Origin of the sequence: Almyronema sp. (assembly GCF_052168255.1) — a bacterium.
GTDB classification, from domain to species: Bacteria; Cyanobacteriota; Cyanobacteriia; order Phormidesmidales; family Phormidesmidaceae; genus Sphaerothrix; species Sphaerothrix epifaneia.
Genome location: NZ_JBQLZL010000037.1, coordinates 13,683 through 65,144 on the forward strand (window position 1 = coordinate 13,683; position 51,462 = coordinate 65,144).

A 51,462-nucleotide genomic window follows, 5' to 3' on the forward strand; every position below is an offset into this window, starting at 1 on the left:
GAGTTTTTGATTGAGGAGATGCAGCCATCTTGGTTAGAGTCAGCTTCAGATAGGCGTAGCTATCGGCTGATTGTTGGGCTGAGTTTCGGGCTGAGTTTCGAGCTAGTTTTTAGGCTGGTTTCCGGGTTAGAGGGGGGGCTGATTTTGGGGCTGATTTTCGGGCCAATTTTCGGTAATCTTCATTACATTGAACCATTAGAGCAACTGAGCTGGTCAACTCAGAAGGGGCTAAATCATGGGGTAATCGTTGGGATAATTATAGGGCTCATTGCTGGGCTGATGGATGGCCTAACACACGGGCTACTTCGCGGTTTGTCTTTCGGGCTGGCAGGCGGGCTAATGGGCGGGCTGATTATTTCAAGAATTGAGATCAAAAGTGTTCCCAATCAGGGAATTCATAAGTCTGGGCAAAATACGCTGTTTCTCTGGTTACTTTTCGGGCTACTTTTAGAGCTAATTGTTGGGAGGCTTCATGGGAGGATTTACGTGCTCCTTGGCGGGCTGTTTTTGGCAATAATCATTGGGCTAAGGCCAGTAATTCAACATTATGTCCTAAGATTTGTGATAGCCCAAAAAGGTTATTTGCCCTGGGATATTGTTCTCTTTTTAGAGCATGCCACGCAGTTACGCTTCATTCAGCGCACGGGTGGTCGCTATCGCTTCATTCACGACCTGCTGCGCAAGCACTTCGCCTATGGTGAATTGCCACCCCATCTTTTGCCCGTAGCTCCCCGCAAATAATCACCCCTGTAGGAGTTGGGCACTGCTGCCCCTTCTACTTAACTTGAATACCCCTGGCTGCCCAAAACTCAATCCGTTCTTGTTGGGCTTTTTTGATTTCTGCTTGTCTAACAGCTTCGCTCTGCTCAAGTGAGTTACGAATCACCGAAATATAAACCACAGCCAGCGCTAGTCGATTCCAGTTGGGCTGGTTAAGCGTGTAGAGAATACCACCTGCTAGCACCGTCCAACCCACTGGCCCTAGAACCAGCGCGATCGCCTGACTCATACCCATATAGACCGCAAACGGTAGCGTAACGCCGATGGCATTAGTTAGCGCACCTAAGAGCGTACTAGCCATCAGATAAACTCCAAAACCGCTCATCCGTGCGACGGCCATCGTTCCCCCACTGGCTAGCCAAGCTTCCACACTAGGATCATCGCTGTTTCGCTTCATTTCCAGAATGATTTTTTCGCGCTGCTCTGGGGTGAGCTTGTCTAGCATGTCTTGGAATAGCTTAGTCACCACAGCGTTTTCAATATCTTGAGTCGGTAGCTGTTTCCATCGCCGCCCATTCAAGGTTGCTTGCCAGTTAATTCCAATCTGGTCAGCCACATCTGTAACCACCTGCTTCCACGACTTATCCCAAAACAGTTGACCAACAGAGCCTGCTCTCAGGTACTTAATATGGTTGCAGAGCGTGCCAGCCGAATCACCAAAGCCTGAACCCGTCAGCTTAGATAAATTAGCTCGTTGCTCAGGCGTCGCCGCTTTGACCAATTCATAAAATTCACGCATGGAAGAAGCTCAAATATCCGCTAAAGTCTACTCCCATCATCGGTTTCTTTCTTGATAGACCCGACAATAAGCCGCAAAATCGCTGAATCTTCAACCCTGCTTCACTAGTAGATAAACTGCATCTCGCTCCTATCTCCCCTCACCGATCAACCCTTCCGGGGGGGGCGTGGGGCAACGGAATGCCCCACTAGGGGGCTTGGGGGGGACTAATCCCCCCAAGCATCAATCCACAACCCCACGTCAACATCTCCGTTACCGCCCCACCCGACTACTTCCCCAGCCAGAGCCGCTGCCAAGGGGGGTCTTTTTAGCCGTTACTGACCAATAATTCTTTAGGAGCGCGGGCACTAGCAAAGTGAAATTCGTAACCCCCTCCCCCTCCGGCTTTTTTCGCAGCGGTTTCATGACCACAGCCCGGTCAAATCGCGCCCGCTGACTTAAATAGCAATAGTCCAGAAGGTTGGCACCCCAATGCTAAAACAAGACGTGAAACGAGAGCGTTCTGAAAGTCTACAGCCGCTTCGTTACTCACCTATTCAGACATTTAGCAGCAGCTCACAAAGATTTAGTAGCCGCTTACAAAAACGGTTCTGTATTGTTTCCTGATACAGAACTATCGTAAAGCTGGGTTGCTAGCAGTTCGCCGCGCATGACAGTGACCGCTTGACCGCTAATTTCAACCCGATCGCCTCTGCTTTTAACCTGCAAAACTCCCCCTCGTTTAGAAACCTGATGCGCCAAAAACTCATCCTTACCCAATATTTGCTGCCAGTAAGGTGCCAGTGAGCAATGAGCCGAACCCGTTACCGGATCTTCATTGATACCCGCTGCTGGCGCAAAATAGCGAGAAACAAAATCTACCGTTGCCGCTTCTCCTTGGCTGGTGACAATAACCCCCTGACGAGGCAAAAGCTGCATCAAGGCAAAGTCAGGTTGCAATAGGCGAACGTGCTGTTCTGAGGCCAGTTCAACCAGGTAATTGGTGCTGCTTTTGCCAATAAACTTTAGATCAGCCCCGCGCAAAGCTTTGAGCAAGTCTGGATCGCTGGCGATCGCTTCGACGGGTTGAGTCGGGAAGTTAAGCGTAATCCAGCCGTTTTCATAGGTGGCTGTGAGTAAACCGCTGCGGGTATGAAAACGAGCGGTCTGATCGGGGGCAAGATGGCCTTCATCCCACAGCACATGGGCGCTGGCCAGGGTAGCGTGGCCGCAGAGGTCAACTTCAACGGCAGGGGTAAACCAGCGGAGATCGTAACCATCTGCTTGGGGAACCAAAAAAGCGGTTTCAGAAAGGTTCATCTCAGCCGCGATCGCTTGCATCCAGCGATCGCTAGCAGCTTCAGCGAGAACACAAACAGCAGCCGGGTTTCCGGCGAAGGGTTGAGCGGTGAACGCATCAACCTGGCTAACAGTGAGTGGGGTTTGAGGCATAAATATTGATCAAATCGAGCTAATCTATTTTGATTCGTAGTAGCGCTGTTCGAGCCAAACCCGTAAAGCTTGCTCAGAATCAAAGGTTTGACGGCTCTGCGTGATGGGGTCATAAACTTCCCAGTAGCGCCCCTGTTTTGAACAGTAGCGCTCGTTGATCTGGGGCTGGTCGTTGGCAGCCAGCCAGTTAAGCAACTGGGTCGCTAAAGTTCTAGCAAGCGGAGCCATCTGAGCTAGCCTATTGGTTGGGCTGGCAGCCTTGTTAGCTTTGAGCCAGGAATTGGATACGCGCATGAGCAATCCCTTTCGTCAGTGACTTTTCCACTGTGGCTGAGTTTGCAGGCCGGGAGAAGGTACAAAGCGCTCTAATCTAGCTAGTACAGTTTTATTTTTTGCAACTGGTCTACCTGTTTTGGCGGGAACTGTACCAGTCGCTTGTAGCTGCTTTTATGGCTCTTTTATCAATCTAGGAAAAATCGACGAATTTACGTCATCTTGGCCTTTGCGCACTTAAGGGTTGCCCCCAGAAAGCTTTTCGTTCTGCCTCCTGCCTTTAGCCCCCTGCCTAACGTTACTGACGCCCCTATGAGGCCGACTGCTTTAACTGGGTTTGTAGGTCGGGCGTGGGGCCAAAAATACGATCGGTAAGACGGACATACCAGGCCGCTGCTTGCACCTGGATGATGTAGGCCATGGCAATAATTAAAGCAATTTCAGAACCTTGTTCTTTGCCAAAGGCGGTCATCGCGATCGCCAATGCAATCGACAGGTTGCGCATGACAGTGCCATAAACAAGCGCGATCGCATCCCCCCGGTTAAAAAAGACCTTACCGACGACGGTGCTGAGTAGAAAATTGCCCAGGTATAAAATGCTCAAAGGAATTAAAAACGAAAGCAGTTCTAAGGGATTGGCCACAATGTCTTTGGCTTTAAGCGCCATAGCGACAAAGACGATACCTAAAACGCCGATGGTGGAAAAAGCTGGAAACTTTTGCTTAAGGGTTTTGTTGTACTTATCGGCTCCAACGATACGAATGAGCACAGTGCGGGTGACAAACCCCAAAATCATCGGCAAAAAAACAATTATCACAATCTGTTTAAAGATGCTGGAGAGGGGAATTTCTACCACCGTCCCCATTAGCCATTTGGCATAAAACGGTGTGGCCACAGAGCCAAGAATCAGGCCAATCACGGTCATTTTAATCGCCGCACTCAGGTTTCCTTTGGCAAAACCTGTCCAAGAAATAGTCATGCCACTGGTGGGTAAGAGGGAGGCCAACAGCAGCCCCAAGGCCACCAATGGGCGATCGCCAAAAAAAATCTTGCCCATAGCAAACGCAAAAAACGGCACCCCGGCAAAGTTAATCACCTGAGTAATCACCTGCACTTTGGTATCACCCCCCGACAGCACCTTCTGAATCTGGAGGTTAATCATCATGGGATACACCATGAGGAAGGTTAGAGGAACAATCAGCGATTTTAGCGGGGCCGGATTAGCCAGCGCCCCAACAACAATACCCGCCACCATAAAGGCCGGGATAGACCAGACTAGATTTTTTTGGATAAAGGCTAAGGCTTTCCACATGGCAGTCGTCTCCTTTTGGGCAGTGAGTAATGCGGTTTTGGACGGTATATCTAGCGGTTTTGGCTGGGCAATCCGGATTGCTGCCACGCCATCATGCCGCCTGTGATGTTAACTATCTGGCGAAAGCCCAGAGCAGCCAGAGTTTTCGCCGCAATGGGGCTGCGATGAGCCGTCAAGCAAATGACGGCAATGGGCTGATCTGGAGGCAGTGCCCTAAACCACTGCGGCAGCACCCAGGGGCGCAGAAAAGGCACTTGCCCCATCAACAGGCGAGGTAAGCTCAGGTTGATAGCCGTGGGGGCATGCCCCAGGGCATATTCAAAGCGGCTTCTAACGTCGATCAGGTGCCAAGATTCCGTCAGTTGAGCAAATTCTTGGGGGGACAAGTCTCGAATATGGAGCGGTGAGGTAGACGGCATGGTGCAGTTTGCTCACAAAGTAAAGGAACAGCAGTCTAAAAAAACGGTGGCTGCGCTGGCCACAACCAGTTTGAGCGGCGGCGGGTAGCGCTTTGGCAAAGTTGATTAGCCGTTTGCGCCTGGAAATAGCGACTGCCACCGGAGACGGGGCTAAATCTTAAAACTGAAAAACCGTACGAAAACTGGCTAGCCAGATTGCTTCGTTAGCGCTGTCATGCTCCGGGTTCAGCACCACAAAAAATCCTGGAATCAGCGCTATATGTTCGTTTAGCTGATAGCGGTAAAACGTCTCTAGGTGCCAGGCGGAAGCGCCATCTATAGCCCCGCCAGAATTGGCAGTAACCTTAGGCGGCTGACCCACAATCAGACCCCCTAGATTGCCCCTGCCGCCTAGATTCGGCAGTCCCAAGGTTAAGGCCCAGTTGAACAACGTGGCTGCATCGCCCGCCGCGATCGCGCCGCTACTGGCCTCTGCCGTAGCAAAACTCAGCCCCGCCCAGCCTGATAGATTAACCCCTGACCCCAAGCGCAGGCTAGATTCTAAACCCAGATGATCGGCGGAAGTTGCCAAGTTGCCAAAGGGGGCATTGGCTAACCGACTGCCAGTTCCGCCGGCTACTGCCACGGCTCCTGGCGGATAGTAGGAATGGGCATAGGTTAGCCCCAAAGCCGTAGTTTTGCTGGGGTATATGGCTAGCTGAGCCAAGGCTGTATACCCACCCCCGAATATACCGACGGTGGGGTCACTCGCCGTATTTTCGCGAGACAGGTACCCCACGGCTAAAGAAACCCTCTCGCCAAAGTCGTATTGCCCCGTGATTCCCACCCCCGGAAAGCCCTGGTAGTAGATGGGGCTAAACCGCCCAAAACGAGACACCGCCCCCGAAATGCCGCTGGCAATACCTGGATTGAAGGTGGGTAGAACATTCATGCTGTAGGTGCCTTGGGCCGCATCTACCTGCACGCTCAGCGCTTCTCCCAGGGGAAAACGATAGAAAAACGAGCCAATATCGACCTCGTTTTGGTTAGAACGGTCAAAGGCTAACCGGGTCATCTGGGTGCCAGTGGCTTTAGCATTTAAAACCGCCGGATTGAGGACATCTAGGCGGAGGCGAAGTAAATCTTGCCCGGTAAAGCTGGTATCGAGGTTAAATCTGGCTCGACTGCCAAAGGTAAGGGCTTGAGGCAGGCGATCGCCGCTACCGTTGGGCTGATCACCCCCGCCTAGCTGCTCTACAGACAGCACAATTTCTCCCCGGAGTTGGGTCGTCGTTGAAAACGACTGGGTCGATAGTGCTGCTGTTTGGCCTTCTAGCGCGGTAAGGCGACTATCAAACAACCCCAATTCATCGGCAAATGCCTGTTGCAACCCCTGTAATACCTGCAGGTCGTTCTCCGTCATCGGCTCGCCTGCTGTTTGGGCTATGACAGCCGTTACGCAGGCATTGAGCGCTGCCGCAAACTCAAACCGGGTAAGGCGGCGATCGCCTCGAAAGGTGCCATCGCCATAGTCGACCAAACAGTCATAGCGCTCTACCAGGTTTTGTAAGGCTTGAAAAGCCCAGTCTGTAGGTGCTACATCCGTTAGCTGTGTCACTGTAGGTTGAGCCGAAGCCGTGGAGGCCAAAGAAAAGTGTTCTGCCTCAAACGCTTCTGTTTGCTCCCCCTGCGGGTTGAATGTTTGAGCCAATGGCGGAGGCTGGGCACATCCGGGTGGTGTCGGGCTGAGCAGCCACAAGCCCAACCCCACAGCAGGCAGCGATCGCAAAATGCTAAACTGTCCAGTCGTCAATCCGGCCATGTTCCATGATTTTGGGTAATCGGTAAAACTGACGGGGGCAAAGGTGGCGAAACGCCGTTCAACTAAGACATGCTCAATAGGCGGGTTGAATAGGGTGAAACCCAACAGCAGCGAGGTTTTGAGAGGTAACGCTAGCGTTATCCCCTACAGCAAACCTGAGCTTGACGCTACTCTAGACGGGAGCCGTAATGGGCACAGCAGCGAGGCGATCCATCACCGCCTGCATTTTCTCACTGGCCTCTAGCGCGATCGCTTTGGCTTCGGGGTTGTGAACCATCAAAAACATCGCTAACGGGTCAATCGCCGATACCTCGACTCGACCGTCATCATGGGCTTGCACCACCACGTTGCAGGGATACAGCACCCCGGCTTTGTCGTCGATTTGCAGCATGCGATAGGCAATCAGCGGATGGCACGCCCCCAAAATGGTGTAACGCCGGAAATCGACATCGAGCTTTTTCTTAAACGCCGCCTGGGCGTCAATCTCCGTGAGTACGCCAAAGCCTTCTGCTTTTAGGGCGGTGGTGACTTGAGCGATCGCTTGCTCAAAAGTGGCCTCAATAACCTTGCTGAAGTGATACATAACTAAAAAAACTGAAACAGTGTCAAGGAATGTTTTAAGCAATTGCAGAGGACTGCTTTTTTCTTATAGCATTAAATAACCATATAGTAAAATAACCAATAATTTTCAATTGCCTGTTGAAAAGCTAATTTGGCCTTTTTGCGGTTTGACAAGCGCTTCAGCTAGGGCTAATACCGATTCTCTAAAAGAAAGGTACAGATGAGACTGACGAAACGTATGCGGAGCAAAGACTGTTCAATTCAAAATCGAAAATCCAAAATCGAGAACTGATATAAGCAGTCTTTTTATCGGGGCAGTCTATTGACCTGGAGGACACAAACTCGGTACTGGGTTGACAAAATCAACTATCTAGCAAAATATAGCTATATAACTAAATAGTTAAATATTTTGTTTGAGTGAGTTAAGGCCGTTGGGTTTGAGTCGTCAGGCTGGACGGCAAACTTTTTAAGCCTGATTGGGCAAGGAGGGGCGCGCGATGGCAAACATTGTTGTAATTGGAGCTGGGTTAGGCGGCTTACCCGCCGCCTACGAGTTGCGACATTTATTACCGCAGCAGCACACAGTCACGCTCATTTCAGACAAATCTGAATTTACCTTTATTCCAGGGCTGATTCAGGTGGCGCTCAATCTAAAGCCGTTAGCGCATCTGCAGCTAGGGCTGGCTCAACTGGCTCAGCGCCACCGACTCAACTGGGTACCGGGAAAAGTGACCGCCCTTGACCCTAACGCTCAGGTGCTGAGCGTTGAAGGGCAAGGAACTATAGCTTACGACTACCTGCTAATTGCCACAGGGGCTTCCCTGGCGCTTGACTTAATTCCGGGGTTGGGGCCTCACGGTGGCTATACTCACTCCGTCTGTACCCCCGACCATGCCTTGGCCGCTCGTCAAGCATGGCTAGCCTTTCTGGAAAATCCTGGCCCGCTCGTTGTTGGGGCGGCTCCTGGGGCGGGTTGCTTTGGCCCCGCCTATGAATTTGCCTTGATTGCTGAGCAGGTGTTGCGTCGTCGGGGATTGCGGCAAAAAGTTCCGATCACCTATGTAACGCCAGAACCCTACGCTGGGCACTTGGGGGTTTCTGGGGTCAAACATGCCCGCGAACTGACGGCAGCGCTAATGCACCAACGGGGCATTAAGGTCATTGAGAATGCCGCCATTACCGCTGTGGCAGCCGATGCCGTCATTTTGGCCGACGGTTGCCGACTGCCCTTTAGCTACGCCATGATTTTGCCTGCTTTTCGTGGCGCTGAGTTTGTTCGTCACACCCCCGGACTCGGTGACGAAAAAGGCTTCATTCCGGTATTACCCACCCAGCGCCATCCCCAGTTTGCCAAGATTTACGCGGCTGGAGTCAGCATTCAACTGACTCAACCCGATCAAACCCCGGTGCCGATCGGCTTGCCCAAAAGCGGGCAGATGACCGAAGCGATGGCCACAGCCGCCGCCCACAACATTGCCGTTGATCTAGGCGCGATCAACGCTAGCCCCAACGTGCCCACCCTGGAGGCTCTTTGCTTTGCTGAGTTTGGTGACGTCGGCATTGCCTACATTGCCGCCCCCGTGCTGCCCGACCCGCAGACTGGCCAGCGAAAGCGATCCTATGCGGTGCGCGGCTCTTGGGTGGTTTGGGTAAAAGCGGCTTTTGAAGCGTATTTCATGATGAAGATTCGCTTGGGTGCGGGTATGCCCTGGTATGAGCGACTGGGGCTACGGACGCTGTTTGGGCTGCAAATGCTGCGGCAAATTCCGATCGCAGCGCCAGCGGTGGCTAACAGTGCTGAGTCGGCTGTGAATTAGTTCGCCATCGTTTGCCAATCCATCACCCTGTCCCTATCCCCATTTAGGCAACCGTTCATGATGAGAAGTGTCTCTCGCTTAATGCTAGGAATTGCTTTGGGAGCCTTGCTGCTGATCGCTCACCCCGCGATCGCCCAAGCTCAGCCGGAACCTGCTGAACTGGCCAAAGCCGTCGAAGAGATTGAAAATTTAGACGCCCTGCGCCGCACCCTGGCCGCCTCTCTGGCAGAGACTGCCACAGCTCCAACGGCAGAAACCCTAAAGCAGGTCTGCAAACCCGTTGGGATGAAAGCCATGCAGCTGAGTCAAGCCAACGGCTGGCAGATAAAACAAATCGCCAACAAGTATCGCAATCCCGCCCATGCCCCCGATAATCTTCAGGCTCAAATCGCCCTGGCTAAGTTTGAGCAAAATCCAGACTTAAAAGGCTTTTGGCAAACGGAAACCCAGGCAGGGGAGTCGGGGGTGCGCTATTACCGTCGCATTGATGTGGCAGCTAGCTGTCTGGCTTGCCACGGTGGCAAAAGCGATCGCCCTCAGTTTGTCAAAGACAACTATCCGCAGGATCGCGCCTATAACTTCAACGTCGGCGATCTGCGCGGGCTGTATGCCGTTTTTATGCCTGATGTGAAACAGGCGATCGCCGAAGCACTTACGGGTTCTTAAGCAGTAAGCCACAACTTGCCGTCGCTGGTGGCTCAACGCCCTGCCAGACCCATACCGTTCGTGATTGCAGAGCTTTTACCCCGATAGACGGCACTCAAGCATCCATCCGATTAAAAATCTGATTAAAAAGGAGATCTAACGATGACTGTTAAATCCGTAACCCGGTCTTTGCAGACTTCTGATATCACTGTGATGAGCAACGTCACCAGTATTCAGGTGAGGGGGAGCAAAATTACTAAAATTGGAGCAATGGCGGGGCAGGCAGGGGAAACCGCCGCATCCACCGCTGCATCCATTTATATTGATTTGGAGGTTAGCCAAAAGCAATCGTTGCCTGCCGTTCTCGGCTCAACCGAGGAGTTGGGCTTAATTCTCAGCAGTAAAGATGCGGTGGAACTAGGACTGCTGCTAGTGGCGATGGGACAGGAAGGTCAGTCTAGCGAACAGGTTGCAGCGACGTTGACGCGCCTGTCGCAGCTTATGGCTGAAGTTGGGTAAAAAGCGAGGGGTTGCCCTCAAGGAGAAAGGCGCTGAATGTGCCAATCGCCCGCCTCAGCCAGGGTATATAAAAAGCGATCGTGTAGCCGATTGGGTCGGCCTTGCCAAAACTCAAAACTGGTGGGCACGACCCGATACCCCCCCCAAAAATCTGGCAGCGGGATCTCGCGGTTGGTAAACTTACGCTTCATTTCTTCAAACTGCATTTCTAAAAGCTGTCGCGAAGAAATGACTGTGCTTTGTTGCGAAGTCCACGCCCCTAGCTGGCTGCCTCTAGGCCGACTTAAAAAATACTTTAACGACTCAGCCGTTGAAACTCGAAAGGCTTTCCCGGTAATGTGTAGCTGCCGCTCTAGCGGCAACCAGAGAAACAACAGCGAAACCTGAGCATTTTCGCTAATTTGCTGGGCTTTGCGACTCCCGTAATTGGTGAAAAATACAAACCCGCTGCTATCAAAGTATTTCAGCAGCACTGTGCGCTGAAAAGGGGCAGCAGCAGCGGTCGCTGTCGCCAAAATCATGGCGTTAGGTTCTAGCAGTTCTGCCGTACACGCTTGTTGAAACCACAGCTCAAACTGTTTGTAAGGATCGACGCTTAACGTCTGCCGTTGTAAACCCGCCTGCGTATACTCCCGGCGTAAGTCAGCAATATTCATACCTGCGTATCCGAATGTTTAGCCAACTTACCTATTGTGAAAGAAAATTAGGCCGCTATCCATGTTTGGCCTCAGCCAGCAAAGCCTGGAATGTAAAATCCCAGGCTACTATAGCGGTCGTCACCAGGTTGAGGCCACTTAAATGGCTGAACGCTTGCGACAGAGAACTTTTCCGTTTTGCCCTCTGCCTCTAGCCAGAGCGATCGCCCCTGTTAGACCTTAGCTGGCTCTACCGTCTCATCGGCGTGAAACCAGTCTGTGTGGAAGCTACCTTCTTTGTCTACCCGCTCGTAAGTATGGGCACCAAAATAGTCACGCTGAGCCTGAGTTAGGTTTTGGGGTAGGCGATCGCGGCGATAGCTATCAAAATAGTCGAGCGAAGCACTAAAAGCGGGCACTGGCACCCCGACTTGAGCCGCTAAAGCCACCACTTCACGCCAAGCTGTCTGCCGATCTAAGATGGTTTGCTTGAACTCAGGGGCTAGCAACAAGTTAGGCAAGTTGGGGTCTTCTTGAAAGGCGTGTTTGATTTTGTTGAGAAACCGCGCCCGAATAATGCAGCCCCCTTTCCAAATCCGCGCGGTTTCGCTGAGGTTGAGGTTGTAGTTAAACTCTTTTGAAGCAACGCCTAAAAGCTCCATGCCCTGGGCGTAGGAGCAAATTTTAGAGCAATAAAGCGCGTCGCGAATCTTGTTGATAAAGGCTTGGGTGTCTCCTTCAAACTTAGCGGTAGGGCCGCTGAGCTGCTTCGAAGCCGCTACCCGCGCCTGCTTCTGAGCCGACATAATCCGCGCATTGACAGCAGCAGTAATCGTAGGAATGGTGACGCCAATTTGCAAGGCATTAACCACTGTCCAGCGCCCTGTTCCCTTTTGCCCCGCCGCGTCTAGAATCACTTCTACTAAAGGCTTGCCCGTTTCCTCATCCATTTTGGTAAAAATATCGGCGGTAATTTCTACCAAAAAAGAGTCCAACTCATCAGTGGTATTCCACTCTGAGAAGACTTCGTGTAGCTGGTTGTGGTCAAGCCCCAGCGTATTTTTGAGTAAATCGTAGGCTTCTGCAATGAGCTGCATATCACCATACTCAATGCCATTGTGAACCATTTTGACGTAGTGACCAGATCCCCCCGGCCCAATGTAGGTAACGCAAGGCCCATCATCCACCTGAGCCGCAATCTTGGTCACAATTGGCTCAATCGAGTCGTAGGCGGCTTTGGTTCCTCCCGGCATCAGACTAGGGCCGTTGAGGGCACCTTCTTCGCCGCCGCTAACGCCCATGCCAATAAAGCTCAAGCCTGTAGACTCTAGCTCTTTAACCCGTCGTTCGGTATCTTCGTAGAGCGAATTGCCGCCATCAATAATCATGTCGTCTTCTTGCAGCAGCGGCTTGAGCTGACTAATGACAGCATCTACCGGGCTACCTGCTTTAACCATCACCAAAATGCGGCGAGGGCGTTCTAGAGCATTTACAAACTCTTCTAGCGAGTAAGTAGCTTTAACATTTTTGCCCCCTGCCCGCTGGGCCATAAAAGCATCGGTTTTTTCAGCGGTTCGGTTATACACTGCCACCGGAAAACCATTGCGCTCGACGTTAAGCGCCAGGTTCTCCCCCATTACCGCTAAGCCAATCACACCAAAACTCTGTGCCATAGGTTTCTCTGTTTACTTCGAGATTTTGCATATCGCTACTTGGTAAACAGGGTAAAAGAGTTTTTTGCAAACAGCCGACAGCCCTCAGGTTTTCTTTATAGCTTAGCTGCGTAAGTTCACCTGGAACTTTTTAGCCAGGGCGGATCGTACTTTTTGATGCACGGGTTCAATGTCGTCGTCGGTGAGGGTGCGATCGGCGGCGCGATAGACCAGGCGAAAAGCCAAACTTCGCTGCCCAGGAGCCACGTTTTGGCCTTGATACTGATCAAACAAGGTAATCGACTCTAGCAGTTTGCCGCCTGCTTGGGTGATTACGCGTGCTAAGTCAGCAACGGTGACTTCGACTGGGGCAAAGAAAGCCAGGTCGCGATCGGAGGCTGGATAGCTAGAGTAGGGCTGAAATTCGATCGCTTCGCCAGGTCGTTTTTGCAGACAACTGACGATGGTAGGCCAGTCTAGTTGAAATAGATAAACTTCAGCGGGCAAATCGCGTTCGCGCCGTAGTTCGGGGTGAAGCTGCCCAAACAGCCCGAGCGGGGTTTTACCGCGTACCCACAGTGAGGCGGTTCGCCCTGGGTGCAAACGAGCATCTGTGTCTGCGGTTCGATACGTGACGGCTAGCCCCAGTTTTTGAAAAACGGCTTCTAAAATGCCTTTGGCTTCATACCAGCTCAGCGGTTGGGGCTGGCCGCTGGTGACCCAACGACCTTGACGGCGATCGCCGCCCATAATTCCACCCACTTTTTCGGCTTCATGAATCCCGTTATCGTCTTGCCAAAAAATGCGACCGAATTCAAAGCCATTGAGAGCCTGATTGCCCTGCTCTAAATTAAACTGAAACGCATCTATCAAGCCTGCTATCAGGTCAGAGCGCAAAGCCGAATACTCTGGCAGTAGCGGGTTGGCTAGTACCACCTGGTTTTCAGCCGTGGGTTTGGTGACAGAGTAGTGCATTAACTCCGTGAGTCCGGCGGCGCGAAACGCTTCGCGCAGTTTGCGAGCCAACGCCACCTCTGGCGACAAATGGCCCGCTTCTGCCCCCCCTGGTAGGGTATCGGCAAAGCGGTCATAACCGTAGAGACGGGCAATTTCTTCAATCAGGTCTATTTCGCGTTCTAAATCGCGGTAGCGATAGGCCGGGACTTTGACTTGCCACACCGCTGTCTGATCGGTGGCGATCGCTTCACAGCCCAGCTTTGACAACACGGCTTCAACTGCCTGGGCTGATAGCTGCGTGGTTGTGCCGTCGGCCTCGCTCACGGGGCCAAGCATTTGATGGACGCGATCTAAGCGCAGTTCTAGGGTGCGGGTGGGGGTAATTTTGCCCACTTCAGTCCGCTCAACAGCCTGGGTGGTTAACGTTGCCCCGGCTAGCGCTTGCATCAGTTGCAAAGCGCGGTTGCAGGCCAGCACTAGCTCAGCCGGGTTGACGCCTCGTTCGTAGCGGGCTGAGGCTTCTGTCCGCAAACCCTGGCTGCGGGCTGATCGCCGAATAGCGGCTGAGTCAAAATAGGCGGCTTCTAAAACCACGTTTTGAGTGCCGTCGTGGACTTCTGTCGCTTCGCCCCCCATGACCCCCGCCAAGGCCACTGGCTGATCGTTAGCGGTAATGAGCAGGGTTTGGGGAGAAAGCGATCGCGTTTGGTTATCGAGCGTTTTTAGGGCTTCATTTTCACGGGCAAAACGTACGCCTAAAGTCAGGTCGTCGCTACCCGCAGCGGCATACAGGCGATCGCGATCGAAAGCGTGTAGCGGCTGACCCCACTCTAACAGCACGTAGTTAGTGATATCGACAATGTTGTTGATTGAGCGGGTACCGGAGGCTTCTAGTCGTCGCTGCAGCCAAACGGGCGATGGCCCAATTTTGACCTGTTCGACCACGGTGCCGATGTAAATGGGGCAAGCTTTGGCATCGGGCAAGTCAATGGCCAGTTGGCTTCGCCCAGGCTGAAGTTTAGGATTGGGCGTTAGCGGTAGTTTCAGCGGTTGACCCGTAATGGCGGCAACTTCACGCGCTACGCCTACCAGACTCAAAGCATCCGCCCGGTTTGCCGTAGACGTTAAGTCCAAAATTACATCATCTAGCCCCAGCAAAGGCCGCACATCTTGGCCGACTTGCAAATCTTCGCTATCCGGAAAAATGTAGATACCGTCAGATTCTTTGGCCAGCCCCAGTTCAGCTAGCGAACAGATCATGCCTGCGGAGGGAACGCCTCGCAGTTGCCGCGGCTTGATTTTGAGATCGACAATGGGCAGGTAAGTATCTACCTGGGCTACTGCAACATAAATGTCAGCGCGAACGTTGGCCGCCCCGCAGACAATGGTAGAGGGTGCGGCAGCGCCAATATCAACCTGACAAACACTCAGCTTATCGGCATCGGGGTGGGGCTGACGTTGCAGCACTTTGCCAACCACCACGCCATCTGCCCACGTCCAGCGGTCTTCAATGTCTTCAACCTCAAACCCGGCCATCGTCAAAGCATCGGCAAGCGCTTCGGCAGGTAGATTGATCTCAACGTATTCTTGCAGCCAGTTTAAGGAAATGCGCATCGGGCTTGGGGAAAGTGAAAGTCAGCGGTACGGATTTAGCGCATTCATTCTACCGTTTCTACCGAGCGATCGCGCGTTTAGCTCCACACAGTCGGCAGGGTGTTTCCTCCCCAAAGCGGGCAGCTTTACGATTTTTGGGTGGCTTCGCGTTCTGCCACCAGCCGTTTCACCTGCACCACGCTATCAGGATTGAGCGAAATAGAATCAATCCCGGCTTCCACCAAAAAGGCGGCAAACTCTGGTTTATCGCTAGGGCCTTGGCCGCAAATGCCCACTTTGCGCCCGTGACGGTGAGCCGCCTCAATCACCTGCTCAATGGCTAACTTCACCGCTTCGTCGGTTTCGTCAAACAGATCAGCTAACTCACTCGAATCGCGATCGACGCCTAAGACCAGTTGAGTTAAGTCGTTTGAGCCAATCGAAAAGCCATCAAAGCGTTCAGCAAACTGGTCAGCCAGCAGCACATTTGAGGGAATTTCACACATCACATAGATTTGCAGATTGTGAACCCCCTGCTTCAACCCGTTTTCTACCAAGACCTGTAGCACCCGGTCGGCTTCCGAAAGCCTGCGGCAAAAAGGCACCATGACAATAACATTGTCAAAACCCATGACTTCGCGTACCCGCTTAATCGCCTGACACTCTAGGGCAAAGCCTTCTTTGTAGCGATCGCTGTAATAGCGGGCTGCCCCGCGAAAGCCCAGCATCGGGTTAGATTCTTCATGCTCAAACTCGCGCCCGCCGATTAAATCGGCGTATTCGTTGGTTTTGAAATCGCTCAGGCGCACAATGACCGGATGAGGATACTGAGAAGCGGCAATTTTGCCAATGCCCCGCGAGAGGTTGTCAACAAAATATTCGCGTTTATCGGTGTAGCCTTTGGTCAGATCGCGAATGGTTTTCCAGGCGTCGCGATCTTGCAGCTTGTCGTAGTTGACCAAAGCCATCGGGTGAATTTTGATCAGGTTGTTGATGATAAATTCCATACGCGCCAGACCAATTCCTTCGGCGGGCAACTGCCACCAGTTAAAGGCGGCTGACGGGCTGGCAATGTTCATCATAATTTTGGTTTGCGTTGGCGGAATGTCATCTAGGTTGACATCAACTGCCTCAAACGCTATTTCCCCTTCATAGACATTGCCCTGATCGCCTTCGGCGCAGGAAATCGTGACAACCTGATCGTTTTTGAGCGTGCGGGTGCCGTCTCCGGTGCCGACAATTGCCGGAATCCCCAGTTCTCGGCTGACGATGGCGGCGTGACAGGTGCGCCCTCCATAGTCGGTGACAATGCCTGCTACCCGCTTCATAATCGGAACCCAGTCAGGGTCAGTCATTTCGGTGACCAAAATGCTGCCGTCTTCGACTTGATCAATATCTTTGGTGCTGAGAACGCGGCAGACTTTGCCAGAGGCGATCGCATCGCCAATACTCAACCCGGTCAAAATCGGTTCGGCCTGGTCTTTGAGCTTGTAAGTTTTTAGCATTCCGGCTGTTCGCTGCGACTGCACCGTTTCAGGCCGAGCCTGGACAATAAATAGCTCTCCGGTATGACCATCTTTGGCCCATTCCATATCCATCGGGCAGCCGTAGTGTCTTTCGATTAAGATGGCCCACCGAGCTAGCTGCAAAATTTCATCGTCGTTGAGGACAAACGCTTTGCGCTCTTTGCCGTTGGTATCGATGGTTTGCAAGGCATTTTTACTGCCATCGTCGGTGTAGATCATCTTTTTGGCTTTGCTGCCTCTCGTCTTTTCAATGATGGGGCGAAAGCCTTCTTGCAGCAGCGGTTTGAAAATCGTGAACTGATCCGGCGTAACAGAACCCTGCACCACGGTTTCACCCAGTCCCCAAGCCCCGGTCAGCAGCACAGAATCGGGAAACCCGGTTTCGGTATCAATCGAAAACATGACCCCAGCGCAGGCTTTATCGGATCGCACCATTTTTTGCACTCCAGCCGATAGGGCGACTTCCATATGGTCAAAGCCTTTTTCTACCCGGTAGCTAATGGCGCGGTTGGTAAACAAAGAGGCATAACAGCGGCGGCAGGCGTCTAAAATTTCTGTTTCGCCGCTGACGTTGAGAAAGCTCTCTTGCTGTCCGGCAAAGCTGGCATCGGGCAGGTCTTCTGCCGTAGCGCTGCTGCGAACTGCCGTATCTACCTCCTCTACCTGGTAGCGACGACTCAACTCTCGATAAGCCTGACAAATTTCCGCTTCTAAATCTTCTGGAAATTCGGCATTTTGAAATAGCCGCCGAATGGTCTTTCCAGTCTTAGCCAGCGTTTGTTTTTCTTGGGCAAAAGCGTCTAAATGATGGCGAATTTTGTCGGCTAGGTCGTTGGCGGCAATAAAAGCTCGGTAGGCTTCGGCGGTGAGGGCAAACCCATCGGGAACGCGGATGCCTTCGGCTTTGAGGTTGCTAATGAGTTCACCCAAAGAAGCGTTTTTACCGCCCACGCGAGCCACGTCCTGATTGTTAACCGTATCAAACCACAAAATGTATTCTGATTTACCCATGATCTTGCTCTCTAAAATTTCTAGATTTGTATTTTCTATAGGTCAAGGCTAAGGTATTTAGCCTGATAAAAACGCATAACGGGTCATGGCTGCGGCGCTCAAAAATCGAACATCAATTGTTCGTTGACTAGGGGCAATGGCAGTGTCAATTGATTGCTATTAGCCAACTAACTTTTAGCTATTTTTATATTTTTGAGTTCGCATCTATCAATAGATATATTTTGATCCCAAGGCCAAGGCAAAAGGTTTTTGTCATGCAGAAACAGCAACGCTTGGGGTTAAAGCTGACCGCAATCTTATTAGCTTAATGTTATTCTCTCTCCCATAGCCTAACGCGGACAATCTATGAGTAGGCGGGTTTTTCAATCTTTTGCAAACTGAATTTTTGACCCCATTTAGTAATACGAACCATTAAGCTGATCGTGAAGTTTTTCAAAAATAAGACGGTGATCTTTCCCTAACCCTTCAACAATGAAAATAGAGATATCAATGTCGATCGCGGCGATCGCTTAAATTAACGGCTGAACATTTACGGGCTGCTGCTGTTTTGCAGGGGTCAAAGCTGCCTTGGCTAAACCTGCCTCAGGTAGCCGCTGCTTTGCCACTTTTTAGCAGCTACCCAGCCTTGTATTGGCCGTGCAGCCCTGGTCAGGAGAAAACGCTATGATTCGTCTGAGTCCGGCAGAAATTCGGCTAAAGGCATCAGTTCCTAATAAGACGGCGGCGATTCGTCAAGCCGGACAGCTTCTTGTGGATAGCGGTCACATCCAGGTTGGCTACGTCGATAGCATGTTGGCGCGTGAGGAAGCGGCCAATACTTACCTGGGTAACGGCATCGCCATTCCTCACGGTTTGCCCAAAGACCGCGACATGATTTTGGCAACTGGCATCTCAGTCACTCAAATTCCCGACGGCGTTACCTGGAACAAGGGCGAAACCGTGTATCTGGTGGTGGGCATTGCCGCCAAGTCAGACGAGCATTTGCAAATTCTCACCAATCTTACCCAGGTTTTAGACGACGAAGCGGCGGTACAAAAGCTGGTACAAACCGACGACCCCCAGGTAATTATTCGGCGGTTGACCCAAGCGGCAGGCAGCGGTGAGGCGGCGACGGCTGAAGACTTTGACCAGGTGGTTAACTTAGTGGTAGAAGGCGGCACAGGGCTACACGCGCGACCCGCCACCGTATTTGCCGAAATTGCCAAAGGCTTTGAGGCTGAAATTCAAGTCCGCTACGGCGACCAGGCGGGCAATGGCAAAAGCCTGATGTCGCTGCTAAAGCTGGGGGTGCCCAGTGGGGGCGAAATTCAGGTAATGGCGAAGGGGGCAGATGCTGAAGCTGCTCTGCAAGCTCTGCAAACTGCTGTAGAAGAGGGCTTAGAAGAAGAGGAAGAAGCCGAAACGCCCCAGCTTGAAGTGCCAGAACTGGTTTTAGATAGCCCTGCGATCGCTGGAGTAGCTGCGTCTCCCGGTATCGCCATCGCGCCGCTACATCCCTACACGCGATCGCAGATTACCTATGCTGACACCGCTGCAGATAGCGCCGCCGAAGCTAGCCGACTCAACCAGGCGATCGCTACGGCTCAAGCCGACCTCAAAGATCTGTATCAAACCGTTAAAGCCCGCTCAGGCAAAGGCAAAGCCGCCATTTTTCAAGCCCATCAAGAATTTCTGGCCGATCCAGAACTGATTCAAGACGCTACCGCCAGACTGCAACCCAACCACAGCGCCCCTTGGGCTTGGCAGCAGGCGATCGCGGAGCGGGCAGCCTCCCTAGAACAGCTAGCTGACCCGGTGCTTTCCGGTCGAGCGGCTGACGTGCGCGATGTCGGTCAGCGGGTGTTGCGATTGCTGGCTGGGGCAGAAGCGGCAGCGGCGAAGCTACCCGATCATCCAGTGATTTTAATTGCCGATGATCTGACGCCTTCAGATACAGCGGGCTTTGACCCAGAGCGCATTGCTGGCTTCTGCACCGCCAAAGGCGGCGGTACCTCCCATACGGCGATTATTGCGCGATCGCTCAATATTCCTGCTGTGGTTGGCGCTGGCGAATCGGTACTGGATTTGGCCGCAGGGGGCAACGCTGTGCTAGATGGAGATGGCGGTCGCCTCTTTCCGCAGCCGAGTCCGTCCGATGTAGAAACCGCTCAGCAAGCCAGAGGGCAACGCCAAGCCCAGCAAGATGTAGAACAGCAAACCCGCTTTCAGCCCGCCCTCAGCCGCGACGGTCAGCGGATTGAAGTGGTGGCAAATATTGGTAACCCGGCTGAAGCGGCTCAGGCGATCCACGCCGGGGGAGAAGGGGTGGGTCTGTTGCGGACTGAATTTCTTTTTCTCAACCGCGATCGCCCCCCTAGCGAAGCCGAACAGTACGACGCTCTCGTGCAGATGACCCGCGCCCTTAACGGTTTACCGCTAATTGTGCGGACGCTTGATATTGGCGGCGATAAAGCCGTTCCCTACCTGGAGATGGCGGCAGAAGAAAACCCCTTCTTAGGCATTCGCGGCGTGCGCCTGTGTCTAGAGCGCACTGACCTGTTTGAAACTCAGCTTCGGGCAATTTTGCGGGCGGCTCAGACGGGCTATATTCGGCTGATGTTTCCGATGATTGCCACGCTAGAAGATTTGCGAGCAGCCAAAACGGTGCTGGAGTCCGTCCGAGCCAGCTTAGATGCCCCCCCCATTGAGGTAGGCATGATGGTGGAAGTGCCCTCAGCGGTGCTGATGGCGGCGGAATTTGCCCAAGAAGTGGACTTTTTCTCGGTGGGCACCAACGACCTCACCCAATATCTGCTGGCGATGGATCGGGGGCATCCCACCTTAGCAAAGCAGGCTGACGCGCTGCATCCTGCCATTTTGCGGGCAGTTTATCAGACGGTGCAAGCAGCAACGGCAGCAGGTAAGTGGGTCGGCGTCTGTGGCGGCTTAGCGGGGGAACCTCAGGGAGCGGTGATCCTGGCAGGGCTGGGGGTCAAAGAACTCAGCGTCAGCATTCCTAGCATCCCGACGATTAAAGCCAAAATTCGCGGCCTCAAGTATAAGCAAATGCAGCGACTGGCGCAAAAAGCGCTGAAGTGTCGCACGGCTGAGGAGGTACGGGCTTTATGAGCGATCGCATGGTCACGGTTACGCTCAATCCGGCGATCGACCATACGGTCGCTGTAGCCAACTTTCAGTTAGATACGGTCAACCGGGTGAGCTGGGAACAAGCTGATGCCGGAGGCAAAGGGGTTAATGTTGCTTCTTTTTTGGCTGAGGCTGGAGCCACCGTCAGCGTCACCGGGGTTTTAGGCAGCGAAAATCCAGAACTGTTTGAGCGGCTGTTTGCCGAGAAAGGACTCAGCGATCGCTTTATCCGGCTCCCTGGCAAAACCCGAGTCAATATCAAAATTGTCGATCAGGCGCAGGCACAAATTACCGACCTTAACTTTCCCGGTTTAGCAGTCGATGAGTCTGGCTTAAACCAGGTGCAAAGCGCGATCGCGGCTTTAGCCCCCAGCCATGACTGGTTTGTCTTCTGCGGCAGTTTGCCCGCAGGTTGTCCTACCACTGCCTACCGCGATTTAATCGCCCCGCTCAAAGCCCAGGGTAAAACCGTCATCCTCGACACCAGCGGTGAGGCGCTCCGGCAAGCCCTACCCGCCCAGCCCGACTTGATCAAACCCAACATTGCCGAACTCGAAGCCTTACTGGGCAAAACGCTGAGAGATGACGCGGCTCTGATGGCGGCGGCTCATCAACTGATTGACGCTGGCATTCGGCAAGTTGTCGTTTCAAGGGGGGCTGACGGTGCCCTCTTTGTTAATCAACATCAGGTAATTCACGCCCAAGCCACCGCGCCAGAGATTAAAAGCACTGTCGGTGCGGGCGATGCCATGGTGGCAGGTACCGTACTGGGGCTGAGCCAGGGGCAAGCCTGGGTTGACTGTGCCACCTTGGCTACCGCTTTTTCTTTAGGGGCACTGAGCCAGATTGGGCCAAGACTTCCAGATTTTTCTGAGATTGAAGCCCTGCGGCGCACCGTTGAGCTAAAGCATTTAACCTAAAGCCTTTGAATTTTAACCTGGCAATTTTGGATTTACAGAAGCAGGAAACACCATGACCCAGATTGTTGCTGTCACCGCTAGCTCAGCCGGAGAAGCCCACAGCCACCTTGCTGCCGAGGCGCTGAAAAAAACGGCAGAAGCCCTCGGCCATGCCCTCAAAGCCGAAGCAGCCAGTGGTAACGGCCAGGGAACCCCCCTCTCAGCCGCAGACATCGCCGCTGCCGAACTGGTGATTGTCGGCGCTGACCAGGCGATCGCCCGCGATCGCTTTAGAGGGCTACCTGTCTACGCGGTCTCCACCAGCGAAGCCATCCGCAACACTGAGCTAGTGATCAAAAATGCCCTGATGCTATTGGAAACGGCTCCGGCTCAAATTAAAACCACGCCGCACCCCGCCGATCCACAGCCTGACGACCCTTTGAGCGATGCCGCCAGCCCCGATACCGCCAGCGCTGAGGGCAAATTTTTAGTCGGCATTACGTCTTGCCCTACCGGCATTGCCCACACCTTTATGGCGGCAGAAGCGCTCAAGCAAGGAGCAGCCAAGCTGGGCTACACCATCAAAGTCGAAACCCAAGGTTCCGTGGGGGCGAAAAATCAGCTCAGCGAGGCTGACATTGCCCGCGCCGATGCCGTCATTATTGCCGCCGATACCCATGTAGATCTAGGCCGTTTCCAGGGTAAGCCGCTGTACGAAACCTCTACCAAAGCAGCGATGAAAGACGCCCCCAGCGAACTAAAAGCGGCGCTACAAACCCCTGCCCCTGCGCCCACAGCCAGCGGCGATCGCGCCTATGCTGACCAGGTCAAGCAAGCCAAAGCGGAGCGTTCTGAAAAGCGCTCTGGCCCTTATAAGCACTTGCTTACAGGGGTTTCTTACATGCTGCCTGTGATTGTAGCGGGGGGGTTGATTATTGCCCTCTCGTTTGTTTTTGGCATTGAGCCGGAGGAAGGCACGTTTGGGGCGGCACTGTCTCAAATTGGCGGTGGCGCGGCTTTTGCCCTGATTGTGCCTGTGCTATCGGGCTATATTGCTTTTTCAATTGCCGATCGCCCCGGCTTAGCCCCTGGCTTAATCGGCGGTATGCTGGCGGCAAATCTGGGTATGGGCTTTATTGGCGGCATTGTTTCGGGCTTTTTGGCGGGCTATGTGGCGAAGCTGGTGCGCGACCGGGTCAACCTGCCAGCCAACTTTGAAGGCTTAAAACCCGTCTTGGTAATTCCGTTGCTGGCGACGCTGGTGGTGGGGCTGCTGCTGGTGTATGTCTTTGGTGGACCCGTACGCTACCTGATGGATGGGCTGACGGCCTTTCTAGAAGGTATGGGCAGCACCAATGCCGTATTGCTGGGGCTGATTTTGGGCGGCATGATGGCAGTAGACATGGGGGGGCCTGTCAACAAGGCAGCTTATACCTTTGCTGTGGGCTTGCTCTCTAGCAATCTCTATGGCCCTATGGCGGCAGTGATGGCTGCTGGGATGACGCCGCCGCTGGGGCTGGCGATCGCTACTTTTGTCGCCAAGAAACGGTTTAACCAGGCCGAACAAGAAGCGGGCAAAGTGGCCTCTGTTTTGGGAATTTCGTTTATCACCGAAGGGGCAATTCCCTTTGCCGCTAACGACCCGATTCGGGTGATTCCGGCCTGCGTAGCGGGTTCAGCCGTCACCGGGGCGCTGTCGATGCTGTTTGACTGTACTTTGCGGGCACCCCACGGCGGCATTTTTGTGCTGGCGATTCCGAATGCTGTGGAGCATGTGGGGTTGTATATTGTGGCGATCGCGGCGGGGACGCTGGTAACCACCCTTACCGTTATGCAGCTCAAGCGCTTTTCTAACCTGGGGGGAGCTAAAGCCCAAACCACCTGAGCTAGCCGTCTCAAGCGGGGTCGCTGCTGTTGGGGGTAAGCGGCACCAGCGATTGAATCGCCCGCGTCAAGATCAAGGGTTCAACCGGCTTAGAAATATGTCGCTGATAGCCACTGGCGATCGCCTGCTGATAGTCTTCTTCGCGGGCATAGGCCGTTAGCGCGATCGCCGGAACCAATCCGCCTAGATCCGCTGGCAACGCGCGAATCTGCTGAATCAGCGTATAGCCATCTACACCGGGCATGCCAATATCGCTCACCAGCACATCTGGATCAAAGTCACTCAGGGTTTCCAGCACTTCGGCGGCTGAAGTCACCGTTTTAACCTCAGCGCCATACTGAGATAACAATACGGTCAGCAGTTCCCGCGCGTCCGGTTCATCATCCACCGTCAACACTCGAATACCCCTGAGATTGGGTTCATAGGCAGGGATGGGCGGCATCCGCACCGGGTCAGGGTGGCTATTTAACAACGGCAAACTGACCGTAAAAATCGCCCCTAGCCCTTCACCGCTGCTATTAGCAGCAATGGTACCCCCGTGAGCTTCTACTAGCTGGCGCACAATCGCCAGCCCTAACCCCAACCCCCCATAGTTACGGGTTGTCGAAAAATCTTCCTGACGAAAAGACTCAAAGATATAGGGCAAAAAGTCAGCGCTGATGCCTTTGCCCGTATCGCGTACTGTGATTTGAGCCTGGTCGTCTACCTGCTGTAACAGCACCTCAACCTGACCGCCGCTGGGGGTAAATTTGACGGCGTTAGAAAGCAAGTTCCAAATAATTTGCTGTAGCCGACCTGCATCGCCTGATACTTCCGCCCTGTCTAGCAAAATGGGGGTAATTGTAATTGACTTGGCGGTAGCTGCCGTCTTAAGCGTTTCGATCGCAGCTTCAATCACCGGACTCAAATTGACGGCGGTAACGTTGAGGCTGAGTTTGCCGCGCAGTATTTTGGCAATATCTAGCAAATCGTCAATCAACTGCGTTTGCAGCTTGGTGTTGCGTTCAATAGTTTCTAAAGCTTTTGCCGTTTTGGCCGCATCTAGCTTGCGGGTTTGCAATAGCTTCGTCCACCCCAAGATCGGGTTAAGGGGCGATCGCAGTTCGTGAGACAGCACCGCCAAAAATTCATCTTTAATCCGATTAGCCCGCTCTGCCGATTCTCTCGCCGCTTGTTCGCGCTGTAGCAACTGTTCGCGTTCAGCCTCAGCCTGTTTTTGTTCTGTAATGTCTAAAATGACCCCCGTAAAGCGTTGGGGTTGTCCCACTGCGTTGAAGTAGACCTGGCCTTTGGCCGCTACCCAGTGTTCAGCCCGATCGTGGAAGTTAATAATGCGATATTCAGCGTCATAGTCGCCGCCGTTGGCTGGGTTCAGCGCCCACTGAATAATTTGTTCCATGCGATCGCTATCTTCAGGCAGCAAACATTGATAAAACACCTCAATGTTGACGGTCGCATCTTCAGGCAGGCCAAAGATAGCTTTGCAACCCGCATCCCAAATCAGCTCGTTTGTCGTCAAGTTCCAGTCCCAGGTGCCCAACTGGGCTGCTTCTAGAGCCATGCGCAGCCGATCTTCGCTTTGTCGCAGATCGGCTTGAGCCTGTCGGCGAGCAGCGGTTAGCTGAACCTTCTGACTGGTATCCACCGCTGCCCCGGTAATGCCGACAATTTGATTTTGGGCATTTCTCAGCGGTTCGAGGGTGAGATCATAGTAAGCCACTTCCTGGTTTCTCAAGATGGTGACTTCTTCGCGCAGACTCACGCCCGCTTCTAGCACTTGTCGTTTGAGCTGGGTTAAATAAGCCGCGCTTTCCGCCGCGACTAAATCTGCATCTTGCCGTCCCAACATTTCCTCAACCGAATAGCGCTCGGTGGGATTGTAAACCCAGGTGTAGCGCAAATCGAGATCTTGGTTAAACAAGGTAATCGGCGCACTTTTGAGGGCAATGTTTAGCCGCTCGGTGGTTTGCTTGAGTTCGATTTCGGCCTGTCTTAGCTCAGTAATATCGGTATTGGTGCCAAACCAGCGCAGCACGTTGCCTTGCTGATCGCGAATGGGAATAGCTCGTGAAAGAAACCAGCGGTACTCACCGTTTCGACTTCGCAGCGGAAACGTATCTTCCCAAAGTTCGCCTTGCTCAAAGCAATAGCTAATTTTTGCGACTACCCGCTCGACGTGATCGGGATGATGCACCTGCCGCCAGCCCCAGCCCTGCATCTGCTCTAAAGTTGTGCCCGTATAGTCAAACCAGCGCTGGTTATACCAAAAAATCCAGCCGTTCTCGTCAGCCATCCAGGCAAACTGCGAGATATTGTCTGCCAGGGTACGAAATCGCTCTTCGCTTTCTCTTAAAGCATTTTCAGCCTGTTTGCGTTCGGTAATTTCTTCGCAAACTGTGCTAAGACCCGTTACCTGATCGTCCTGTTTGAGCGGATAAGAATTCACTAGCCAAACCCGTTTAGTACCGGGCTGTGCCGGGGTTTCGCCGTGAATTTCAGCATTGAGCAACGGTTCCCCAGTGGCCAAAATAGGCCGTAAAAGGTCTTCGATGGTATCGGCTAAGTCAGGCAGCAGTTCTCGCACAGTCCGGCCAATGTGGGCTTCAACAGAAGCGCCGTTCATTTCAGCGAGTTGCTGGTTAATCTGTACAAAGCGCAGATCGCGATCCATGACCGCCAAACCAATGGGCGCTGTACGATAAATGGCCTCAATTTCGGCGAGTTGCTGCTGTAGCTGGGTCTGGCTTTGGCGCAGAGAAATTTCAGACTGAATGCGATCGGTAACATCAATGCCTGAAGGAATCAGGTATTCAACCTGACCTTGTTCGTCTAGCAAGGGCACGAGGGCAAAGTCAATCACAATAAATTGTTCTGGCCCTAGGCGAATCTGCACGTCGTATCGCATCACTTCGCCACTGGCGGCGCGGGCGATCGCCGCTTTTAGCCGCGTTTGCACAGCAGGCGAATAAGACCACCAGTAGGTTTGCTCGAAGGGAAGACCCAAAACTTCTTGCGGTTGCAGAGAAGCCGCCGCCAGCGCCGTTTGGTTGGCTTCAATCAGCACGCCATCCGGTCGCATAACGCCGACAAAGCTAAAAAGGCTATCCAGGATGCGCCTTAGCTGCCGCTCACTCTGCTGCTTTTGGCTGCTGCTAGCTTTGGCGTCTGCAGCCTGCAAAAGCTGGCCTGGTTGCGCTGCTTGCAACGCTGCTTGCAACCGCTCCGGCGTTAGCTGTTCGACGGCTAAATAATCGATCGCCCCCTGCTTCAAAGCCTGGACGGCAAAGGCTGCTCGATCGCTGCCGATCACTACAATAGGCGGACAGCGATCGCCTAACTGTTGGAACTGCTCGATGCAGTCTAGGCCGCTAATGTCTTGCAGATTGAGCTTTAAGAGAATGGCATCAATGGGCTGCGATTGGCACAGTGCGATCGCCTCAGCGCTTTCTGAAACTACCAAAACCGCTTCGGTTAAAAGGCTATTCGACCACCAATCCTCTTGAGAGTTGCCGTTCTGAGCTGAAATATCCACCACCAGAACAGCACGATGCAGATGTGACATAGTCGTCCTTCATTCCAGCAGGAAACACAAAACCGCTGTGATTACCCCTTCTTGAAGCTGATATTCGAAAGCAGCGGTCAGGTTTGCTTACATTAATCTGGGAGTTACCGCATTGCCCTGATCAGCCATTGAGCCTGGGTGATTCAGCAATGGGATAGTTTTGAGAGCGTGAGCTAGCATTCACATGAGTGCATAGCTATAGATAACATTGCTGCAGCCTGTATAGGGACGCCGCCCCATTCATGCCCTGCCGATTCCCCCTTTTCAAGGGGGGCTAGGGGGGATCGATGAGTGCCTAAAATCACAACCATTGGCTTTCAAACACCCTCTAACGTCTCTGTTTATATTTAATACTTAATTCTGGCTCAATCATACAGCGATCGGGGAAACCCTCGGAATCTATCTTGCGACAGAAGACAGACCCAGCAAGCCGCTACTGACAAGGGCTTAAACTAAATCCCACAGTTGCGAAAGCGTCACCACCTGATAGCCCTGTTGCGCCAGCGCGGGTAGCAAATTTTTCAACACGCGGGCTGTGTTGCTAGCCCGTTCTGCTGAGCCACCGTGTAGCACCAAAATTGCCCCCGGAAAAACAAACTGAGTGACATACCAGGCCGTGAACGGCGGGTCATTGGCAAAGCGAAAGGTATCAAACGGAATCATCGAGGCCAGGGCAAAACGCGGTTCGTATCCCTCCATTTGTCTCAATACCTGCAACATGCTGGGCGTATAAAGCCCCCGACCAGGGCGATACCAGCGCAAAGGGCGATCGGCAAAGGTTGTAATCCGGTGATGAGCGGTTTGAATGTGATGGTGAAAAAGGTCGGGGGCTAAAGCCGCGGCCAAATCGTCAACGGCACCGTGGTTGGCAATTTCGTGACCCTGCTGCTGCATCTGTTGCAGAATTTCGCCAGCGTCGTTGAGGTGGCTGCTGATAATAAAAAAGGTAGCCCGCACGGGGTAATCGAGCGGGCCAAGCTGCTGATTGTAGTCGGCGATCGCCGCTAAAATTTGCTGGGTTGAAGCATCCCCCGGTTCCTGGGGGGTAGGAACGTCGTCAATCGTCAAAGCCACAGCCCGCATCAGCGTAGGCTTATAAAAAATGGCGTCTGGAAAAACCCTGGCAATCTGCTGGAGAAGCCGATACTGAGGTGTCATAAACCTTCACTAAAGATTTGCAGCAGTGACCTTACTCGCTGTTGCACCTTTATTGTAGGCGTAGCCTCGACCGCTGCCGATTTTCCCGCTAGGCGGCTAACCCCGCATCCCCGGAATCAGGCTGCCACTTAGCCGTTTAATCACGCGGTTGGCAATATCGGCGTAGTGAATATCACCTGCTAGTAATTGCCCCAGCCGCTTGGTAGCGGTGGGTCGCTTGATGCCTACCCGGTACCCCACCCCCGGCACCCGGTAGAAAATGCCAGCAATCCGCTGCGCCCACTGCATATCCGCTCCCCACTCTTGATGCATGATGTCAGTGTAGCCCTGGAGGGCGTCGGCATTGCCTGCGATCGCCTGGTCGAGCGCTGCGGCTGCCTTGACCCCGCTATAAATAGAAGGACGAATGCCTTCAGCCGTTAGCGGATCAACCACCGCTGCGGCTTCCCCTACAATCACCGCCTGCTGCCGATGCAGGGGACGGTTGCCGTCCCACAGTTTGAGGGAGGCTACATACTCGGTGCCCTGGTCATAAGACAGGCCAAATTCAGGCAAGTACTGCTCAATCGAAGAACGAAATTCTTTTAAGCTGCTGCCCAAAAAGGTGCCAGCCCCAATTGAAAACCCGTCTGATTTAGGAAAATTCCACAAGCAGCCGTTTTTCACCAAGCCAAACTCAAAGCTGATGGGGTTTTGTTCGTGGACGGCTTCTGGGGCTTTGACTTCTAAAATACCTACTTGTCTGAGTTTGGGTTCTTTGAAGCCTAACCACTCTGCCATAGGGCCATTTGCGCCGTCAGCCCCCACCAAAAATCGGGCTGTTTGGGTGCCTGCTGAGGTTTGAACCAGCCAGCGATCGCCCTGAAATTCTATGCCTGTAACGGCAACACCGTCTTTGACCTCAGCCCCTTGCGCTTGGGCTTGCTTCACCAAAAAAGAGTCAAAAACGTCTCGTTTCACCATCCAGATGGGTTCAGACGTTTCTAACTTAGCTTCGATCGGGTCGCCGAGCTTCCAGGTGTAGCGCACCCGATTCACTTTGCGATCGATGGCTGGAGCAAAGTCAAAGTCAAACCACTGAGCCACACTGGGAGAAACAGCGCCACTGCACGGTTTGTAGCGAGGCAGCGTTGCTTTTTCTAACACTAAAACCGATCGGCCACGCTTGGCGAGGTGATAGGCAACCGTTGCGCCTGCGGGACCCGCTCCAACAATGATGCAATCGAACATAGGTGAAAACAACACTCCCAATCGTTACAGGTGTCTGTGGGCTAGCTTAAAATTCAAGGCTCCCACGTTTGACTTGAAAACAGTATCAATTCTGACAGGTCGTACTATCCCGTAAATTGACAGTCACAGCCTAACTGCATTTACGTTAAACCCGTAGAATCTTGAAGCCCTCTTTAGAGAGATTTCAAATCAGCTTAATAAAATTTAGTTTTTGCCCTCCCTCTGACTGTTGCCTCTTTATAAGCAAATTTTGCCCGCTCAGCGATCGCCTTTGCTAACGTGTGAGAAACCTGAGGGCTACTGACTGCCATAGGTCACTAGAGTTCCCTTTACTCTTGCCTCAAACCTAATTACCGTAAAAACCGAAGGGTTTTTTTCAGTTTTGCGGTCTGAGTCGGTAAATATTTGCGTAAAGAGTTCCTGAGTCTTGCGGAGTGCAAAGCAGCCACAAAGCCATAGGATAGCAATCACATAGTTGATGAAGCTTTCATGAAGCTAACAGGCGACTATGGCGGAGTGTTGGTCAATCCTTAGGTGTTCGGGTAAAGCTTATGTCTTGGGAAGTGTGTGTTCAGTATGCCAACGGTAAAGAGCGGGTTCTGCGTACTTACCAAAACCTAGATGTAGCCCTCAACTGCGTCGATCGCATCTACGCAATTAAGGGCTATCCGCTGCATTTAGCCTATTGCGTGCGGCCAAGCTGTGCCGCTTGATCACACGGTCATGATGTCTTTTTCTTTATCGGCTAGCGCCTGGTCGATTTTAGCGGTGTATTTGTCAGTAAGTGACTGCACCTGATCTTGCAGATCGCGCGATTCGTCTTCTGAAATATCGCTATTTTTTTCCTGCTTGCGGATGCTATCAATCGCATCGCGGCGGACATTGCGAACAGAGACTTTGCCTTCTTCGGCATATTTGGCGGCTAGCTTGACAAATTCTTTACGCCGTTCGCTGGTTAGCGCTGGAATATTGAGCCGGACTACTTTGCCGTCATTGTTGGGCACTAGCCCCACATCCGAAAGGGAAATTGATCGCTCAATCAGGCTCAAGCTGCTGGGGTCAAAAGGTTGAACCAGCAAGGTTGAAGCATCTGGGGTACTAATGTTGGCAAGAGATTTCAGCGGCGTGGGCGAACCGTAATACTCCACCATAACTCTGTCAAGCAGCGAGGCATTTGCTCGCCCGGTGCGAATGGTGTTGAATGCCCGCTGGGTGGCTTCAACCGCCTTTTGCATGGTTTGTTCAACTTCAGCTAACTTCACAGGACTCCCCTACTATCGTGCCAATGGGTTCCCCCATTACGGCGCGGCAAATATTGCCACGAACCGAAAGGTCAAAAACCGTAATCGGGATGTTGTTATCTTTGCATAAGGCGATCGCTGTACTGTCCATCACCTTTAAATCATGTGCTAACACATGACTGTATGTAAGTGTACGAAATCGCTTGGCATCTGGGTTCACCTTAGGGTCAGAATCGTAAACCCCATCTACCTTAGTCGCCTTAAAAACCACTTCAGCGTTAATCTCAGCCGCTCGGAGCGCCGCTGTCGTATCTGTCGTGAAAAAAGGATTACCCGAACCCGCCCCAAAAATTACCACCCGCCCTTTTTCTAAATGGCGAATGGCGCGTCTGCGAATGTAAGGTTCGGCAACTTCTTGCATCGCGATCGCCGTTTGTACCCGCGTTGGAATTTCCGCTTGTTCCAAGGCATCTTGCAGGGTCATGGCATTCATGACGGTAGCAATCATGCCGATATAGTCAGCCGTTGCCCGATCCATCCCAGCCGCTGCCCCCTTGATCCCGCGAAAAATATTTCCTCCCCCTACCACTACCGCAATCTGAACACCGTTACTGACAACTTCGGCAATTTCCTGGGCGATGTATTGAACAATAGTTGGATCAATACCATAGGAAAGATCGCCCATCAGGGCTTCGCCGCTCAGTTTTAGCAAGACCCGCTGATAGGTATTCCCCATGAGTCAAAAAGTTACGTTTAATTCAAGGTCGTAGATTAATCTGTCCCTCAAGATAGCAGTCGATGCAATCTTAAGCCACAAAATTTATCTGTGGAAAAAGTCTGAGATAATTGCAAGAGCTATCTTATGCTCACCCTCTAGCCGTCACCTGAATCTTGGCAATGAATGCGCTTCTATTAGCCCAGTCTAGTTTGGTTGTTCTCTGGATTGGGCTGGTGGGGATTGTCGCCGCTAGCCTCTGGCAGTTTACTGCCGCTAGCCCTGAGATGGTTCGCAAAGTGCTGCATATCGGCGCTGGCAATGTCATTTTGCTGGCTTGGTGGTTTTCAATTCCAGCCTGGTTAGGGATTCTCGCTTCTGTTCTTTTTAGCGGCTTGACGCTACTGTCTTATCGCATTCCTTTGATTCCTGGCTTAGATAGCGTGGGTCGCAAGAGTTTAGGCACTTTTTTTTATGCCGTCAGTTTTGGAGTTTTAATTGCCTGGTTTTGGCCTTTGAACCTGCCCCATTACGCCGTTATTGGCCTTTTGATCATGACCTGGGGCGATGGCTTGGCTGCAATTGTGGGGCAGCGTTGGGGAGCGCATCCCTATCAGGTAAGCGGTATGCAAAAAAGCTGGGAAGGCTCTTTGACAATGGCGATCGCTGGCAGTTTGATCTGCTGGTTAGTATTACTGAGTGTGCAAGGTGCCATCTGGCAAACCTGGCTAGTCGCCTTGGTTGTTGGCCTGATTACCACCGGATTAGAAGCTTTTTCAAAGTTGGGAATTGATAATCTGACGGTGCCTATTGCAGGGGCGGCGATCGCCTTTTGGCTCAACCAATATTTACTCATACCTGCCTAAACCCAGCCTAAAAATGTAGTTAAAACCACATTTTTTGCTGCAAACAACGGCTTTTTTACCGCCAGGTTAGCCTCTGAAAAATCAGCTTCATCTTAACTTCAACAAAAAATTGATGATTCCGTAAAAAACCGGAAACTTGGCAGGCGGACATACGTCTTAAGCACTAAGACCAGCCCTTAGGTGGATTTTCCGGCCGAATATTTATGCAAATAAATAGACAGGTACTGACCGGGTACTACTGCTAAGTCTAAACGAACTTCATATAACCCTTGTGGTTTATGAAGGAACTGTAAACAAGTGGATAATTCAACCCGCTGTGTTCGTTACTTTCGTTAAGAAACTGAATAGGGGCTACCACACCATGAGAGCTACATATGTGCTTCACCTGAAGACCAAAATTATGCGCAAAGATTTGGCTCAAGTTTCACATCTGTACTTCATCTGGCGTTAAATCCAAAATTTCGACAATTCAGTTCAACTGCCTGCATCAACCCTTATCTGCCTGAGGTCAGATCTGCCTGAGGTCAGTGTTCGTCGTATCTCCAATCAGCACCCAACCTGATTCCTATGTCTAATTTGTCCTCCAAAGCACCTTTGACGATTTCGGTCGTCATCCCTGTCTACAACGGCGGCGACGCTTTCCGACGATGCCTGCGTAGTCTGCATACAGGCTTGATCCCAGATGAAGTAATTGTAGTCTCCGATGGTGATACTGATGGTTCATGGCGAGTAGCTGAACAGTTTGGGGCTAAAGTCATTCGCTGCCCTGTCAGTCGGGGGCCAGCTACTGCCCGCAACGTAGGTGCTAAAGCGGCTCAAGGCGACATCATCTTTTTTGTAGATGCTGATGTCACCCTTCATCCTGAAACCATTCACCGGGTAGCCGAAGTCTTTACAGCTTCGCCCGAAGTGGCAGCGCTGATTGGCTCCTATGACGATGCACCGGGGGCAGCCAACTTCCTATCCCAGTACCGCAACTTGTTCCACCATTATACTCACCAGGTTTCCAGCGAGGAAGCCTCCACCTTTTGGGGGGCGTGTGGGGCGGTGCGGCGAGAGGTTTTTCTGCAGGTGGGTGGTTTTGACCAGAGTTATCGAGCCGCTTGTGTGGAAGACATTGAGTTGGGCTATCGGCTCAAACGATATGGCTACACCATTCGCCTGTGCAAGCACATTCAAGTGAAGCACTTGAAGCGGTGGGAGCCGCTGTCTATGCTTAGAGCCGATATTTTTTATCGGGCGCTTCCCTGGACAGCGCTGATCTTGCGTCACCAACAACTCAACAACGACTTGAACTTAGATACTTCTAGTCGGCTCAGCGTTGTTCTGTCTTTTGCCCTATTGCTAACGCTAGCAGCCACGGGGCTATGGCCTAGCGCTCTCGGACTTTCGCTGGCGATCGCAGTCGGTTTATTGCTGCTCAATGCCCCCGTTTATCGGTTTTTCCGGCAAAAGCGAGGTTGGCGATTTACCGCTCGTGTGATTCCCTGGCACTGGCTTTATTTTCTGTATAGCGGTTTCGCTTTTGCCATCGGCTTGGGGCGACACCATTTATCCCAAATGAAGCTAGCTAGCCGTCATCTCGTCAGAACTTCAGCAAATTAAGCAGGAACCCAATCTATCAGTTATGTCTAATCCCAGGCAGCACTATCCAACCGTCGTTATCGGGGGTGGCCCCGCTGGGCTAACCGCAGCTTACGTTCTCAGCAAAGAGAACCAAGCCGCTGTTGTGCTTGAAAAAGCCGATCGCGTCGGCGGCATCTCGCGCACCGAAACTTACAAAGGCTACCGCTTCGACATTGGCGGCCACCGCTTCTTTACCAAAGTCGAGATTGTCAAAAAACTTTGGTATGAAGTTTTAGGCAAAGAGTTTATTCGCGTGCCCCGGCTATCGCGCATCTACTACGACGGCAAGTTTTTCAACTATCCGCTAGAGCCTTTTGATGCCCTTTCTAAGTTGGGAATTTTCAACAGCTTCCAGATTTTGACCAGCTACTTGAAAATTAAGCTCAACCCCTTACCCAGCGAAAACAATCTAGAAGAATGGGTGACCAATCGCTTTGGCAAGCAGCTCTACAGAACCTTCTTCAAGACGTATACCGAAAAAGTTTGGGGAATTCCCTGCACCCAGATTCAGGCTGACTGGGCTGCTCAGCGAATTAAAGGCTTATCGCTTAAGAAAGCGGTGCTCAATGCTTTGTTTAAGGTTAACAACACCAAAACGCTAATCAAAGAGTTTGATTATCCGATTTTGGGCCCTGGCATGATGTGGGAGCGCTTTCAAGAGCGACTCAATGAAAAAGGCTCTCCGGTACATCTGCACACCAACGTGATTCGCATTGAACGATCGGACAATCGCATTACTAAGGTAATTGCCGAACAAGACGGCCAACTCAAGCAGTTCACAGGCGATCAATTTATCTCTAGTATGCCTGTTTCGGCGTTGTTAAAGCGGCTTTCGCCCGCTCCTCCCGACGAGGTTTTAGCCGCTGCTCACGGGCTGAAGTATCGCGATTTTATGATTGTGTCGCTGATTATTGATCAGCCAAAGCTGTTTCCTGACAACTGGATTTACATTCACAGCCCTGAATTTAAGGTTGGTCGGATTCAAAATTTCAAAAACTGGAGTCCGGCCATGGTACCTGACCCTCAGAAAACTTGTCTGGGGATGGAATACTTCTGTAGCGAGGGCGATGAGCTGTGGGAAATGGCTGAAGCTGATTTGATTAAGCTAGCTAGCCGTGAAGTCGTTGAGCTGGGCTTAGTCGATAACCTGGAGCTGATCAAAGATGGTACGGTGATTCGCCAATATAAGGCTTATCCGGTTTATGACGGGGAGTATCGTCAGCATCTCAAAGTTCTGCAAGATTATCTGTCTACGTTTGAAAACTTGCAAACGGTTGGCCGCAACGGTATGCACCGTTATAACAACCAAGATCACTCTATGCTGACGGGTATTTTGGCGGCTAAAAACATTCTGGGCGAAAACCACGATTTGTGGGATGTCAACACCGAGCGCTCTTACCACGAAGACTTTATGAAAAAGCCGACTGAGAACTCAGCGGCGAAGCTGCCTTCTGCTGCCGTTGCTTAGGGGGAAAGAAACCGAATGCGTTATTTGGCTCAAGAACTGCCGCAAGTTTCAGTCATTATTCCAGTCTTTAATGATGCAGCAAGGCTGCAGCGTTGCTTAGCAGCTCTTGAGCATCAAACCTATCCTCAATCTCATTATCAGGTGATTGTGGTAGACAATGGCTCGGATGATCCATCAGCGGTTCCGGCCTTGGTCGGTCAAAAAAACTGGGCGATCGCGGCGGTAGAATCGGTTCCCGGTTCTTATGCCGCTCGCAATCGTGGCATTCAGCTAGCTCAAGGAGCGGCGATCGCCTTTACTGATGCTGACTGCATCCCGGAAGCTGACTGGTTGGAAAAAGGCGTAGAGCGATTGCTAGCGACGCCTGAGTGCGGTTTGGTTTCAGGCAACATTGAGATTTTTCCGCAAGATCCTGCCCACCCAACCGCCGTTGAGCTATTCGAAATGGCGACGGCCTTTCCCCAAGCACAGCACCTGCGAGATATGAAATATGGGGCAACGGCTAATTTGTTTACCTGGAAATCTGTGATTCAAGCGGTTGGCCCTTTTAATGCCACGCTTAAGTCAGGCGGCGATTTAGACTGGGGTCGCCGCGTCTATGAGGCGGGTTATCAGCAGGTTTATGCCGAAGAGGTCAGGGTAGCCCATCCCGCCAGGGTATCGTTTGAGCAAATTCGGCAAAAAACGGTACGCCTAGCTGGGGGACATTACGACCTGTTAAACAGAAAGCTCTATCACTTTTTTTACAAAGATTCGCTGCTGTTTGCCCTGGCGCAGCAAAAGCGAATTCCGCCAGCGCTGCTCAAGCATCTGCTGTTTGGCATAATTTTGGCGCAAGACCTGATTCCACCTGTGATGTACGTCATTAGCGTATTTAGAAGTTCTAAACTCAGCAGAGTTAGCGAAAAGCTACAGGTGGCGCTGGTAATTGTTTTTGTGCGCTATAGCAGCGCTTGGGCCAAAATTCGCCTGCGGTTGGGTCAAGCGCCAGCCAGAGTTTAGAGATTGAGCGTCTGCTGCGTTTGCTTCGTTGTTCGTTAAGTCGCAAAGCCTGGAGAAGCGTGTGAAGGTAGCTTTTATCGTCGGTGAGTTTCCCGTTTTATCTGAAACGTTCATTATTAATCAAATAACGGGGTTACTCGATCGCGGCTATAGCGTGGATATTTATGCAGATTGCCCTGGCGACTGGAGCAAGCTGCATGGCGATGTGATTGCTTACAACCTGCGATCGCGCACCCATTACTTACCAGAGGTGCCGTCTAATTTGTTCTGGCGAGCGATCAAAGGGGGCGGGCTGTTGGCTAAACGTTTGATGCAGGCACCTGGTGAAACGCTGCGATCGCTTAATTTCGTTAAGTACGGTGAGCCAGCGCTGTCGCTTTGGCTGCTTTACACGCTCATTCCCCACTTTGCTCAACGGTACGATATTATTCATTGCCAATTTGGCACCGTTAGCTTTCGCGGCATGGCTTTTCAAACCATCAATGCCCCGACAGCCAAGCTGCTTACCATGTTTCGCGGCCAGGATATTAGCCGCTTTATTCAGCTCAAAGGGCCGCACATTTACGATCGCCTTTTTCAGGTAGGCGATTACTTTTTGGCTAACTGCAAATTCTTTCAGCAGCGGGCGATTGAGCTAGGCTGTCCGCCAGATAAAATTCGCGTTCATGGGTCTGGCTTAGATTGCAGCCGTTTTCCCTTTCAAGCACGGAATCTGCCCAGTAACGGCTCGGTTCGGGTTGCCACCGTGGGGCGGCTGGTGGATAAAAAAGGCATTGAATACGCGATTCGAGCGATCGCCAAATGCCGTCAAACCTACCCCAAACTGGAATACTGGATTATTGGTGAAGGGCCGCTAAGAAGCTCGTTTGAGCAACTGATTGAATCGCTCAACCTCAGCGAGAACGTCAAACTGCTGGGGAAAAAGTCGCAGGAAGAACTGATTGCGCTGTTGCAACAGACCCATTTGTTTGTTGCCCCTAGCGTCACTGCTAGCGACGGTGATCAAGATGCGCCCGTTAACGTGCTCAAAGAAGCCATGGCGATGGGCTTACCTGTGATTAGTACGTTTCATGGTGGCATCCCAGAACTGGTTGAAGATGGCATCTCTGGTTTTCTGGTACCGGAGCGCGATGCCGCTGCGATCGCCGCAAAATTGCGCTATTTGATTGATCATCCTGAGCGCTGGCCTGCAATGGGGCAGGCGGGGCGAGCTTTTGTAGAAAAACATTACGACCTATCTGACCTCAACGATCGGCTAGCTGAACTTTATCAGCAACTGGCAGCTTCGGTGCCGCGATCGCCTGCAACCGTTTTGTTACCGACTTCGTAATTGTCTGTGGAGGATTTATGAGCCTAGTCGCTGAAGAAACCCAATCCCAAATAACCCTGGAATCGGCTGCGGCTGAACCCCAGGTGACTTTAGTTGTGGTGCCACGCGAACGCTTTAGCTGTGCCCGCCAGTCTTTAGAGAGCATTTACGCTCATACCCAACTGCCTTTCAAACTGGTCTATGTAGACGGCAACTCACCCGCCCCGCTGCGGCAATACCTCAAGCAACAATCGCAGCAGTCTGGGTTTGAAATTGTCAGTACCGATTACTATCTCTATCCCAACCAGGCTCGCAACTTAGGGTTGCAGCAGGTCACCACGCCTTACTTGGTCTTTATTGACAATGACGTGATTGTTTCACCGGGCTGGCTGGAGGCTTTGCTAACCTGCGCCGAAGAAACCGGAGCAGCCGTCGTTGGGCCGCTAATGTGCCAGCACAGCCCCATTCACCAGGAGGTTCACTTTGCTGGCGGCGAAGCCCACGTTTGGACAGACAAAACCGGACGTCGCCGCGTTCGCGAAAAAATGTACGACCAGGGGAAACAAGTCACTGCCATTCGCGATCGGCTCAAGCGATCGCCCACAGAACTGGCTGAATTTCACTGTGTTCTGGTGCGACGCGATATTTTCGAGCAGATGGGTCAGCTTGACGAATCCATGCTCAACACCAAAGAACACTTAGACTTTTGCATGAGCGTGCGCGAATTGGGCGAAACCGTCTACTTTGAACCCGATTCGCTGGTAACTTATCTTCCCGGTGCGCCGCAAGACTGGTCAGATGTTCATTACTACATGCTGCGCTGGAGTGATGCTTGGACACTTTCTAGCCTGCATCACTTTCGCGACAAGTGGCAGCTAGCCGAAGATGGCTATTTCAAAAATAAGTACAAAAAACTGGGCTGGCGGCGCTATATGTCTTTAATTGAACCGCTGGCGCAGCGGCTGACGTTTAATCTGGGGACGAACTTTGTCGCTCGGGCGATCGCCAAGTTAGAACACGGGTTGAATCATTATTTAACCTATCAGCACCGTCGGCTACAGCAAAAATCGCGGGTCAACGCCAGTCCTCGATGAGATGCGCCTAAGCAGGCTCTCGACCTCGGTTTGTTCAACAGTCGATTTTTTTGAGGTAATCAGCCATTCATGCTTGCTGACAAGCGGCAGTTACGAATTAACCAGGCGGCGCTTTTTCTGCTGTCTGTGGCCTTAGTGCTGGTAGGACGCCGTATTACACTGTGGCCGATTATGACCTGGCCCGTCTATAGCCACTATTCCCAGGGTTTTCCTGACCCGACTGTCGATGCTGTCAGCTTGCGGTTAATAACCACTACAGGCGAAACTTACACGCTCGCACCCGCCGATCTCTTTGGCGCTGGCCGCACTGATGTCGCCAAAAGGGCGATCGCCTATGCCTTTGACGACACAGCCCCAGAGCAACGAGACGCAAACCGGGCTTACCTCAGTCAGCTCGTTTCCTATCTCAAACCCGATATTGAAATCAGCGTCATCCAAGGCTACCGAACTTACTGGCAGGTCGAACCGCTCAGCGTTCCGCCGCTAGTGTACGACACCCCTACTCAAGTCGTCAGGCTGGGGAGCTTTCGGATAGCAGACTATACAGCGTCTAAGCCAGGGCAACAATGACATTCGCCAAAGCCGTCAGTTCCAGCATCGATCGCTGGTTCACCCAACCAGAACCTAACGCTGCAGGCCGCATGGGGTTGTTTCGCATTTTCTACGGCTTGTTTTATCTGTGGCATCTCAGCAATCAATATGCGGTGAGCCTTAGCAACTTACCCAGCGAACATTTTATCCACCCAGTTTTGCTGATTGCGCTGCTGCCGTCTGCGCCAAGTGTGTGGTTTTGCCAAGTTCTAGAATGTGGCTTGGTCGCCGCTCTGGTTTTGCTGGTGCTGGGGTTAAGAATTCGCTTGATGACGGCCTTAGTGTTAGTTTTGGGGGGAATTTTAGAAGCTTATTACATCGCCACTGATGGAGAGCATTCAACCATTTTGATTGCTTTTTATATTCCATTTTTTATGGGGTTGAACAACGATTGGGGCCATACCTATGCTTTAGATACGCTGATCAAACAGCGATCGCTTAAACCCAGCGTTGCCCCCTCTGAATCTCACTGGCGATATTTTTTATCAGCTAGATCGGTTTTGGTGATTCTATCGCTGCTTTTTTTGTCTTCTGCTCTTTTTAAATTTACCTTTGGTGGCGTTTGGTTAACCTATCCAGATTTAATGGCTAATCTGGTTTTGCAAAAAAATATAGCCGCCGCCTTGCAAGAGTTACCCTTAAATCCCATAGCTCCTTGGATTGCCCAAACCCCCTGGGTTTATCACAGCTTAAGATTTTCAACTTTGCTGTGCGAAGGGCTTTTCTTTTTATCTTTGCTGGGTCGGCAGCTACGGCTTTTTTTTGTGTCGTTAGCCTTGCTATTTCATGCCGTCAATGCCCTTTTTCTTACGGTTACGTTCACTCCGGTTTTGATTGTGTATGCCTTGTTTATTGACTGGCAAGCTGCCGTTAATAGGCTGCAACTCAAGTTTAAAGGCCAGCCTGCTTTTTCTACGTCTTGGCTGGTCGGTAGCGCGATCGCGATCGCGATTGGCCTGGGGCTTTTGTGGAGTTTGTACCCCCAGAGTCGCACAGTCTTTAACTTCAACGGTTTACTCAACTGGCGCTCAATCTGGTATCCGGTTGTGCCCTTTGCCCTGATAGGTCTGGGGCTGAGCATTAAGCCGCTGAGCCGCCCGCCAAGGCGGCAACTGCCCTGATGCCGAGTTTTATTGTCTGTTTTTTAGCCTTAAAATGAAAGATTTCCAGCAAAAAGTCTTACACGGAATTATCTGGACAGCCCTACAAAATTGGGGTGGTCAGGTAGGCTCCTTGTTAGTCTTTTTTGTGCTGGCGCGGCTATTAGAACCGGAGGACTTTGGCTTAGTCGCTTTGGCTAACGTCTTTTTGGCCTTTGTGCAGGTCTTTTTGGATCAGGGTTTTCCCAAAGCTTTAATTCAGCATCAAAACCTTGAACCTGAGCATATTCATACCGCCTTTTGGACGAATTTGATCAGTGGGGCGGTGCTGACGGGTCTTTGCATTCTTTTTTCTCCTTTAATCGCTGACCTGTTTAACGAAGCGCAACTGACGCCGATTTTGCGTTATTTTTCTTTGCTACTGCTTATTAGTTCTTTCACAGGTGTCCAAGAAGCGCTGTTAGAACGGCAGTTTAAGTTTAAGTTTGTTGCCCTGCGATCGCTGTTGGGGCTATTTTTGGGCGGCTTAGCAGGCGTGAGCGCCGCTTTACTGGGGTGCGGCGTTTGGAGTTTGGTTATTCAACAACTGACCTACGAGTCCGTTGGGGCCATCGTCCTCTGGCGGGCTAGCGACTGGCGGCCACAACGCCAGTTTTCTTGGCCTCACTTTCGAGAACTGTTTAGCTTTGGCGTTAATATTCTGGCTTTTAACTTTTTAGGTTTTATCAATACCCGGTCGGATGACCTATTAATTGGCTACTTTTTAGGGCCGACAGCCTTGGGCTACTACAGTATTGCTTACCGTATTTTGCAAATAATGGTTCAGCTTTTGATTGATACCGTCAATCGAGTCGCATTACCCACTTTTTCGCGTTTGCTCTCAGATTTAGCTGTCTTTCGCAGCGCTTTTTACAAAGCCACTCAGCTCACAAGCGTTATCTCTTTTCCCTGTTTTTTAGCGGTGGCGGTTTTAGCGCCAGAACTGATTACACTGCTGTTTGGCAAACAGTGGTTACCGTCGGCTCCGGTCTTACAGTTGTTAGCGCTAGCAGGAATTTTTCGCACCATTTCTCGCTTTAAAGGCGCTATTTTTATGGCGATGGGCAAACCTGTCTGGCGAGTATGGCTGGGGTTGCTTAGTTCAATACTCAATCTGATTTTCTTTGCTATTGCCGTACGCTGGGGTGTGGTAGCTGTGGGGCTAGCTTATTTAGTGCGTACAGGTATTATGTTCCCGATTGAACAAAGCGCCGTAGGGCGACTTATCCAAGCACCCATGCGAGACTATTTGCGGCAGTTTGTCGCCCCTTTAGTCAGCGCCACTTTGATGGCTGTGGCTATTTTAGTGGCTCAGCAAAGCATCAGTTGGAAAATATCACCCATCTTGCAGTTGATTGTTCTCAATTCTATTGGCGCAGCCACTTATTTAATTCTGTTGCGGCTGCTAGCGCCTAAGCTGTTTCAAAAACTATTAGCGGCGCTTGTAACTTTTTTGCCCAACGTAAATTATAAAAACGTTTGATTCTTTTAAAAAGATAAATACTGATGCAGCCAGTCATCTTATAGAGCTGCGGTATTCAGTTTTCGACAGGCTAAGTTGTCTACCAGGCTAAGTAAATTAGCAATACGCTCATGGTGAATCAGCCCCTACTTAGTATTATCATTCCCACCCATAACCGACCTCATTTGTTGGAAAAAGCAGTCAAAAGTGCTTTACAACAAACCTTAAAGAACATCGAAGTCATCGTAGTGGATGATGCCTCTGATCCACCTGCTCAACTTGCCGATCATCCGCAGCTTAGCGTGATTCGTCTCTCTACATCTCATGGAGGGGCAGGGGCTCGTAATGTAGGCACTCAAGCGGCTCAAGGCCGCTGGATTACCTATTTAGACGATGACGATCAGCTTTTGCCCCACATGGCTGAAACCTCTCTAAAGGCGCTGGCTGCGACCGATCTGCCGCCTCCGGTAGCCGTTATTTCTGGCATTGAGGTTGTTGATGAAACCGGACAGCACCAGGAAGAACGTTTGCCGCCTCCGGTACGTTTTAAAGGCTGTTATTTTTCCTTAGAAGACTTAGAACCTGGTTGTTCTTACAACACGAAGCAAACCTTAGTGGTCGAACGAGACGTTATTGAAAAAATCGGCGGTTGGGACGAAAATTTTCGATCGCGAGTCCATTCAGAACTTTTTTTAAGACTTAATCTGGCTTGTTCAATTGTAGGCATTCCTGAAGTCACCTACTGTTTACTTCGCGCCCAGCACGAACCTCGGATTTCCAAAAATCGTCTGCTCAGGCAGGAAAGTTTTCAGCGTTTGATTCAAAAGCATCGCAGCATGTTTTGGGCAAAGCGTAGTATGTATGCCAGTTTCGTTTATGAGCACGCCAAAATCTCTTACTACCTGGGTCAAAAAGGCGCAGCCCTATTTAGCTTAATTCACGCTTTTTATATCAATCCTAAAACCACGTTGTCGCGACTGCTGCTGCTGTTTAAAGATTTTGTTCAGTCTTCCTAAAAAACAACTATTAGCCCATAGGGCTAAAGCGAACGTTGTGTTGATTTGAGCTAACAGCAGTGAAAAATATTGCCAGATATAACCGCAGACTACCTCAAAAATTCTTGCAGACTTTCAAGCAAAGGGCTGAAATAGGACTGAGTCAGCCTGAAAGCTGGCTCTATATCATTTTGATAGTTGGTGGTTTGCTCAGACTGCACCAGTATTTGCTGGATCGATCGCTTTGGATTGACGAAGCTTTTTTAGCTTTAAACATTATTGAGCGCTCTTACAGCGAATTGCTGCAACCTCTGGCTTACAATCAAGCAGCCCCCATAGGGTTTTTAATAATTGAAAAGTTTATGACTCAGCTCTGGAGCAGCCAGGAATATGCTTTAAGGTTGTTGCCTTTTTTAGCTAGTCTGTCATCGCTTTTTTTGTTTTTTAGCATAGTTAAGCTAATAAAAATAAAGCCCACTGCGGCGGCGATCGCGCTCGGTTTGTTTGCCCTTTGCGATCGCCTGATTTATTATTCAGCCGAAGTCAAACAATATTCTACAGATGTTGCTGTAGCGCTGTTGCTTTGCTGGTTCACCTTTCACTTTAAGGCTCACCCGCCATCAAAGCAGCAGATCTTGGTTTTTGCTTTGGTGGCGGCTTTGTCTGTTTGGCTTTCTCACCCGGCGGTTTTTGTTATTGCAGGCACGGGCTTATGTTTAATCGCTTTTGCCGTCCGGCAGCAACCTGCTAGGCTGCTCGGCTACCTAGCTGCTTACGGTCTTTGCGCTGTGAGTTTTGCTCTTTTTTATCAGTTTTCTCTGAGCAATCTGGTGGGCAACTCACAACTGCAAGACTCTTGGGGGCAAAGCCATAACGCTTTCATGCCTCTACCGCCGACCAGTTTGACTGAACTCAAGTGGTTTTTCGATACCTTTTTTAGATTCTTTAATTACCCCATTGGCATTGAACTAACGGGCGTTGCCGCGTTTGGCTTCATCATGGGCGGCATTGCGTTATTCAAGAGACAAAAATTTACTTTTTGGGCGCTAATTGCACCACTAGTGGTGACATTGTTAGCCTCTGGTTTGCAAAAATACCCCTTTCAAGGACAGCTTTTACTTTTTGCTGTTCCTTTTGCCCTACTGATTATTGCTGTTGGCGCTCAAGAAATTATTGGCCGTCTTCAGCCTGCTAATTTGCTGATTCCTGGCTTGCTGATTCTATTGCTTTTTAGCCATCCTTTTTACTACGCCGCTCTTAATTTAAATGATCCCAATTCACCCCCTAAATTTGAATATCAGCGCATGCGGGAAGAGATTAAACCCGCTTTAGCTTACTTAAAAAACCACTGGCAAGCAGGCGATACCCTCTATGTTTACTACGCGGCTCAACACGCTTTTCGCTACTACGCTAAACAATATGGGTTTGACTTTGCCACCCCTCGTCGCCCTACTGGCAACTACTCAGGAGAGTGGTTTGAACCCGCACTGGTTTCCAATCCGCCTCAGTTGATAGTTGGCTCCGTTACCCGCTATGAACGCGATGCGTTTGCCGCCGATTTACGTCAGCTACGGCAATATCCCCGAGTTTGGCTACTGTTCTCCCATGTCCGCGATCGCCGCTCATCCATTGATGAAGAAACCGTTCTTTTAAGCTTACTGAGCAGCGCGGGTCAAGAAGTGGATAGCTTTCATAGTCTGGAAGCGGCTGTTTATTTGTTCAATATGAATTCAAATACAGATGAGACCGCCTGAGACATGAAGCAAAATTTTAATCAGAAGCGCAACCTTTACAAAGACTGTAAAAAGACAAGGCCATCCCTGATTGGAGCTTTTATGCAATCGACTAGTCTTGAGGTGATATTTAACGTTGAAACATGAAATATGCTCAGCCTCAGTTCGATCAAAACAAAAGCTAGCTTGACTGTAATTATGGCTGCTTGTGCGTTTGCAAGGCTCACTTATGAATTTAATCGTCTCCTTTGGCAAGCTGATAGCAATGGAGCGATCGATTTGAGGCAGCGCTATGAAGAAGTTTCGGCTTGGTTTTTGGGTCAGCCCGTTTATGGCGAAATTCCTACGGCTGTTTATCCCCCTGCTAGTTACTTAATGCTGCGTCCGTTTCTTCACTATGCTTCTTTTGCAGACGTTCGTTATCTGTGGGCTATTACCACTGTCGTTGCCCTCGGCAGTTTGATTCTGGCAGCTATCTGGATTAGTCTGGCCGATCGCCCCAGCGAATATGCAGTGTTGGCGCTGCTGGTGGTGGCTATTTATGCAACTGGGCCTTCGATTGGTAATGGACAACTGACCATTCATATTTTGGCTGCTTTGGTCGTTGGCTTGCTATTGTTGCTCAAACCAACCCAGTCGTTGGGAACCGATTTAGCGGGTAGCAGTTTAATCGTCTTTACCTTGATTAAACCGACGCTAACCGTTCCTTTTATTTGGCTCTTTGTTTTTGCTTTGCAGCGCTTGCGGCCACTTTTTCTCATTCTCTTGGGATATAGCGCGATCGCCCTGTTTGCCTGTACTTTTCAAGCAGGTAGTGTTTGGACACTGTATCACCAATGGTTGAAACAAGGCATGGGCGGAGCCGTTTGGAGTTCGGCGGGCGGGGGTGGCTTAGGCAGAGTTGACATAGGTTATGCCAACATCCACAACTATTTGGGAGCCTTAAAACTGAGTCAGTTCAACCTTAGTGCTTCTCTAGCTTTACTGCTCATTTTGGGCATTTGGATTCAGCTTCATCGTCAAGCAGATGTCTGGATTTTAGTTGGCGTTGCGGCCATTATGGCTCGACTTTGGACTTATCATCTGGTCTATGATGACATGCTGGTGCTGTTGCCCATGATTGCGCTTTTTCGCCTGCAAAAACAAGGTTTGCTAGAGACGAAAGCCCAAGCTTTTAACGAGACGTTGCTGATTACCACTATTTTTATGAATCTACTTCCGGCTAGCTTGAGGTTAGCCAATTCACCGCTTGATTCAATATTTACAGCGGGCGTTACCCTCGACTGGATGCTGCTAATGGGCTGGCTGGCTTGGCAAGCCGCTCAGCAAAAAACTCAGCGCTTGTTTATACCGCATTCTACTCAGTAATCAACTTATGAATCCCTCACCAAACTTTATTTTTTCTATCATTATTCCAACCTACAATCGCCCTCAGCAAATCGTGGCTTGCTTAGAGGCGCTAACGCGATTAGAGTATCCCCGCGATCGCTTCGAAGTGATTGTTGTGGATGACGGTAGTGAGCCACCGCTGACAGCAACCGTCAAGCCTTTTCAAAGCCAGCTCAATTTGGTGTTTATTCGGCAAGCCAATGCTGGGCCTGCGGCTGCCCGCAACCGGGCGGCTCAACAAGCCCAGGGGCGCTATCTGGCTTTTACAGATGATGACTGTCAACCTGCTACCGACTGGCTACAGACGCTTGAAGCCTGCTTCAAGCAAAAGCCTGTTTGTATTGTGGGGGGTCGCACAGTGAACGCTCTGCCCCACAATCCGTTTTCAATGACTAGCCAAAACATCATCAGCATGGGCTACGACCATTACAACGCCGTTCGCGATCAGGCTCGCTTTTTTGCCTCTAACAACATGGTGGTACCCAGGCAAGAATTTTTAGCTATGGGTGGCTTTGACGAAAGCTTTACCACCTCAGAAGATCGAGAACTCTGCGATCGCTGGATTCACCAAGGCTACACCATGACTTATGCCCCAGAAGTTGTAATTTATCATGCCCATCCGATGACGCTTAAAAGCTTTTGGAAACAGCATTTCAACTATGGTCGTGGCGCTTTTCGCTTCCACCAAACTCGCGCTCAAAAAGGATGGGGAAACTTTGAAATTGAAGGGAACTACTACCTGAATCTATTGCGCTATCCCTTTTCTCACGGCCAAAAGCGCCAGGGATTAACCCTAACAGCCGTGCTGCTAGTCTCACAAGTTGCCAACGCCGCTGGTTTCTTTTGGGAAATGAGCCAACAACAAACAGCCAAAGTTTCTAGGGCTTAATTTCTATTAGTTTTTGCTTTTTGGGGTCTTGAACACTTTTTTAATCGGTGCAATGCGTCATGAAAAACGGCTTCACCAATATGCCTGCAGAAATGAGCGACAGAAGCAAGCTCAAGTTTGGCTTCATTTTTGCGATCGCGCTTATTTATACCGCTCTTTTTGTGGGTTTACAAAATTTGCAAGCGCCCACCTGGTGGGATGAACAAACTTTTTGGTTAACGACCCAGCGCTATTTTAGTGACAGTTTGTTTCCCAGCTTAGAGACGCTCAAGTCATACCCAGAACTCAACACACCTTTGCCCTTTATTATTTACGGCGCTTTAGAATACCTGTTTCAAGGTGGGCTGTTTGCGGGGCGGCTGTTAAATTTTTGCTTGTCTATCATCATGGTTTTGGTCATCGGCTGGCCTCGCCGACCTCATCGCTGGGTGCATGTTTTAGCCGTTATTGGGCTACTGCTTTTTCCCTATTATTTATGGCTGAGCGGGCGATTTTATACCGACATCATTGCTACTTTTTTTGTCTTTTGGGGATTTTTCTTTTATTTTCGCAATGCCCATTTGCTAAGCGGACTGGCTTTTGTATTAGGAATTGCTTCGCGCCAGTACATGTTGGCGTTTCCTCTAGCCGTTGGCACCTATGAGCTAATCACCAGCTGCAAAAAACGCGAACCGCTCAACTTTCGAGTTTTGATGCCGCTGTTGGCTGCTGCAACCATCATTGGCTGGTTTGTCTTGTTTGGCGGCATTGCCCCCTCTAGCAGCTTTGATAGTCGTCTGGTGCCCGACGTCCAGCGATCGCTATTTGCCCTAGAGCCAGGGGGAGCGCTCTATTTTTTGGCTTTTGTTGGCCTCTATTTTGTTATTCCTGAATGGTTGCTTTTTTGGCGGCGTTTACCCCTAGCCCAACTGCGGCAACGGCAACTATTTTATGGTGCGATCGCCCTCGGCCTGCTGGGATTGTTTTTGCTTTTTCCACCCGCTTTAGAAGCCAGCGGCAACCTGATGAAGGTAGCCGATTTAATGCCTTTCAACATTCTCAAATACAGCCTGTTTTATAGCTTGGCGTTGCTAGCCTGCTGGCGCTTTTCAAAGCTCAATTTAGCCACCTGGATCGTCATTTTTAATAGCTTGATTATGATCAAAGCCTGGCAGTGGGATCGCTACGCACTGCCGCTGATGGTGGTTCTCTGGTACTTAAAATCAATCGAGCAGCTCGATCGCACCCCGGCGCTCTCTGATCCCATAGCAGCTACAGACGCGGCAGAAGCTGCCTCAAATTAACACCGCGCAGGTCGCTTTTCAAAGCGATCGCTTTGGTAGGCTAACACTAGCCGTTTACTTGCTAAACCGATGCGTTTGTTTTCTTTTCTCCTGGCTTTGCTGGTGCTGAGCGCGGCCACCACAGGCTGCAAACCCAAACCTAAAGTCAGTACAGCCGATACCGCTGCCGCCGAGTCTTTGCTAGAAGCGGGTTTGCTCAAAGCCCGACAAGGACAGCTAGAAGCTGCGATCGCAGATTACAACGCCGCTATTTTGCTCGACCCTAGCTCTGCTAACGCCTATGCCACTCGGGCAGGGGCTTTGGGTATTTTGCAAGACTATACAGGGGCGATCGCTGACTACGACCAAGCTCTGGAGATTGATCCCAACCTAGCAGCGGCCTATGGTGGACGGGGGCTAGCCCGCTATCGCAACGGTGACCCAAGCGGCGGCATTGCCGACCTAGAACGAGCGGCTGACCTGTTTCAAAACCAGGGACAGCTACAAGCCTATCAACAGACACTCGCTACCCTCGAACGCCTCAAGTCGTAACGCTAAAACTTCTGCAAAACCCAGCTAAGGCTCAGCTTTTCCTCAGGTAGCTTTGGCAGATTGAGCCTACAAGGGTGCATAACAGCACTTTAGCAACCCGCTAACGCTTCTAGAGCATGAGGTAAGCAGAGATGATTGAAGCACACAAAGTTGGGCGCATTCCGCTGATGTTACTGCTGCTGCGCTTGAGCATATTTTTAGTCATGCTGGTGTGGACGCTGGATAAATTTGTGCAGCCAGATCACGCCAGCCAGGTTTTTGCTAGCTTCTATGGCATTCAAGAACTCGGAACTAACTGGGTGTATGGCATTGGCGTCATTCAGTTGCTCATTGTTTTAGGTTTCGTGCTGGGTTGGCAAAAACAATGGACGTATGGAGCCGTTTTGATCATGCATGGCTTGTCAACGCTGGTTTCCTTACCTCGCTACTTTGACCCCTTTACTCCCCCCAATATTTTGTTTTTTGCTGCTTGGCCCATGTTAGCGGCCTGTTTTGGGTTGTTTTATCTCAGACATCACGACACCCTGGGAACCCTGGGGCGCTAACCAGTAATAAGCTGTTTCTAGCTGAGAATCTACCGGGCTTTAGTTGACATTTCTTCATAAAAACGAGACAACAAGAATAACGCGTAGATGCCCTCAGGCGATCGCTATTGAGCGAAACTGAGCTTTGTAAACAGCATGAATGTGGTTTTATTAGGCTTTATCGGCAGCCTCTTAGCCGGTCTGGGAACAGGGTTAGGCGCGCTGCCGATTCTTTTACCCATTAACCTGACAGAGCGTACTCAAGGGGTGCTGCTGGGGATAGGCGGCGGCGTTATGTTAGCGGCTACGTCTTTTTCTCTAATTGTGCCGGGTAGCGAATTTGCGGTTGAGCAAGGGGCTTCTTCTGGCACAGCCGCCTTCATTATGGGGGCTGGCATTTTGCTGGGTAGTGCTGTGCTGTGGTGGGCTAACCAAAATTTCCCTCATGAGCACATTTTCAAAGGGCGAGAAGGCCCTCAAGCCAAACATCTCAAACGGATTTGGTTATTTATCATCGCCATTACCCTCCACAACTTTCCGGAAGGGCTAGCCGTTGGCGTCGGCTTTGGCGGTAGCGAAGTCGCTACTGCAACCGCTTTGGCCGTAGGCATTGGCCTACAAAATATTCCGGAAGGGTTAGTCGTTGCGCTTGCCCTGCGCGATCTCAAGTATTCAGCGCCTTATGCCCTATCGGTAGCTACACTAACAGGCTTGGTTGAACCGATTGGCGGTTTGATTGGCGTAAGTGTCGTTAGCATTGCTCAACCGCTTTTACCCTGGGGAATGGCTTTTGCGGCTGGGGCTATGTTGTTTGTGATTGTAGATGAAATTATTCCAGAGGTTGATCAAAAGTCACTGGGACAAAGCGGGACTTTTGGGTTAATGGCGGGATTTGTCGTCATGATGTTTTTAGATATTGCTTTGGGATGAGATCGGGTACGAAAATCGCTTTTGGCGATCGCGGCAAGCTCAAATAAGCTTCAAAAATCATCCCGTAGATATACGTAAAAACCCGCTTAAGTTAGATTTTTGCTATCTGATAATCCCCCTTTAGCCCTCTAATACTGACTCAATTTAAAGCTCAGATGAAACCTTGGAAAAAGATTTGCGTCTGACTTTCAAAGGGCAGCCGTTTGTGTTGCTTGGTTAATTAACCAATGCATCTGCCAAAACGGATTTAGTCTATGAGGCAGAATTTGATGAAACAGTATCTATTGTCTAGCGCTGCGATCGCAGGCAGCTTGTTGCTTGTGCCAGCGGCAATGATCGATTCAGCGACAGCCGCAACGCTGGTACAACCGTTTGAGGTGGAAGTGACGTCCGGCGGATTAGCAGGGCAAACTTTCTTTGGCTCGGCTCGCTATGACGAGTCAATTGCTCCTAGTGGCTTGTTTGGCGCTATTAACGCAGCGGACGGTCTAACGCTGACGTTTGACTTTTTGGGGCGCACATTTACCGAGGCCGACGCTGTCGCCTTTCCCAATTCCCCCAACTTGTTCTCGTTTTTTGGCAATACCTTTTTGGCTTACGCGGTCAATACAGACGCAGTTGGGTTTAGCCTGCTCGGGCCAGCTTTCAGCTATCAGGTGAGTGAAGCAGGTAACGAAACCTTTGGCTTTGGTACCGTCACTGTTGGAGAAGTCAGCACAGCCCCCGTGCCAGAACCGCTGACCCTTCTCGGTTCGCTAACCGCTCTGGGCTTGGGTTATGCCGCTAAGCGCCGGATGGCTCAAAGCACCGCTAGCTAGCCAATTAGCACTTGTTCCTGCGCCTCTCTAGGAATCTCTCTTTCTCCGCAAGCTGGCTGATTCGCTCGCGGCTGCAGCGGCCCCCTCATGCTGCATCGCGTCAGTAGCTAGCTAGCCCAAGCTTCAAACAGCGGCTTTCAACCGCAACAATTAACGTCTGCAAACTGCTCTTACGGGTACCTTTGAGCGGCAGTTTAGATCCCCTGCGCAAACAGGGGATTTTTTATGGTCATCTGTTGTTTCTCCGCCCAATGGCTCAACGGCGGCATGTCTAATATCAATTCTCGATTTTAGATTTTCGATTTTGAATTGAACAGTCTTTGCTC

Annotated in this window: 42 protein-coding genes; 26 read left to right on the forward strand and 16 right to left on the reverse strand. The window is 51.2% G+C overall.

What is annotated here, in order from left to right; translation table 11 throughout:
- Window positions 1–144 precede the first annotated feature (144 nt).
- On the forward strand, window positions 145–741 hold the full coding sequence (locus tag ACTS3T_RS08155; RefSeq protein WP_462934904.1) for a hypothetical protein: 597 nt from the start codon (window positions 145–147) through the stop codon (window positions 739–741).
- Between the two features lie 34 nt (window positions 742–775).
- On the opposite strand, the gene ACTS3T_RS08160 is transcribed toward ACTS3T_RS08155, so the two are convergent.
- The 7 genes from ACTS3T_RS08160 to ACTS3T_RS08190 form a co-directional block, all read right to left on the reverse strand.
- Entirely contained in the window at window positions 776–1,519 is a 744-nt protein-coding gene (locus ACTS3T_RS08160; protein WP_377965095.1) for a hypothetical protein, read from the reverse strand.
- A 576-nt stretch (window positions 1,520–2,095) separates the two neighbouring features.
- Window positions 2,096–2,950: a PhzF family phenazine biosynthesis protein gene (locus ACTS3T_RS08165; protein ID WP_377965093.1), complete on the reverse strand. Its 855-nt coding sequence runs from the start codon at window positions 2,948–2,950 to the stop codon at window positions 2,096–2,098.
- A gap of 24 nt (window positions 2,951–2,974) precedes the next feature.
- Complete coding sequence (locus tag ACTS3T_RS08170; RefSeq protein ID WP_377965091.1) at window positions 2,975–3,244, reverse strand: hypothetical protein; 270 nt, start codon at window positions 3,242–3,244, stop codon at window positions 2,975–2,977.
- Window positions 3,245–3,533: 289 nt separating this feature from the next.
- Complete coding sequence (locus tag ACTS3T_RS08175) at window positions 3,534–4,535, reverse strand: arsenic resistance protein (protein WP_377965373.1); 1,002 nt, start codon at window positions 4,533–4,535, stop codon at window positions 3,534–3,536.
- 50 nt (window positions 4,536–4,585) lie between these two features.
- Window positions 4,586–4,954, reverse strand: a complete 369-nt coding sequence (locus tag ACTS3T_RS08180) for a rhodanese-like domain-containing protein (RefSeq protein ID WP_377965089.1) — start codon at window positions 4,952–4,954, stop codon at window positions 4,586–4,588.
- Between the two features lie 157 nt (window positions 4,955–5,111).
- Window positions 5,112–6,860: an iron uptake porin gene (locus ACTS3T_RS08185; RefSeq protein WP_377965087.1), complete on the reverse strand. Its 1,749-nt coding sequence runs from the start codon at window positions 6,858–6,860 to the stop codon at window positions 5,112–5,114.
- Window positions 6,861–6,927: 67 nt separating this feature from the next.
- Window positions 6,928–7,338: a DUF302 domain-containing protein gene (locus ACTS3T_RS08190; protein ID WP_377965085.1), complete on the reverse strand. Its 411-nt coding sequence runs from the start codon at window positions 7,336–7,338 to the stop codon at window positions 6,928–6,930.
- Between the two features lie 475 nt (window positions 7,339–7,813).
- Here ACTS3T_RS08190 and ACTS3T_RS08195 point away from each other — a divergent pair, with 475 nt between their 5' ends.
- The 3 genes from ACTS3T_RS08195 to ACTS3T_RS08205 all read left to right on the forward strand — a co-directional run bounded on the left by ACTS3T_RS08195 (window position 7,814) and on the right by ACTS3T_RS08205 (window position 10,297).
- Complete coding sequence (locus ACTS3T_RS08195; protein ID WP_377965083.1) at window positions 7,814–9,133, forward strand: NAD(P)/FAD-dependent oxidoreductase; 1,320 nt, start codon at window positions 7,814–7,816, stop codon at window positions 9,131–9,133.
- 57 nt (window positions 9,134–9,190) lie between these two features.
- Window positions 9,191–9,799, forward strand: a complete 609-nt coding sequence (locus ACTS3T_RS08200) for a Tll0287-like domain-containing protein (protein ID WP_377965081.1) — start codon at window positions 9,191–9,193, stop codon at window positions 9,797–9,799.
- Window positions 9,800–9,940: 141 nt separating this feature from the next.
- Window positions 9,941–10,297: a hypothetical protein gene (locus tag ACTS3T_RS08205; RefSeq protein WP_377965079.1), complete on the forward strand. Its 357-nt coding sequence runs from the start codon at window positions 9,941–9,943 to the stop codon at window positions 10,295–10,297.
- A gap of 17 nt (window positions 10,298–10,314) precedes the next feature.
- On the opposite strand, the gene pdxH is transcribed toward ACTS3T_RS08205, so the two are convergent.
- The 4 genes from pdxH to ppsA form a co-directional block, all read right to left on the reverse strand.
- Complete coding sequence (gene pdxH, locus ACTS3T_RS08210; protein ID WP_377965077.1) at window positions 10,315–10,953, reverse strand: pyridoxamine 5'-phosphate oxidase; 639 nt, start codon at window positions 10,951–10,953, stop codon at window positions 10,315–10,317.
- 212 nt (window positions 10,954–11,165) lie between these two features.
- On the reverse strand, window positions 11,166–12,605 hold the full coding sequence (gene gndA / locus ACTS3T_RS08215; protein ID WP_377965075.1) for an NADP-dependent phosphogluconate dehydrogenase: 1,440 nt from the start codon (window positions 12,603–12,605) through the stop codon (window positions 11,166–11,168).
- A 102-nt stretch (window positions 12,606–12,707) separates the two neighbouring features.
- Entirely contained in the window at window positions 12,708–15,155 is a 2,448-nt protein-coding gene (gene pheT / locus ACTS3T_RS08220) for a phenylalanine--tRNA ligase subunit beta (protein WP_377965073.1), read from the reverse strand.
- A 125-nt stretch (window positions 15,156–15,280) separates the two neighbouring features.
- Complete coding sequence (gene ppsA, locus ACTS3T_RS08225; protein WP_377965071.1) at window positions 15,281–17,671, reverse strand: phosphoenolpyruvate synthase; 2,391 nt, start codon at window positions 17,669–17,671, stop codon at window positions 15,281–15,283.
- Window positions 17,672–18,334: 663 nt separating this feature from the next.
- On the opposite strand from ppsA, the gene ptsP reads away from it, so the two are divergent.
- From ptsP to ACTS3T_RS08240, 3 genes are read left to right on the forward strand one after another with little or no spacing between them, the layout of a single operon-like run.
- Window positions 18,335–20,779, forward strand: a complete 2,445-nt coding sequence (gene ptsP / locus ACTS3T_RS08230) for a phosphoenolpyruvate--protein phosphotransferase (protein ID WP_377965069.1) — start codon at window positions 18,335–18,337, stop codon at window positions 20,777–20,779.
- Window positions 20,776–21,717: a 1-phosphofructokinase gene (gene pfkB / locus ACTS3T_RS08235; RefSeq protein ID WP_377965067.1), complete on the forward strand. Its 942-nt coding sequence runs from the start codon at window positions 20,776–20,778 to the stop codon at window positions 21,715–21,717. The genes ptsP and pfkB overlap by 4 nt, the downstream gene beginning before the upstream one ends.
- A gap of 52 nt (window positions 21,718–21,769) precedes the next feature.
- Window positions 21,770–23,581 carry a PTS fructose-like transporter subunit IIB gene (locus tag ACTS3T_RS08240; protein ID WP_377965065.1) on the forward strand — a complete coding sequence of 604 codons (1,812 nt, stop codon included), beginning with the start codon at window positions 21,770–21,772 and terminating at the stop codon, window positions 23,579–23,581.
- 10 nt (window positions 23,582–23,591) lie between these two features.
- On the opposite strand, the gene ACTS3T_RS08245 is transcribed toward ACTS3T_RS08240, so the two are convergent.
- The 3 genes from ACTS3T_RS08245 to ACTS3T_RS08255 all read right to left on the reverse strand — a co-directional run bounded on the left by ACTS3T_RS08245 (window position 23,592) and on the right by ACTS3T_RS08255 (window position 29,531).
- Window positions 23,592–27,143: a PAS domain-containing protein gene (locus ACTS3T_RS08245; protein ID WP_462934905.1), complete on the reverse strand. Its 3,552-nt coding sequence runs from the start codon at window positions 27,141–27,143 to the stop codon at window positions 23,592–23,594.
- A gap of 447 nt (window positions 27,144–27,590) precedes the next feature.
- The gene (locus ACTS3T_RS08250; RefSeq protein ID WP_377960181.1) at window positions 27,591–28,301 is read right to left on the reverse strand and encodes a polysaccharide deacetylase family protein; all 711 of its coding nucleotides are present in this window, start codon (window positions 28,299–28,301) and stop codon (window positions 27,591–27,593) included.
- A gap of 96 nt (window positions 28,302–28,397) precedes the next feature.
- Window positions 28,398–29,531, reverse strand: coding sequence for a geranylgeranyl reductase family protein (locus ACTS3T_RS08255; protein WP_377960179.1), 1,134 nt, complete (start codon window positions 29,529–29,531; stop codon window positions 28,398–28,400).
- A gap of 551 nt (window positions 29,532–30,082) precedes the next feature.
- Here ACTS3T_RS08255 and ACTS3T_RS08260 point away from each other — a divergent pair.
- A complete protein-coding gene (locus ACTS3T_RS08260) occupies window positions 30,083–30,244 on the forward strand; it encodes a family 2 glycosyl transferase (protein ID WP_377960177.1) in 162 nt (53 codons plus the stop codon).
- Here the strand turns inward: ACTS3T_RS08260 and frr are convergent, their stop codons facing one another.
- Together frr and pyrH are read right to left on the reverse strand one after the other, a co-directional pair.
- Window positions 30,245–30,793, reverse strand: coding sequence for a ribosome recycling factor (gene frr / locus ACTS3T_RS08265; protein WP_377960175.1), 549 nt, complete (start codon window positions 30,791–30,793; stop codon window positions 30,245–30,247).
- Window positions 30,780–31,508: a UMP kinase gene (gene pyrH, locus ACTS3T_RS08270; protein WP_377960173.1), complete on the reverse strand. Its 729-nt coding sequence runs from the start codon at window positions 31,506–31,508 to the stop codon at window positions 30,780–30,782. The genes frr and pyrH overlap by 14 nt, the downstream gene beginning before the upstream one ends.
- A 161-nt stretch (window positions 31,509–31,669) precedes the next feature.
- On the opposite strand from pyrH, the gene ACTS3T_RS08275 reads away from it, so the two are divergent.
- The 18 genes from ACTS3T_RS08275 to ACTS3T_RS08360 all read left to right on the forward strand — a co-directional run bounded on the left by ACTS3T_RS08275 (window position 31,670) and on the right by ACTS3T_RS08360 (window position 51,136).
- Window positions 31,670–32,353 carry a diacylglycerol/polyprenol kinase family protein gene (locus tag ACTS3T_RS08275; protein ID WP_377960171.1) on the forward strand — a complete coding sequence of 228 codons (684 nt, stop codon included), beginning with the start codon at window positions 31,670–31,672 and terminating at the stop codon, window positions 32,351–32,353.
- Between the two features lie 567 nt (window positions 32,354–32,920).
- Window positions 32,921–33,958, forward strand: a complete 1,038-nt coding sequence (locus ACTS3T_RS08280; protein WP_377960169.1) for a glycosyltransferase family 2 protein — start codon at window positions 32,921–32,923, stop codon at window positions 33,956–33,958.
- A gap of 22 nt (window positions 33,959–33,980) precedes the next feature.
- The gene (locus ACTS3T_RS08285; RefSeq protein ID WP_377960167.1) at window positions 33,981–35,447 is read left to right on the forward strand and encodes an NAD(P)/FAD-dependent oxidoreductase; all 1,467 of its coding nucleotides are present in this window, start codon (window positions 33,981–33,983) and stop codon (window positions 35,445–35,447) included.
- Window positions 35,448–35,462: 15 nt separating this feature from the next.
- On the forward strand, window positions 35,463–36,449 hold the full coding sequence (locus tag ACTS3T_RS08290; protein ID WP_377960165.1) for a glycosyltransferase family 2 protein: 987 nt from the start codon (window positions 35,463–35,465) through the stop codon (window positions 36,447–36,449).
- A gap of 61 nt (window positions 36,450–36,510) precedes the next feature.
- A complete protein-coding gene (locus tag ACTS3T_RS08295; RefSeq protein ID WP_377960163.1) occupies window positions 36,511–37,779 on the forward strand; it encodes a glycosyltransferase in 1,269 nt (422 codons plus the stop codon).
- Between the two features lie 17 nt (window positions 37,780–37,796).
- Window positions 37,797–38,852, forward strand: a complete 1,056-nt coding sequence (locus ACTS3T_RS08300) for a glycosyltransferase family 2 protein (protein ID WP_377960161.1) — start codon at window positions 37,797–37,799, stop codon at window positions 38,850–38,852.
- A 69-nt stretch (window positions 38,853–38,921) separates the two neighbouring features.
- Window positions 38,922–39,422, forward strand: coding sequence for a hypothetical protein (locus ACTS3T_RS08305; RefSeq protein ID WP_377960159.1), 501 nt, complete (start codon window positions 38,922–38,924; stop codon window positions 39,420–39,422).
- Complete coding sequence (locus ACTS3T_RS08310) at window positions 39,419–40,564, forward strand: hypothetical protein (RefSeq protein WP_377960157.1); 1,146 nt, start codon at window positions 39,419–39,421, stop codon at window positions 40,562–40,564. The genes ACTS3T_RS08305 and ACTS3T_RS08310 overlap by 4 nt, the downstream gene beginning before the upstream one ends.
- A gap of 34 nt (window positions 40,565–40,598) precedes the next feature.
- Window positions 40,599–42,065, forward strand: a complete 1,467-nt coding sequence (locus ACTS3T_RS08315; protein ID WP_377960155.1) for a lipopolysaccharide biosynthesis protein — start codon at window positions 40,599–40,601, stop codon at window positions 42,063–42,065.
- 113 nt (window positions 42,066–42,178) lie between these two features.
- A complete protein-coding gene (locus tag ACTS3T_RS08320) occupies window positions 42,179–43,060 on the forward strand; it encodes a glycosyltransferase family 2 protein (protein ID WP_377960185.1) in 882 nt (293 codons plus the stop codon).
- Between the two features lie 104 nt (window positions 43,061–43,164).
- Entirely contained in the window at window positions 43,165–44,793 is a 1,629-nt protein-coding gene (locus ACTS3T_RS08325; protein ID WP_377960153.1) for a hypothetical protein, read from the forward strand.
- 177 nt (window positions 44,794–44,970) lie between these two features.
- Window positions 44,971–46,140 (forward strand): hypothetical protein, encoded by a 1,170-nt coding sequence (locus ACTS3T_RS08330; protein ID WP_377960151.1) that lies wholly within the window; start codon window positions 44,971–44,973, stop codon window positions 46,138–46,140.
- Between the two features lie 7 nt (window positions 46,141–46,147).
- Window positions 46,148–47,050 (forward strand): glycosyltransferase, encoded by a 903-nt coding sequence (locus tag ACTS3T_RS08335; protein ID WP_377960149.1) that lies wholly within the window; start codon window positions 46,148–46,150, stop codon window positions 47,048–47,050.
- Window positions 47,051–47,142: 92 nt separating this feature from the next.
- A complete protein-coding gene (locus tag ACTS3T_RS08340; RefSeq protein ID WP_462934906.1) occupies window positions 47,143–48,333 on the forward strand; it encodes a hypothetical protein in 1,191 nt (396 codons plus the stop codon).
- Window positions 48,334–48,402: 69 nt separating this feature from the next.
- Window positions 48,403–48,864: a tetratricopeptide repeat protein gene (locus ACTS3T_RS08345; protein WP_377960145.1), complete on the forward strand. Its 462-nt coding sequence runs from the start codon at window positions 48,403–48,405 to the stop codon at window positions 48,862–48,864.
- Between the two features lie 131 nt (window positions 48,865–48,995).
- A complete protein-coding gene (locus ACTS3T_RS08350) occupies window positions 48,996–49,409 on the forward strand; it encodes a hypothetical protein (RefSeq protein ID WP_377960143.1) in 414 nt (137 codons plus the stop codon).
- 135 nt (window positions 49,410–49,544) lie between these two features.
- Complete coding sequence (locus tag ACTS3T_RS08355) at window positions 49,545–50,318, forward strand: ZIP family metal transporter (protein WP_377960141.1); 774 nt, start codon at window positions 49,545–49,547, stop codon at window positions 50,316–50,318.
- 269 nt (window positions 50,319–50,587) lie between these two features.
- Window positions 50,588–51,136 carry a PEP-CTERM sorting domain-containing protein gene (locus ACTS3T_RS08360; RefSeq protein WP_377960139.1) on the forward strand — a complete coding sequence of 183 codons (549 nt, stop codon included), beginning with the start codon at window positions 50,588–50,590 and terminating at the stop codon, window positions 51,134–51,136.
- The last annotated feature ends 326 nt before the right edge of the window (window positions 51,137–51,462 follow it).

Excerpts from the sequence above, each read along its gene's own strand:
- pheT (WP_377965073.1), bottom strand. The coding sequence starts at position 15,155 with ATGCGCATTTCCTTAAACTGGCTGCAAGAATACGTTGAGATCAATCTA.
- ACTS3T_RS08350 (WP_377960143.1), top strand. The coding sequence starts at position 48,996 with ATGATTGAAGCACACAAAGTTGGGCGCATTCCGCTGATGTTACTGCTG.
- ACTS3T_RS08170 (WP_377965091.1), bottom strand. The coding sequence starts at position 3,244 with ATGCGCGTATCCAATTCCTGGCTCAAAGCTAACAAGGCTGCCAGCCCA.
- ACTS3T_RS08345 (WP_377960145.1), top strand. The coding sequence starts at position 48,403 with ATGCGTTTGTTTTCTTTTCTCCTGGCTTTGCTGGTGCTGAGCGCGGCC.
- ACTS3T_RS08290 (WP_377960165.1), top strand. The coding sequence starts at position 35,463 with ATGCGTTATTTGGCTCAAGAACTGCCGCAAGTTTCAGTCATTATTCCA.
- ppsA (WP_377965071.1), bottom strand. The coding sequence starts at position 17,671 with ATGGGTAAATCAGAATACATTTTGTGGTTTGATACGGTTAACAATCAG.
- ACTS3T_RS08285 (WP_377960167.1), top strand. The coding sequence starts at position 33,981 with ATGTCTAATCCCAGGCAGCACTATCCAACCGTCGTTATCGGGGGTGGC.
- ACTS3T_RS08160 (WP_377965095.1), bottom strand. The coding sequence starts at position 1,519 with ATGCGTGAATTTTATGAATTGGTCAAAGCGGCGACGCCTGAGCAACGA.
- ACTS3T_RS08360 (WP_377960139.1), top strand. The coding sequence starts at position 50,588 with ATGAAACAGTATCTATTGTCTAGCGCTGCGATCGCAGGCAGCTTGTTG.
- ACTS3T_RS08260 (WP_377960177.1), top strand. The coding sequence starts at position 30,083 with ATGTCTTGGGAAGTGTGTGTTCAGTATGCCAACGGTAAAGAGCGGGTT.
- ACTS3T_RS08250 (WP_377960181.1), bottom strand. The coding sequence starts at position 28,301 with ATGACACCTCAGTATCGGCTTCTCCAGCAGATTGCCAGGGTTTTTCCA.
- ACTS3T_RS08335 (WP_377960149.1), top strand. The coding sequence starts at position 46,148 with ATGAATCCCTCACCAAACTTTATTTTTTCTATCATTATTCCAACCTAC.
- ptsP (WP_377965069.1), top strand. The coding sequence starts at position 18,335 with ATGATTCGTCTGAGTCCGGCAGAAATTCGGCTAAAGGCATCAGTTCCT.
- ACTS3T_RS08245 (WP_462934905.1), bottom strand. The coding sequence starts at position 27,143 with ATGTCACATCTGCATCGTGCTGTTCTGGTGGTGGATATTTCAGCTCAG.
- ACTS3T_RS08190 (WP_377965085.1), bottom strand. The coding sequence starts at position 7,338 with ATGTATCACTTCAGCAAGGTTATTGAGGCCACTTTTGAGCAAGCGATC.
- ACTS3T_RS08255 (WP_377960179.1), bottom strand. The coding sequence starts at position 29,531 with ATGTTCGATTGCATCATTGTTGGAGCGGGTCCCGCAGGCGCAACGGTT.
- ACTS3T_RS08195 (WP_377965083.1), top strand. The coding sequence starts at position 7,814 with ATGGCAAACATTGTTGTAATTGGAGCTGGGTTAGGCGGCTTACCCGCC.
- ACTS3T_RS08205 (WP_377965079.1), top strand. The coding sequence starts at position 9,941 with ATGACTGTTAAATCCGTAACCCGGTCTTTGCAGACTTCTGATATCACT.
- pdxH (WP_377965077.1), bottom strand. The coding sequence starts at position 10,953 with ATGAATATTGCTGACTTACGCCGGGAGTATACGCAGGCGGGTTTACAA.
- ACTS3T_RS08315 (WP_377960155.1), top strand. The coding sequence starts at position 40,599 with ATGAAAGATTTCCAGCAAAAAGTCTTACACGGAATTATCTGGACAGCC.
- ACTS3T_RS08240 (WP_377965065.1), top strand. The coding sequence starts at position 21,770 with ATGACCCAGATTGTTGCTGTCACCGCTAGCTCAGCCGGAGAAGCCCAC.
- ACTS3T_RS08200 (WP_377965081.1), top strand. The coding sequence starts at position 9,191 with ATGATGAGAAGTGTCTCTCGCTTAATGCTAGGAATTGCTTTGGGAGCC.
- pyrH (WP_377960173.1), bottom strand. The coding sequence starts at position 31,508 with ATGGGGAATACCTATCAGCGGGTCTTGCTAAAACTGAGCGGCGAAGCC.
- ACTS3T_RS08340 (WP_462934906.1), top strand. The coding sequence starts at position 47,143 with ATGAGCGACAGAAGCAAGCTCAAGTTTGGCTTCATTTTTGCGATCGCG.
- ACTS3T_RS08310 (WP_377960157.1), top strand. The coding sequence starts at position 39,419 with ATGACATTCGCCAAAGCCGTCAGTTCCAGCATCGATCGCTGGTTCACC.
- ACTS3T_RS08355 (WP_377960141.1), top strand. The coding sequence starts at position 49,545 with ATGAATGTGGTTTTATTAGGCTTTATCGGCAGCCTCTTAGCCGGTCTG.
- ACTS3T_RS08300 (WP_377960161.1), top strand. The coding sequence starts at position 37,797 with ATGAGCCTAGTCGCTGAAGAAACCCAATCCCAAATAACCCTGGAATCG.
- ACTS3T_RS08275 (WP_377960171.1), top strand. The coding sequence starts at position 31,670 with ATGAATGCGCTTCTATTAGCCCAGTCTAGTTTGGTTGTTCTCTGGATT.
- ACTS3T_RS08330 (WP_377960151.1), top strand. The coding sequence starts at position 44,971 with ATGGCTGCTTGTGCGTTTGCAAGGCTCACTTATGAATTTAATCGTCTC.
- ACTS3T_RS08165 (WP_377965093.1), bottom strand. The coding sequence starts at position 2,950 with ATGCCTCAAACCCCACTCACTGTTAGCCAGGTTGATGCGTTCACCGCT.
- ACTS3T_RS08180 (WP_377965089.1), bottom strand. The coding sequence starts at position 4,954 with ATGCCGTCTACCTCACCGCTCCATATTCGAGACTTGTCCCCCCAAGAA.
- ACTS3T_RS08305 (WP_377960159.1), top strand. The coding sequence starts at position 38,922 with ATGCTTGCTGACAAGCGGCAGTTACGAATTAACCAGGCGGCGCTTTTT.
- ACTS3T_RS08280 (WP_377960169.1), top strand. The coding sequence starts at position 32,921 with ATGTCTAATTTGTCCTCCAAAGCACCTTTGACGATTTCGGTCGTCATC.
- gndA (WP_377965075.1), bottom strand. The coding sequence starts at position 12,605 with ATGGCACAGAGTTTTGGTGTGATTGGCTTAGCGGTAATGGGGGAGAAC.
- ACTS3T_RS08175 (WP_377965373.1), bottom strand. The coding sequence starts at position 4,535 with ATGTGGAAAGCCTTAGCCTTTATCCAAAAAAATCTAGTCTGGTCTATC.
- pfkB (WP_377965067.1), top strand. The coding sequence starts at position 20,776 with ATGAGCGATCGCATGGTCACGGTTACGCTCAATCCGGCGATCGACCAT.